This is a genomic window from Pseudomonas sp. FA-1 (genome assembly GCF_056856075.1).
In genome coordinates this window covers 55657-113327 of record NZ_JBWXTH010000007.1, presented here as the reverse complement: position 1 = coordinate 113327, position 57671 = coordinate 55657, and the positions used below count along the sequence as shown (strand labels likewise).

The following is a 57671-nucleotide window of genomic DNA, read 5'->3' as shown; positions in this document are numbered from 1 at the left end:
AGCCGGGAGACACCACAGATCATCGAGAAATCGGTACTGCAAGGCGGCCTGTTGATCAATGAGCTCCAAGGTGGGTCGTTCGTACCCAAGACCGTGCTGTTCAGGCACCTGCCCCTGGCGCACATGGCCGTGTATCAACGCTATTTCGGTTGCCCGGTACTGTTCGGGCAAGAACACGATGCACTCGTCATGGATGCCGAAGACCTGCAATACCGCTGCGTCCAGTACGACCCCGCCTTGCACGATATCGTGCGGTTCTATCTGGAGAACCAATACGGGGCCGAGACCGAACTGCTCGAGAAGGTGAAACAGCAAATACAGATACTGCTGCCCAAGCAGCGTTGCAGCCTGGAGCAGGTGGCACTGTTACTGGGAGTCCACGTCAGGACACTGCAGCGGCGCCTGGCCAGCAACGGCGTGGAGTTCGAACAGTTGGTCGAGCAGGTGCGCTGCCAACAGGCCAGGCAGCTGCTGCACCACACCTCCCTGGGGGTTGCCCAGATCGCCCAGGAGCTGGGTTACCGGCGACCGGCTTCATTCTGCCGTGCGCATTATCGCTGGTATGAGTGCACGCCGTTGGAGCATCGCCAGAAATTCGATAAGCGCGAAAGCAGTTGATGTAGCCACACACGAAGATATACCCATTTGATGACAGCTTACTCGGGCACCTGGCAGGCCTTCCCTGGAAAAGGCTCGGCAAACATACCAGTACGCGCGTTGGCTCCTTGTCGCCAAAAGAGTACAGCCACACCGCCGAGAAAGCGTTCAAAGCTCGCTATGCTCAATTGATCTGGCCTCTCTAGTTGGGGCAATGCAGCCATTCAAAAGGAGCTTGTAATGAAGGTCGTTGCCAATTCGTTCTCATGCCTCCCCTTGTCGCGCTTCCCTTTTCGATCACGTGTTAAGAGCACACGATCACGACGCGTCGATGATGCCTGAATGCGCCTTGATGCTATGCGCCCCTTGTGCGGGGCAGCGGCCGTGCAAGTCCCCTACCACGTGCTCGTTATCACCAATGATCGAAGCGCACACACACGTTGCACCGATAACCTGGCCCGGAACAAGGCCACCGCTTCGACGTGGTTAATGACGGCCTGTATTTGCGAGTAACACACCATTAAGAGCGCGACCTCTTCAAAATTGTTCTGTACGGACTGACGCACATGACGAGTGATCGAGTTGAAGCAGTGCATCAACAAAAGAGTCACCGGCGGGCCAAGGCCGCCGCGTGCGCCTTGCTGCTGGGCTGCAGCGCCGCAAATGCCGGCGGGATCCTGATCTACGAGGCCGGCCAGGAAGGCAACGGCCTGGCCAACGCCGGCTCGGCAGCGCTGGCCAGAGACCCCAGTGTGCTGATGAGTAACCCGGCGGGCCTTACCCAATTGCACGGCACCCAGGTCAGCGCCAATGCCCAAGTGATCCTGGGCGACCTGCGTTTTTCGCGAGACCGCAACAACCAGTTCGACGGCAACGAAGGGGGCAACGCCCTCCAGTACCTGCCCGGCGCCAGCCTGTTCATCAGCCACCAGATCGACGATCGCGCGGCCATCGGCTTCGGCATGTACGGCAACTTCGGCCTGGCACTGGACTACGATGACGACTGGGCCGGGCGCTACTTCACCCAGGAGGCCGCGATCATCGGCGTCTCCTTCCAGCCCACGTTGGCGTACAAGTTCACCGATGACCTCTCCGTGGGCATCGGCCCGCGCATCATGTACGGCTACTACCGCACCGAAATGGCCATCGACAACAACCTGCTGGGCCTGCGCGATCGGCCCGACGGCCAGCTGGAATACAAAGACACCGACGTCGGCACCGGCGTCAACCTGGGTGTGCTCTACCAACTCTCCCCTCGCACCAAGCTGGGCCTGGCCTACACCAGCAAGATCAAGCTGGAGTTCGAGGACAGCCCCCACCTGAGCGATATCAGCAACCCAATCATCAACGCAGGCTTGCGCCGCCTGGACGTCGACTCACTGGAGCTGGACCTGAACGTGCCGCAGACGGTGACGCTCAGCGTGGCCCATGAGCTGGACGAGCAATGGACGCTGCTGGGCAGCCTCGGCTGGCAAGACTGGAGCGACTTCGGCGATGTCGGCGTGGATGTCGACGCCAACAACGGCGGTGTCAGCCGCTCCGTCGACCGCAAGTACAAGGATACCTGGCACGCCTCCATCGGCGCCCAATACCAGGCCACGCCCCGTGTGCGCTGGAGCATGGGGCTGGGCTACGACAGCTCGGCGGTGGACGACGAGGACCGCACCGTCGACAACCCCATGGGCGAGAGCTGGCGCCTGGCCACCGGTGTGAACTACGCGGTCGACGACGGCCTCGACCTGCACCTGGCCTACACCCTCGTGTGGCTGGGTGACATGGACGTGGACCAGACCAAGGCGCGCTCGGGCAATACCTTGTCCGGCAGCTTCGATAACAGTGCCCTGCACATCATTGGAGGAGGCGCGACCTGGCGCTTCTGACCCGACTCTCGCGTACCGAACTGCAAGGTCGCAACGCATCGCCGAATGTCCCAAGGAGAAACTGCATGAAACTCAAGTCGTTCGCTACTACCGTGTGCCTTTCCTCGTTATTGCTCAGCGGTTGTGCGAGCAAGTACGTGGAATCCGATCAGTATTCAGGCTTTCTGAAGGACTACAGCATCCTCAAGGAAGAAAAGTCCCCCACCGGCGCCCCAGTGATGCGCTGGATCAAGCCTGGCGTGAACGCCAACGACTACACCAGCGTCTATATCGAGCCCAGCCAGCTCTACCCACGCCCGCAGCCGACCGAGAAGATCCCACAGACCACCCTGCAGGGCATCACCCAGTACTACGACCAGGCCCTGAAGACGCAATTCTCCAAAGTGCTGCCGCTGGCCACCAGCCCTGGCCCTGGCGTGCTGGTGGTACGCCCGGCGATTACCGCCGTAAGCGCCTCCACCAAGGGTCTGCGCCCCTACGAGGTGATCCCGATCGCCCTGGTGGCGGCCGGCATCAGCACTGCCACCGGTATTCGCGACCAGGACACCAGCGTCGCTACCGAGGCGGCGTTCATCGATGGGACCAGTAACGAGTTGGTGGCTGAAGTGGTGCGCAAGGGCGCCGGAGCGGAGCTGGAGAATTCTTCGCAGGTGATGCAAGCCAAGGATGCCCGAGCGGTGCTCGATGCTTGGGCACAGGACATGGTTAGGTCCTTCCAGGCTTTAAAAAAATAGGCTGCGCAGGCTATTGGTGCTACCCCACACGGGGGACAGCTTGAACGAAACATCAGTGTTGGATCGATAGCGGCCATGCAGGACCGGCCGCTATCGGCCCAAAGGAGCTTTTGGCAGCGGGCAACGCCTGTGCCTTTTGATTGAGACCTCGCACCAAGGACTTGCTGCAGATGACAAGCTTCTTGTTCAACGCCCTACGCACCAATCCAGAAATCGCGGTGTTCTTGACCATCGCATTGGGCATCCTGATCGGACGTATTCGTCTGGGTAGTTTTCACTTGGGCTCGGTCGCCGGCGCCTTGTTGGTTGGCCTTCTGATCGGACAGGTCGGGCTGACGGTACCCCATGAGCTGAAGTCGGTATTTTTCGCTTTGTTCATCTATGCCGTCGGCTTCAAAAGCGGGCCGGAGTTTTTCGGCAGCCTGAACCGTGGGACGTTCAAACTGGTATTGCTATCGATCGTGCTTTGCGCCACGGCCTTGGCCACTATCCTTGTTTTGTGCCGATTCTATGGTTTTGATGCAGGCCTCACCGCAGGGCTTGGGGCCGGTGCCTTGACCGACACTGCCATCATGGGGACCGCCAGCAGTGCCATCGCCCAGCTCCCGTTGGGCGAGGCCGCCAAGGCTCAGCTGAACAGCCATATGGCCGTGGCCTACGCGATCACCTATTTGTTTGGCACCATTGGCCTGGTCGTTTTCGTAGGAAGCGTTGCACCCCGCCTCTTGCGTATCGATCTCGTCGAATCGGCGCGAGCGTTGGAACAAGAACTCGGCGTCGAGCGCGAAGAAGATGCTCTGAGCATCCCGTACACTCGCATCGTGGTGCGCGCCTATCGGCTTGCGTCCCCGTCGATGCATGGTTTGACTGTCAGTGATGTCGAGGCATTGCACCCATCCATGAGCGTGGAGCGGGTCGTGCGTGGCAGCCAAGTCCTCGACCGAGATCCCAGCCTGCGCCTGGAAAAAGAGGATGTTCTTGGCGTGTTCGCGTTGCGCGAGGCCGTACCCCACCTGAGCGAATGGATCGGGCCAGAGCTGGATCACCCCGATTCGATGTCCTTCCCGACCTTGACCGCCGAGATCGCCCTGACTTCACGCACTCTGACGAATAAAACGATTCAACAGATAAAGCATGACCTGGTGGGCGCTGAGCGCATGGGCTGCTATATCAAGACAATCACCCGCCAGGGTCTGGAACTCCCGTTGTTGCCACAGACGGTGTTGCGCAAAGGGGATGTCATTACCTTGGTGGGCCGTACAACCAGCGTAGAAGCACTGGCCCAGCAAATCGGCCGGGTTCGCCAGGGAAACTACAAAAGTGACATCGCCATCCATGCGCTCGGCATGGTGCTGGGCTCGCTGGCTGGCATGATGTCCACCCATGTTGGGTTGATCCCCGTCGAGCTGGGGATCGGCGGCGGGGTGCTGGTAGCCGGCCTTGTCATTGGCTGGTACAACTCTCGACATCCGGATGTCGGTACGCTGCCACCGGCAGCGCAATGGGCTTTCTCCGAATTCGGACTGACTGCGTTTGGTGCGGTGGTGGGCCTGCTGGCCGGTCCCGCTGCCCTCGCCGCGTTGCAGGAGCAAGGTTTGGCGATACTGATCTCTGGGGTGGCAGTGACCCTGCTTCCTCCCCTTGTAGCCTTGTATTTTGGCCATTACCTGCTGCGCTTGCATCCGATGATCCTGCTTGGCGCCCTGGCAGGTGCGCAGACCGAAGCCGCCTCGATGAACAAAATCATTGAACAATCGGGTAGCAACACACCCGTGATCGGTTTTACCGTGTGTTATGCCATTTCCAACGTCCTGCTGGCTGTCTGCGGACCGATCATCATCGCCTTTACTGCGCAATGATCCGTTGCGCTCCTAAAGCGGCCCCTCATACAACCCCAGGGCTCCCGCCCAAGTGGGCAAGCAAGCTTTGCATGGGCCCGCTCAGTTCGCCCCACGCCTTGAAGCACAAGCACAGCTGACGCTGCGCCCAACCGTCTTGCAATGCAACCACGTGAAGGGAATAGCGCCGCCGATAGCGCTTGGCAATGCTCTGCGGCACGATCCCGATGCCAACGCCATGCGCGACCATTTCGCATAACCCTTCGAATGTCTTCATGCGGATTCGAAGGTCGAACGGCCTACCCGCTGCACGGGCATGCTCGTCGATGTGGTCTTGCAATGCACTTCCTTGGGACAGGCCCACGAAGGGCAGCCCCAGCACGTCCGCGAACGTCACCTGCTTGCCGAGGGCGTAGGTATTCTGTGCAGCCGTGATCACGACCAAGTGGTCCCGTGCCACGGCCTGCACTTGCAGCCCATCGGCCGCAATGGCATCCGAAATCACACCCGCCTCGATCAACCCCGCGGCAACGGCGCGAACGATCTCGGTGCTGGTGCGCTCCTTGAGTTCGATACGCAAACGAGGCCGGGCGGCCAGCCATGGCGCAAGACGGCTGGGCAGGAACTCGATGAGCGCGGCGGTATTGGCATAGAGGTGCAGCGTTCCCCGGGCGCCTGCGGCGAAGTCTTGAAGCTCGCCCTTGAGCATCTCTTGCTGCCTGAGTATCAGGCGGGCGTGATGGGCCAGCGCCTCGCCGGCTTCCGTGGTGACGACGCCTCTGGGGCGTCGCTCGAGCAACGCCACCCCGGCTGCGCTTTCGATGTTGCGCAGACGCTCGCTTGCCGAGGCCAGGGCGAGATTCGCGCTCGCGGCCCCGGCGGTGATGCTGCCGGCATCCACGATGCACAGGAACAGCTGCAGATCTGCCAAGTCGAGGCGCATGTGAACCCTACTCCTGCCTTCGGAATGTCCGAAGCATCAGCTGATGTTTCCGCATTGTGCCCAGACGCGCACGTGGCTTCAATTGGCTCAAACACATTGCTATAGAGGCCTGCGATGCACGACGCTGCTTTGAACATCCTGCTGCTGATCGGCACCTTCCTGCTCGCAGGGATGGTGAAAGGCGTGACAGGCATGGGCCTTCCTACCGTAGCCATGGGGCTACTGGGAACGATGATGCCCCCAGCCAGTGCCGCCGCGATTCTGGTCATTCCGTCCTTGGTGACCAATGTGTGGCAGCTGTTTTGCGGCCCATCAGTGGCGCGGCTGATGCGCCGCCTATGGCCCATGATGCTGTGCATCACGCTCGCAACGGTTGCCGGTTCAGCATGGCTGGTCAAGGTGAATCCTGCCTGGTCTGGGTTCGCCCTTGGCGTAGCGCTCATCGTGTACGCCATGTATGCGCTCATCACGCCTGCCTTTTCCGTTCCCGCGCAGCTCGAGCGATGGCTGTCGCCGATGATCGGTTTGACCACGGGTATGGTCACCGGCGCTACGGGCGTGTTCGTGATGCCGGCGGTTCCCTATCTTGGGTCGTTGCACATGAGCCGCGAGGAGTTGGTGCAGGCGCTTGGCTTGTCGTTCACCGTTTCCACCCTCGCGCTCGCGACAGGGCTGCTCGCCCACGGCGCGTTTCAGGTCGCGCAATTGGGCACGTCCACGCTGGCCATCGTTCCGGCATTGGCCGGGATGTGGGCCGGTCAGGTTGTACGCAGGCGGATCAGCCCCAAGCGCTTTCGGCAGTGCTTCATGCTGTTCCTGATCGTGCTGGGGGTTGAGCTTTTTTGTCGTCCATTCTGTTGATACACGCTGCCGACTATCGAACAGGGTGCGCATCAGCTGCATCGATCGATTTCACCCAATCACGAGGGTTGAGCCCCGTCTTGCGCCGGAAGGCCCGAGCCAGCGCAGAGGGGCTTTCATACCCGACCTGGTCGGAAACCAGCGCCATGGCGGTTCCTTCCCGCAACAGTTTCTGGGCCAAGCTGATTCGCCAGCTCAGCAGATAATCGGCAGGCGTCTGCCCGATTACAGCCTTGAAGCGCGCCGCATAGCTCGCGCGCGACATGTTCGATTCGCTGGCCAATTCCGATATCGACCAGGGATGTTGAGGCGTCTCGTGAATCTTGACCAATGAGCGAGACAGGCGAGCATCGGCAAGGCCGGCCATCATTCCGGACTCAAGCTGATGATGGTCGAGCAGATGCCGCAACAGCTGGATGACGGTCAGCTCGAAGAGCCGATCCAGCGTAGCGCGACGACCGCAATGGTCGCCGTCGGCCTCGGCGAATAACCATTTGACCGTGTCCGAGAGCATTGGAAGCTCGGCCAACGGCAACACCATCACGTCAGGCAATGCTGCCGCCAGCGGGTTGTCCACACCGCCTGCAAACTCCAGGGACGCGCATTGCAAACGGGCTTCACCCGCCGGCGTGCTGGATAACTGGTGCCAGTTGGGGCGAGGAATGAAAATCAGGCTCGGCTCGGTCAGCCGTACATTCGAGCGCCCCGCGACCGACAATTCCAATACCCCGCCCTGCAGTAGATGCATATGCCCCTTGCGATCTGCGCCGGTGTACTGCCTGGCGCCACAAAACCCACCGCTGTAGTACAGCTCGGCACGCACGCCGTATAGCGCCAGTAGCTTGGATAAACGATCCATGGATTTGTGCACCCCTAGTCTGGACGATCTGCATCAAATTCTAGACTATTTAAGCCCAAAAGAACGACGCTCCGTTGCATCATGACCCCGTACTCAAACGGCGTTGCTTGCTTCGAAAGGAAGTGCGCCGTACGCCCCCTGATAAGCAGGCCCGTGCAACACACTTTCTTGGAGATCGCTCATGAACACCTCTCTCGCTGACCGTTCCATCGCCACCCGCCTTCTGAACAGAGGGCTGGGCCAGCACGTCACCCGCACCGGCGTTGCAGGCATCTACGTGGCCATGGCCATCATCTACTTCTGGTTTGGAGGCATGAAGTTCACAGGCTACGAGGCAAGCGGCATTCATGGCTTCGTCAGCAACAGCCCGTTGCTTTACTGGGTATACAACCTCATGAGCGTCCAAGGTTTCTCCAACTTTCTGGGGGTTCTGGAGGTATCCATTGGCCTACTCATTGCCGGCCGGGTGTTTTCTGCCAAGTTTTCGGCTTTGGGCGGGTTGCTCTCCGCAGGCCTGTTCATCACGACGCTTTCATTCATGCTGACCACCCCAGGCGTGTTCGAACCGAGCCTCGGTTTCCCTGCGATTTCCGTGGTGCCAGGCCAGTTCTTGCTGAAGGACTTGGGTTTGCTCGCCGCTTCGATTTTCATTGCCGGCACATCGATGACTGCACTTGAGCAGAAATAAAAAATCGCGTGTTTTGACAAGGGTCTTCTGCACCAGCAGAAGGCCCTCTTTCGCTCATCCCCTACCCCCTAGGCCGCGAATCGTCGTTGATCAGGCGATTCTGGCTGTTGGTCAAATGCAGACGAATTGCCGCTCTGGCTGCATCCGGGTCCTGGGTGCGTATCGCGTTGAAGATGGCCTCGTGTTCAAGATTGGCGAGGTAGGCCTGGCGCGCCAGATTGGCCTCGGGGCGCTCGTTCGATTCGATCCGGTTCCGAGGAATCAGGGCGCTCCCCAGATGAACCATCAGTTCGGTGAAATAGACGTTGCCGGTCGCTTCGGCGATCAGCAGATGGAACCGGCGATCAGGTTCGACGCAACTGTCCCCTATTGCAGCCAAGTCCTGATAGTCATCCAACGCTTCACGCATTCTGCGCAGGTGCTCATCAGTGCGCCTGAGCGCAGCCAGGGCGGCAGCCTGCCCTTCCAGGCCAATGCGCACCTCCAGGACCTGACGAACGCTCGCGGCGGTTTCCATACCGAGGTGAAAGCCGGTTTGGGGCTGACGCATGATGACAAACGTGCCAATCCCATGCCGGGTCTCGACCAAACCCGAAGCCTGCAGCTTCGAAAGCGCTTCGCGCACCACCGTTCGGCTCACGCCATGCTCACGCACGATAGCCGCTTCCGAAGGTAGCTTGTCCCCTGGTTTGAAGGCTCCCATCAAAATGCGACGCGTCAGGTCCGATACGAGGTCATGAGCGCGCGTATGGCCCTTCTTCCGGGTAGCGGGGGCCGGAGAATCGTGGAGCTCCATGCATTCCTCTTTATAGATGTATGACAACCGAAGCGGTTTTAGGCGAGTCTAACATCGTCAACTTGTATGACAACATAGTATTTTCGATAAAATTTATCTGCTCGATCACCCACCATCCCTAACACAAAAACCTGAAATATAGACCTAAATTGCGATTAATTTACGCATAAAATCGGTTGTATGCTGATTTTCCCACACAAAAAATCGCTTGTAGGACAACTTTTTCGCTCCTATGATCGATTCCGACATGTCAGACAAGCCAGACCGAACTCACCACAACAACGCTAACCAGGCTGTGACCCGCCATGAATCCTCAAGAGCTGAAATCGATCCTGTCTTCCGGGCTTTTGTCCTTCCCCGTCACCGACTTTACCGCCAGCGGCGATTTCAACGCTGCAAGCTACGCAAAGCGGCTAGAGTGGCTGGCCCCCTATGGCGCAAGTGCGCTTTTCGCCGCTGGCGGCACCGGCGAGTTCTTCTCGCTCGAGCCCAACGAATATTCCTCGATCATCAAGACTGCGGTAGAGACCTGCCATGGCCAGGTACCGATCCTCGCCGGCGCTGGCGGCCCGACTCGCCAGGCAATCGCGTATGCCCAGGAAGCACAGCGTCAAGGTGCCGCTGGCATCCTGTTGCTGCCGCATTACTTGACCGAAGCCAGCCAACAAGGCCTGGTAGCCCACGTCGAGCAGGTCTGCCGCTCCGTGGACTTCGGCGTAGTGGTCTACAACCGCAACGTTTGCCGGCTGACCGCTGACAGCCTGGAAAAGCTCGCCGATCGCTGTCCGAACCTGATCGGTTTCAAAGACGGCATCGGTGAAATCGAGCCGATGGTCGCCATCCGCCGCCGTCTCGGCGAGCGCCTTACCTATCTCGGCGGCCTGCCGACCGCCGAAGTCTATGCCGCTGCCTACAAGGCCCTGGGTGTGCCGGTGTATTCCTCCGCTGTCTTCAATTTCATCCCCAAGACCGCCATCGAGTTCTACAACGCCGTCGCCAGCGACGACCACACTACGGTCAACCGCCTGATCGACGAGTTCTTCCTACCCTATCTGGACATCCGCAATCGTTGCGAAGGCTACGGCGTGAGCATCATCAAGGCCGGCGCGAAACTGGCGGGCCATGACGCAGGTCCGGTGCGTGCGCCCTTGACCGATCTGAACGGTGAAGAAATGGAAATGCTCGACGCCCTGATCAAAAAGCTCGGCCCGCAATAAGACAGAGCGCCAGGCGCCTAACGCTGATCGCCTGTCGCTTCAAAGAACCACCGGCCCGGTGTAAGCCTGGTCGGTGAAGCCCACACAAAAACAATTAATGGGAGATCCGGTCATGAACCAGATCGCAGATTCAGCCACCGATGGCGACGCGCTCAGCCGGGCGGTACGCAAGGTAAAGCGTCATGTGCTGCCGCTGTTCGTCGTCATGTTCATCGTCAACTACATCGACCGGGTGAATATCGGCTTTGTGCGCCCTCACATCGAGAGCGATCTCGGTATCGGAGCGGCCGCCTATGGATTGGGTGCAGGCCTTTTCTTCATCGGCTACGCACTTTTCGAAGTCCCCTCCAACATTCTTCTGCAGCGAGTCGGCGCCCGTCTCTGGCTTACTCGCATCATGTTGACTTGGGGGCTGGTTGCCAGTGCCACGGCCTTCATGCAGAACGAAACCCACTTCTATATCCTGCGCTTCCTCCTGGGCGTAGCGGAGGCCGGGTTCTTCCCTGGCGTCATCTATTACTTCACGCGCTGGCTGCCGAAAGAAGAGCGCGGCAAAGCGATCGCCATCTTCCTGAGTGGGTCTGCGGCAGCATCGCTCATCTCCGGCCCGCTTGCAGGTGCACTGATGCAAATCCAGGGGCTCGGAATGCATGGATGGCAATGGATGCTGTTCATTGAAGGCATGGTCTCCGTCGCCCTGTGCTTCGCCGTTTGGTTCTGGCTTGATTCCACGCCCAACGATGCAAAATGGCTGTCTGCAGACGAGAAGGATGCACTTAACGGTGCGATCGAGCGCGAGCAACGTGAGCGCGAGTCGATGACGGGCCCCAAGCCAACCCTTTGGACGCTGCTGCGTGATTCCCAGATCGTGTTGTTCTGCGTGCTGTATTTCTGCATCCAGTTGACCATCTATGCCGCAACGTTCTGGCTGCCGAGCATCATCAAAAGCATGGGTGGCCTCAGCGACCTCCAGGTTGGTTTCTTCAACTCGATCCCCTGGCTGATTTCCATTCTCGCGATGTACGCATTCGCCGCCTGTGCGGGCCGTTGGAAGTATCAGCAGGCATGGGTCGCCACCGCGCTGCTCATCGCCGGCTTGGGTATGTTCCTCTCGACCACGGGGGGCCCTGTCTTCGCCTTCATAGCCGTGTGCTTCGCTGCGATCGGTTTCAAGTCGGCCTCCTCGCTCTTCTGGCCGATTCCCCAGGGGTATCTCGATGCACGTATCGCAGCCGCGGTGATCGCGCTGATCAACTCCCTGGGCAACCTCGGCGGCTTCGTAGCCCCAACGACCTTCGGCATTCTCGAGCAGCAAACCGGTTCTATCCAGGGCGGCCTTTACGGTCTCGCCTGCACCTCGCTCCTTGCCGCCGTTCTCGTCTTCTTCGTTCGTACGACGCCAAAGAGTGCGAACGACAAAAGCGCCAAACACCCCACGGCACTGAGCCAGCCCCACTGATACTGCAGGAAAGCCTTCATGAACCTTCACACTGCTACCCAGCCTATCTCCAACCAGCCCGTGCAGCCCCCCAGTGGGACGCCTGTCGTCACGCACCTGCAGGTGGTTCCTGTCGCGGGCCACGATGGAATGCTGTTGAACCTGAGCGGCGCCCATGGCCCCTACTTCACCCGCAACGTGATTGTTCTGCGCGATAGCGCTGGCAACACAGGCGTCGGTGAAGTCCCTGGTGGCGAGCGCATCCGCCAGACGCTGGAAGATGCGCGTAGCCTGGTCGTTGGACAACCGATCGGCCATTACCAGCGCGTACTGAATGCCATGCGCCAGAGCTTCGCCAGCCGCGATGCAGCGGGGCGCGGTCTGCAGACCTTCGATCTGCGTATCACTGTCCATGCCGTGACCGCCATGGAGTCGGCACTGCTGGACCTGCTCGGCCAACACCTGGGCGTCCCGATGGCAGCCCTGCTGGGCGAAGGCCAGCAACGCGACAAGGTAAAGATGCTGGGCTACCTCTTCTACGTTGGCGACCGCAACGATACCAACCTGGAGTACCGCAGCGAGCCGGATGCCGACAACGACTGGTTCCGTATACGCCACGAAAAAGCGATGACACCCGAAGCCGTCGTTCGCCTCGCTGAAGCCGCCAAGGCCCGATATGGCTTCACCGATTTCAAGCTCAAGGGCGGCGTTCTACGCGGCGAACAAGAGATCGAGGCCGTGACCGCGCTCGCCGAGCGCTTCCCTGAAGCCCGAATCACCCTTGACCCCAACGGCGCCTGGTCACTGAAGGACGCCATCAGGCTCTGCCGCGACCAGCATCATGTCCTGACCTATGCCGAGGACCCCTGTGGCGCTGAGCATGGCTATTCTGGCCGAGAGGTGATGGCCGAGTTCCGGCGCGCTACCGGGCTGCCCACTGCAACCAACATGATCGCCACCGACTGGCGCGAAATGGGCCATGCCATTCAACTGCAGTCCGTCGACATTCCACTCGCCGACCCTCACTTCTGGACGCTGCAAGGGTCGGTACGCGTTGCCCAGATGTGCCATGACTGGGGATTGACCTGGGGCTCGCACTCCAACAACCACTTCGATATTTCGTTGGCGATGTTCACCCAGGTGGCAGCTGCTGCGCCGGGCCAGATCACGGCCATCGATACCCATTGGATCTGGCAGGATGGGCAGCGCCTGACTCGTGACCCGTTGCAGATCGTCGATGGTTTCGTGACGGTACCTCAACGCCCTGGCCTTGGCGTCGAGGTCGATGAGGATCAACTGGCAAAAGCCAACGAACTCTACCTACGTAAAGGCCTGGGCGCGCGTGATGACGCCGTCGCCATGCAGTTCCTGATCCCTGGCTGGACATTCGACAACAAGCGCCCTTGCCTGGTGCGTTGACACCCTTTTGTGCCTTTCGCAGCGGTGAGCCACAAGCAAGCCGCCCCTTCGACATCTACGATCACAGGACCTCGCCATGCCTCTTATCGGACACAACTTCATCGCGGGCGCTCGAAGCGCAGCCGGCCCCATCACGCTCCAGAGCCTGGATGCAACCACTGGCCAAGCACTCCCGACGACCTTTTTCCAGGCCACTGCAGAAGAAGTCGATGCCGCAGCACTGGCTGCCGAGGCTGCCTACCCGACCTATCGCAGCATGTCGCCGAGCCGCCGAGCTGACTTCCTGGAAGCGATCGCAACCGAGTTGGACGCATTGGACGAGGCATTCATCGCCACTGTGAGCAGGGAAACCGCCCTGCCCGCTGGGCGGATCCAAGGGGAGCGTGCGCGCACCAGCAACCAAATGCGCCTTTTCGCCCAAGTGCTGCGTCGCGGAGACTTTCTGGGCGCACGCATCGATCGGGCCCAGCCTGATCGTCAACCACTGCCCAGGCCCGATCTTCGGCAATGCAAACTGGGCGTCGGTCCGGTCGCTGTCTTTGGCGCCAGCAATTTCCCGCTCGCCTTCTCCACCGCCGGCGGAGATACAGCGGCAGCTTTGGCTGCCGGCTGCCCCGTTGTGGTCAAGGCGCATAGCGGCCATATGGCCACCGCAGAGTTCGTTGCCTGCGCGATCACCCGTGCGGCTGCCGATACCGGCATGCCTGCAGGCGTCTTCAACATGATCTACGGGGCGGGTGTCGGCGAGCGGTTGGTAAAGCACCCGGCCATTCAGGCTGTCGGCTTCACGGGCTCTTTGAAAGGTGGACGCGCGCTGTGCGACCTGGCCGCTTCGCGACCTCGCCCGATCCCGGTCTTTGCCGAGATGAGCAGCATCAATCCGGTCGTGGTGCTGACCACTGCACTGGAAAAACGCGGTGAGCAAATAGCTACCGAGCTGGCAGCCTCGGTGGTGCTGGGCTGCGGCCAGTTCTGTACCAACCCAGGCCTGGTACTTGGCGTCCGCTCGGCCGCGTTCGATAACTTCCTGGAGCAACTGTCCGCTCGCATGGCGGATCAGGCCGCTCAGACCATGCTCAACGCGGGGACTCTGAGCAGCTACGAGCGCGGTATCGCAGCGCTGCATGCTCACCCCGGGATCCATCATCTGGCAGGGGCGCGTCAGGAAGGTCGACACGCTCATCCGCAACTGTTCCAGGCAGACCCTGAGTTGTTGATCGGGGGAGACACACTGCTGCAAGAAGAGGTCTTCGGGCCCGTGTCCATTGTTGTCGAGGTCGCCGACGCAAGCGAGCTCAAGCGAGCATTGCAAGGGCTCCACGGCCAACTGACCGCAACGCTCATCGCCGAGCCGCAGGACCTGGATTCGTTCGCGAACCTAGTTCCGCTGTTGGAACAAAAGGCCGGACGCCTCCTGCTCAACGGGTATCCTACGGGCGTGGAGGTCTGCGACGCGATGGTACATGGTGGGCCATATCCGGCGACTTCCGACGCTCGAGGAACTTCGGTCGGCACGCTCGCGATCGATCGTTTCCTACGCCCAATCTGCTACCAGAACTATCCGGACGCGCTGCTGCCGGACGCGCTGAAAAATGCGAACCCCCTGGGCCTGCTGCGCCTGATCGATGGCGTGCCCAGCTGCGACGCGGTGTAACGACAAAGCCCCGGGCAGCGCAAGGTGGCCGGGGCTTTATCACAGAAAGATCGGGCATCCTTGATGCCCGGGCAATCGATTGGATCGAGGATCAAGCGAAGCTCAGTACATCGATGACAGGCATACGCGGCTTCTGCGGCCAATTGCCGGCGCGTTCCGGTCCAACGCTCAGCAGCATCACCGGAATCTCATCGTCCGCCAGGCCGAACTGGTGGTGAACAGCCTCGGCATCGAAACCGATCATCGGCGTCGTACCCCAGCCCAGTGAGCGGGCGGCATAGATCATTGCTGCAGTGCCGAACGTCGCGGTACGCACCGCCTCGTCGCGCTGGCGTTGGGGTTGATCGTCATACAGGCTACGAGCGGGCGTTTCCCATTCGGGCACAAGATGCGCCGGCATGATGCCCGCCTCTACCACCGGCGCCAGACGGTCAGGAATGGTGCTGGCATCTGCCAACTGACCGATGACAACGAAGGTCACCGCAGCTTCGGTGACCGCGGGCTGGTCCCATGCGATCGCGCGCAACCGGGCCTTGGCCTCGGGTGTGCGTACGGCAATGAAGCGCCAGTTCTGCAGATGGAAGGAGGTTGGCGCACACGTACCGATACGCACCAGGTCACGGATCTGATCGTCGCTCAGCGTAGCGGCAGGGTCGTAGTATTTGGCGGCACTGCGGCTCAGGATGTTTTCGATGACAGTGTTGGTCATGGTGGTCCTCGTCGATGAAGATTCAAGCGAGCAGGCAAAAACGGGGCTCCAACGCCAGGCGTCCAGGACGATCGCAAAAAGCGAACAGCCCCCCCTGTCTATGGAGAACGGCCGCGTCAGCGGCGCGGCCGTTGCATTCAGATCGAGCCTGCCGGCGTGACGGCTGGGAAATCCTTTTCCGGATCGAATACGTTGTTGAAGAAGTTCGTCAGCGAGTACATCGCCACCAGCGCTACGATTTCCATGATGTTCGCATCCGTATAGCCGGCCTCGCGAACCTTCTGCAGGTCGCCATCGTTGACCTGGCCACGGGTCTCGATGACTTTGCGTGCGAACTGCACCGCGGCATCACGCTTGGGATCGTTGGCATGGCCCTGGCGCGCCAGGATGATTTCATCGGCCGGCATCTTTGCCAGATGCTCGGCCGTGAAGCTGTGAACACCCAGGCAATAATTGCAGCCATTCACCTCCGACACGGTCAGGCCGATGCTGTCTCGGGTCTTCACATCAAGTGCCTTGCTCAAGGCGCCAAGCAAGGTTGCCCAGGCGTTGAACGCAATCGGGCTTTGCGCAAAGCTCGCCATCATGTTCGGGGTGAAGCCCAGCCCCTTGCTGAACGAGTCGAGCGTGGCTTGGGATGCGGCCGGCACATGTTCGGGCTTGAGGACGGTGGTTCTGGTCATGGTATGTCTCCGTAGGGGTACATCGATTGGGAGACGCCACTCTAGGCCTGCGCGACAGACCTTTCGAGACTGCATTCGCTCAAGAAAATGCTCAAAAGGATCAATCAAGAATCCGCCAGCCCCTATTGCGGCTAGCGCTGAATTGGCGCGAACGGGGCAATACTCCCGCCACACTTCGGCTACCGAGATGTTGAAGCTCTGCTTTCATCGAATGCCTGCCGACGCCATTGTCCAGGTGTCATCCCCAGCCTGTCCGTGAATGCACGCCGGAACGCAGCCACTGATCGATAGCCGACCGAATCGGCTACGGCCTCGGTCGTCGCTGCAGGTTTTTTCAGCTCATTTGCTGCCAGGCTCATGCGGATATCGAGCAACAGTTCGTTGGCCGACCGTCCCAGTTTGCCTTGGAAATGCCGCATGAAAGTGGCGCGGGACATGCTGCACAGCCCTGCCAGCTCAGGCAGGCTCCAGGAGTGCGCTGGATTGGAGAACATGGCGGAAATAGCCGGGGCCAGTCGAGGGTGTCCCGCAAGCGCCAACAAGCCCACGGGAGCGTGTTCAGCTTCACTGCCAGCGCGAAGCGCCAAGGCAAACAATGCAGAAGTCAGTGCGTCGAGAATGGCGCCTGCGCCAGGCTTGTCCTCGATGGTTTCCATGCGCATCAGGGTCAGTAAGCCAGCCAGATGATTCGACGCCGAAAGGCCGTTGCCTGCACACGGCCCATCCAGGGCACGAACGACCAGATCTACCGGCAGGTAATCTCGAATCAATCGGTGATGAGGTGGCGCGATGAAGAAATGACCGCACAACATGTCCAGGCGTTCTCCCTGGCCTCGATTCTCACTCACCATCCATCCCGCGGCGCTATGCCGGATGGAGGCCGTCGCGGTTTCATCGCCACTGCCATCATGCAGCACATGTGCTGCGCCATGGGGCAGAAGCACGATATCCCCACCCACGAGCTCTTTGCAGGTTCCCTTCTCTAGGTCCTCGACAATCGCTCGGCCCTTGAGCACGACGTGATAGGGAATCTCGTGCGCCGCGGATCTTTCCCAGCTGACACGCCACGGCGCACCAAAGGAACAACGCACCTCCAGCTGGCCGGTGACGGTAATCACTTTCAAAAGTTGGCTCAGCCAATCGATCTGGGACATACGACCTCCGAACCTGGCTGTGGCCTAAGCGTGATCGGCAAGAACATCAAAAGGTGCTCGGCAAACATTGAGTGTCCTTGATCGGGAGCGGCTTGGAAATGTCCATCATGGCATCGTCAGCGCCTCGAGATCGAGCGGCGTTCACGTAGGCGCTGGACCATCGCGGCGAACCCTGCCTGCATTCTACCCTCCGCGACGATAGCCCACGTCCAACCTCTCCATTCGAATGCATTGTCAGCAAGAGACACATTCTGACAAACTTATTGCTAATCATTATCATAATCATCAGCAACAAGGATGACAGCATGTCCCAGGCCCCTTCGCCCCAACGCTTCACGCCCACACGCAGCCTGTTGGCAATCGCCATCTGCGTGGCGCCGCTCACACCCACGGTCGCCAGCGAGCAACCCGCAGCGCCCGCGGTGCTCGAGCTAGGCGCCACGGCCATCACGGACACGGGCCTGGGCAGCACCACCGAAGGGTCGCAGTCGTATACCACCGGCAGCATGTCCACCGCCACCAAGCTCCCCCTGACCATGCGCGAAACACCCCAGGCGGTGACCGTCATCACCCGCCAGCGCATGGATGACCAGAACATGACCAGCATCAACGATGTGGCCAGGTACACCCCCGGCCTGTTCCTCAATCAATCCAGCGGCCCTGGCCGGCAGTCCTATACGGCTCGTGGCTTCGACGTGGACAGCATCATGTACGACGGCATCCCCAGCTCGTACACCGGCTGGGTGGTAGGCGCCCAACCGAACCTGGCGATGTTCGACCGCGTGGAAGTGGTACGCGGCGCCACCGGTCTGGTCACCGGGGCCGGTACGCCATCGGCGGCGATCAACCTGGTGCGCAAGCGCCCGCTGGCCGAACGGAAGATCACCCTGACGGGTGCTGCCGGCAGCTGGGACAACTATCGGGGCGAACTGGACGCCTCCAGCCCGCTCAACGAAAGCGGCACGCTGCGTGGGCGGGTGGTCACCTCGTACCGTGACGCCAACAGCTTCCGAGATGGGCAGAAGGAAGATCACGGTCTGTTCTATGCGATCACCGAAGCCGACCTGAGCGAGGACACCACCCTTACCCTCGGCTTCTCCCACCAGAAGGACAAGACCAATTTCTTCTGGGGCGCCATCCCCACCGATCTCAGCGGCCACCACCTGGACGTGTCGCGCTCGTACAACCCAGGCACGGATTGGGAAAACAAGGACCAGGAAATCAATACCCTGTTCGCCGAACTGCGTCATCTGCTGGCCAATGACTGGAAGTTGCAGGTCAACGCCAACTACAGCGAGCAGAACGCCCTGTTCCGGGGCTCGTACCAATCGCGCTGGAACACGGCCAAGACCTTGAGCCGTACCGTCTACCAGTCCAAGCACGACGAGAACCAACTGGGCCTGGATGCCTTCGCCAGCGGCCCGTTCCAAGCCCTGGGCCGCACCCACGAGCTGGTGGTCGGCGCCAGCAAGCGCCTGTACGACATGAACGAGCACAACTACAGCCCGTACGACACCGACTACCCTCTCGACGGCGGCAAGCCCAACTTCGTGCATACCGGCAACAACCGCTACCTGATCAACCAGGAAGGTGTCTACACCACTACCCGCCTGAGCCTGGCCGACCCGCTCAAGCTGATCCTGGGCGGGCGACTGGACTGGTACGACTACGACCAGCGAGACAATGACGCGGGCGACTACAAAGTGACGCGCAAGGTCACTCGCTATGGTGGCCTGATCTACGACCTGGACGAGCACCATTCTGTCTACGCCAGCTACACCGATATCTTCACCCCGCAAAGTGGCCGGGATGGCACCGGCAAGCCGGTGACGCCCATCGTGGGCAAGAACTACGAGGTCGGGATCAAGGGCGAGTACTTCGATGGCGCGCTGAATGCCAGCCTGGCGCTGTTCCGGATCGACCAGGAAAACCGCCAGGTCGAGGTCAAACTGCCGAGCTGCCCACAACTGACCTGCTACCAGGCCTCCGGCGAAGTGCGCAGCCAAGGTATCGATCTTGAACTGCAAGGTGCGCTGACCGACCAGTGGCAGATCGGTGCGGGCTACACCTACGCCCGCGTGCATACCATCAAGGATGACAATGCCCCCGCCAAGGTCAACAAGCCGCTTGAAACCGACACCCCCGAACACCAATTCAAGCTGTACACCACGTACCGTTTCCAGGGCCCGCTGGAGAAGCTGCGCATCGGTGGTGGCGTGACCTGGCAGAGCCGCATGTACAACGACATCCCGACCGAGGGCGGTGAGTACCGACTGATCCAGGGCAGCTATGCGGTTACCGACCTGATGGCCGGCTACCAGGTGAACCGGCATCTCGATCTGCAGCTCAACGCCAATAATGTATTCGACAAGAAATACTACTCGTCCATTTCCGAATCGGTGGACTACGGCGGCGATACCTTCGGTGATCCGCGCAACCTGATGTTGACCGCCAAATATACCTTCTGACACCACGACGCTGCGGTGCCATATGGGAGGTCGTTGCCTGGGCTGGCCCTATCGCGGGGCAAGCCCGCTCCCACAGGCACCGCGCAATATGCCCGGACAGCGCCAGCTCCCACCGAGATTGCGCTGTTCTCAAGACTTGCGAATCCCCTGTGGACGGGCTTGTCCCGCGATTGGCCCGGCTTCCCTTGGCAGACAGGCACGTGCCACACTCTCCCCTCGTTACCCAATAGAATTCCCATTGCCATGCCCGCAGGTTTTCCTGGTTTGCCTTCACTCAACGCACTACGCGTGTTCGAAGTGGCGGCGCGTCACCTGAACTTTCGTCTTGCCGCCGAGGAGCTCGGCGTGACCCAGGCAGCAGTAGCTCAACAGGTCCGCGGGCTGGAAGCGAGCCTGCAAGTTCGCCTGTTCGACCGCCTGCCCCGCGGCCTTGGCCTGACCGATGCCGGGCGTGCCTACAGTGCGAACGTTCGCAGTGCGCTGACGATGCTCGAGGAGGCCACCCGCCTATTGCGCCCAGAACCTTCCCACCTCACCGTCAGCGTCACACCGACCTTCGCCGCTAAATGGCTGATCCCGAAGCTGGGGCACTTCGCCCAGGCGCATCCGGACATCGACCTTCGGGTGCTGGCCACCGAGCGGCTTTCGCATTTCCATACCGATGGCGTCGATATCGCCGTGCGCTACGGCCACCCACCCTTCGGGCCCGGCCTGAACACGGAGCGGTTGATGGAGCAACGGATCGTTGCGGTGGCAAGCCCCGCCTTGCTGGCTGAACGCGGCCACCCTGATCGCTTCGAAGCCCTTCAAGGGTACGCCGCGCTTCACGATGCCCATGACTACTGGCCGCAGTTCATCGCCACCGTATTTCCCGGCCACCGCGCAACGACAGCCAGGCATGTCCGTTTCAACCAGACGTCGCTGGCGATCGAAGCTGCCGTTGGCAAGCAAGGCATTGCCCTGGCCAGCCATGCCTTCGTCAAGGACGATATCGCCACGGGCAGGCTGGTGCAGGTTTTCCCCCACTACTTGCGTCTGGACAAGGCGTTCTACCTTGTATGGCCACGCAAGGCGCAACAGCCTGCCGCCCTGGATATCGTCAGGCACTGGCTCAACGCCCAGGCAGACGAAAGTCAATCTACTGGCTCGGCATAGCTGGGCTGCCTCCCTGGAGACTCCTGCGACTGCTAGTGTGGAACCCACTGCAACAGCGTGTTTTCAATTCCCAGGAGGTAGCATGTCGGTAGAAAAAGTAGCAATCATCACCGCCGGCGGCAGTGGCATGGGTGCAGCCGCGGCGCGCCGTCTCGCGGCCGATGGCTTCAAGGTCGGCATCCTTTCGTCTTCAGGCAAGGGTGAGGCGCTGGCCGCCGAGCTTGGCGGTATCGGCGTCACCGGCAGCAACCAGTCGGTGCAAGACCTGCAGCGGCTGGTCGATGCCGTCGTCGAGAAGTGGGGCCGCATCGACGTGCTGGTCAACAGCGCCGGCCACGGCCCTCGCGCGCCCATCCTCGAGATCAGTGACGAGGACTGGCACAAGGGCATGGAGACCTACTTGCTCAACGTCATCCGCCCTACGCGACTGGTGACGCCGATCATGCAGCGGCAAAAAGGCGGCGTGATCATCAACATCTCCACGGCCTGGGCCTTCGAGCCGAGTGAACTGTTCCCCACCTCGGCGGTGTTCCGCTCTGGCCTGGCGGCGTTCAGCAAGATCTTCGCAGACAATTTCGCCGCCGATAACGTGCGCATCAACAACGTACTCCCCGGCTGGATCGACAGCCTGCCCGCCACCGAACAGCGTCGCGACAGCGTGCCGCTCAAGCGATACGGCACCAGCGAGGAAATCGCCGCGACCATTGCCTTCCTCGCCAGCGATGGCGCGGCCTATATCACCGGGCAGAACATCAGGGTCGATGGTGGGGTGACGCGTAGCGTCTGATGAAGGTGAAGCGTTCGTCTTGCCGGTTCGAACCTGTGCTTGGCGCTTTAAATGCCGGCCCACTGGTTGTTAACGCGCTTGGTCCGAAAAGGTTGCGATAAATGCATACCGAGACGGAGCCGGTCACTCCAAATTGGACACAGATCTTCCTGTGTTTGACTTGAGGTAAGCGATCATGGCTAACAATCAAGACAAGGGTAACCAAGGCAACACCAACACCGGCATGGGCAACAACACCGGCACAGGCCAGCAAGGTGGCCAGGGCCCGGGAAGCGGCATGCCTAACCAGCAAAAAGGTGGGCAGCAATCGGACCGCAAGCCTGAGGACAAGATGAACAAGAACTGGGATCGGTCTCGGGAATCCGGAAGCCAGGGCGGCCAGGCAGGCCAGGACATGACCGACAAGCAGAACCCCACCGACAGGGATCGCATGGGTGGGCAGCAATCGCAAAACGACACTCAGCAGTGGGACAAGAATCGCTGATTGCCATTGAGCGGCGCCGGGGTGGGTGACTGCCCTGGCGCCTGCCTGGCCTTCTGGACAAGGCCGCCTGGCAAGGGCTACCCCCTTGACCGCGGGGCAAGCCCGCTCCGGCCAACGGCAGCAACGCCATGTGGAAAAAGCGCTAGAGCACAGCGCGTATACCGAGTAGCACAGCGAGGTGGCCTGGGTAGAACCAATAGCTCCATCGCGTGACCGGTATGACCCGCAAGGGTAACCTGCATCCGAACAGCGCCAGCCCAAGTACAGGCGCAAGCGCGGCAACCAGCAACGCCAGCATGGCATAGGGTTCCAGCTCCAGGGCACGCGTGAACAACCCGGTGCGCGTGTTGATGATGACGCACAGCGCAACGGGCACGAGCGCAAAGCACATCGGGCGCTTGATCGCCAGCAACAACGCCGAAGGAAGAAGCACGCCAAAGAAACCATACATGAGCGGCTCGTTCAGCAGACAGGCGACTGCCACCGCCGCGGCCGCCATAGCCAGGCTTTCGACGCTTCGGTGGTGCGCCCCCCAGGCAACCAGCAAGCCCAGGGCCAGGGTCACCAGCACATTGAATGTGTCCGAGGTGCCAATCAGGCGATACGGCACCTCTGAAAGCGCAGCGAACAGCACCAACAGCGCAAGGTAGCGGCCGTTGCTCCGGGTGAACAGCTCACCTGGCCGGGTGCGCGAAACATTGATCGCAATGGCCAGGCAGAACAAGGGGAACGAAAGCCGGCCAAGCACGAACAGGCCACTGAGCGCCGGCCAGGCCAGGCGCATGTGGTCGAGCACCATGGTCACCAGGGCGATCCACTTGATCAGGTCCTGGCCCGCATGGCGCCTATTGTTGGCGTTGGCTTCTCCAGGGTTCACGGCATGCTCCACGGCCTACGTGTGTCAACGTCTGTAACGAAGCACCTCGTCCAACGCGGCGAACGCCGATGAGGTCTGTCGTCGGTTCGGATAATACAGAGGGTAGCCACGGCCAGGCAGTCGTGCGCATCAACCCAAGGTCGCGACACTGCGCAGGATCAGACGCACCAGCATCGTCTGGCGCGTCACGCCGGTCTTGGAGAAGATCGATCGCAGGTGGGCACGTGCAGTGTTGGTGCTGATGCCCAGCTCTTTGGAGGCTTCGTCCTTGGTCAAGCCGTTGGCCAGCAACATGGCCAGGCTGGTTTCTGCTGGCGTGAGGTTGAACAGCGCGCTGACGATTTCCTTCGGCGCGCTGGAATGCCGCTCCGGATCGCTGATGAAGATCACCACCGCCGGGCACTGCTTGCCTTCGCTCCATTCCAGCGGCGGTACCGAGCGCACGATGATGCCCAGGTCCGCGCGCCCGGACGTACGCTTGACCCGCAGGGCCTCGACCACCGACGGGGTATTGCTCTTGTGCGAGAGCAAGGAACGCTTGACCAGGCGGCGGAACTCCTGGGTCTCGCGGCTGCTGCCGACCACCAGCGAGTCCTGGACCAACCTGATGCCATCCTTGGCCTGGATCAGGCCATTGGCGACCTCGTTGGTCTGCAGGACACGGCCGGCCTCATCGAGCAGGATCGTGCCGACCTCGAGCTGGTCCACCGCCTCGGCATACAGGTTGCGTTCGGTGGCGATGCGGTTGAGCTGGGTGTGGATCTCGACCGAGCGTTCGAGGTGAGGGATGAACTGCGCCAACAGCGCCTTTTCTTCGTCGCCAAAGGCAGGCGCGCTACGGCTGCGGCTGATGCGGATCCGGCAGTTGACACCGTCACAGGTGGTGATGTCGGCACCCAGGATATGGAACACGTCCAACGGCTCGAGGAAGCTCTTGTAGAACTCCGAATTCAGCCAGTTGTTGTCGGTGATGAACTCCGAGTTGGTGACCACCTGGCGGTTAGGTAAATCGACGAAAGGGTCGAGGGCGAAGAAATATTGGTTGTACGAGCTGGTGATCTCCGCCGTGGAGCCGGTGGTATTGATCATCAGGCCGACGTCCAGGTGGCTTGGCGGGCGCAGCATGAACGTGACGTACTTGCTGCGCATCTGCACATTGAGCTGGTTGAGGAATGTCGCCCAGGGAATGGTCTCCCGTGGCCCCTGATAGAGTTTGCCGACTAGGTCACTGAACAACTCGACGCTGAGGTTGTGCATTGAAAAACCGCTTTTCTTGTTGACGTTGGCACGGTGTTGGAAGCACTGCCATCAGGCCCTCTGGCCGATTGCATGAGGCTTGCCAGGCAGTGTACCTGCCTTGGCGAAGTTCAACGCAGCCCGACAGCCAATGCCCGTTGCGGCACCGGTCACGATGGCCACGTTCGCGCCCAGATCGATCATCACCCTTTCCTCGCTACGTCTGGTTGGACGAGTGCGAAAGCATTCTCGGCAGCGATCACCGAGCAGACATCGGCCATTGGGACTATGGCCCAACGCTCGCGGGTAGGCGCCCTAGCAACCGGCGGCGGTGAAACCTGGCCCTGCGGCCAGTGTTTGCCTGAGGCTTGCGAATAGAAAATCACTCATTGCCTTCTTGCAGGCATCCAGCGGGATCGCCTCGAGCGACAGCAACCACAGGTCGGCCCCCTGCCCTTGGCCGGGCAGCAAACCCGGGAGGCGAACCAGACCTGGATCGGTTTCGGCGAAGGCCTGCCACATCAGGGCAACGCTGCTACCCGCCAAGGTCGCTGCCTTGAGGGCCGCCCAGCAGTCCACCCAGCTGACGGTACGGGCATCTTCGCCAACATGGCTGGCCATCAGGCTGGCCAGCAGGCAGCCGTGCATGTCTTCGGACCATCCCACCCAGGCGGTGTCCTGCGCGCCCATGCCATGACGCGACACATGCGCGGCACCATAGACGCCGAGCGACAATCGCCCCAGGCACTGCCCTGCCAGGTACTCAGGCTTGGCACGCAAGGCGCCCAGGGCGATGTCGGCCTTGCGTTGGGTCAAGGCGGTGACGGGATCACGCACACTCGAGATTTCCACGGTGACCTCGCCGTGGTTGCGCTGGAATCGCAATATTTCGGCGAGCAAGTCGCTGCCAAGCTCCGCGGCGACGGCAACGCGTACATGCCCTTGCAGTGCGCCTTGATGGTTGACCAGGGCCGTGGACAGTTGCGCCACGTGCTTTTCCAGCTGTTTGGCACACTTCAGGACTTTGATCCCCACTTCGGTGGGGTGGTATCCCGAGGCGGTTTGTTTGAACAACGGGCTGCCGATGCACTTTTCCAAGGCTTCGACACGACGACCTACGGTAGTCCGATTCACGCCCAACGCTTTGGCGCCCCCCAAATAGGAGCCCGCTTCCACGGCGGCGAGAAAATAACGTAGATCATCCCAGTCCAACACTTCGCGCCCCTCCATGTGGTGCCGACGATATCGGGCCGCGCCGGGTAGCCTGCCCCACCCTGGCAACCATGGCCACGTATCCAACTGGGCGCGAACGGGGTGCATAAAAGCACGCACCCGTGCCAGGGTCAACCGCGTGGCATCGCCTTGTAAACAGCTACTTGGCCGGGGTTGCCCCCAAGAAAAATGAAGCGCCAGCGATTGACCCAGCGGTGCACGATTGCACACACGCGTGCAAATTTGAACATTTACAGGCCTGACCTGCGCCACTAGTTTTCTTCCCGCCGAACCGTCTAACGGCGGAGCCTGGAAATATATAAAAAAGAGGAAAGGACGATGGTGGAGTTTGCACGGATCATTTCCAAGACACCCAATCGTTATGCGCGTGGCTGGCACTGTTTTGGCTTGGAACGCACGATCAAGCAAGGCGAAGTGACCGCGTTCGAAGTCTTCGGAACGGAACTGGTGGCCTTTCGCGGCGAAGACGGTGTCATTCGGGTTTTCGATGCCTATTGCCCGCACATGGGCGCCAATCTGGCGAACGGTACGGTCAAGGGCAATGCCCTGGAGTGTCCCTTCCATTCATGGCAATGGGGCGATGGCGGCTACTGCGAGAAGATCCCCTACTGCGAGAAGATCCCGCCCAAGGCGCGAATTCGCCAATGGGAATGCATGGTGGAAAACGAATTGTTGTTCATCTGGCATGACCATGAAGGCTTGCCACCCATGGCCGAGCAACGTATTCCACCGCACCGCTGCTGCCAGGAAGAAAACTGGTCGGACTGGGTGGTGTTGAGCAAACCGGCCAATACCAATTGCCGCGAACTTATCGATAACCTGGCCGATGTCTACCACTTCGAACCGGTGCATGGCTCCCCCGTCAGCAGTTACCTCAATGTCTCCCAGGGGCATACCTATTGCCAGATGTTGACCGGCGGCAACCAGTTGATCGGCACCGGCGATTCACTGCGCAGCATTGCTTACTACTATGGCCCGTCCTATGTCATTGCCGACATGGAAGCGGAAATGTGGGGCCATAAACTTGAATGCATCATGATGATCGGCAACGTGCCGATCACCCAGGATCGTTTCATGATGCACTTCGGCATGAAAGTACGAGCGCTGGATAATTTGTCGTTCTCCGAAAACCAGAAACTCATCGCCGCCTATATTGCCAACGGCCAGGAAACGTTCTTCCAGGACCTGCGCATCTGGGACAACAAGAAACGCGTGGACAACCCCATCCTGTGTGGCGGCGACGGGCCGGTCTATCAGCTGCGCGAATGGTATGTGCAGTTCTATCTCGACCGCGACCAAGTCCCAGCCAAGACCGCCGAGAAACGCGTATTCATCTCGCGGGAACGTGCAGACACGGCGCAGTGGCTGATGGACGTTCACGGCGTGGGCTTGGACGGCCAGCCGGTCAGGCAGCAGGAAGCCCAGCTGGCACCTTCTGACGCCTAGGGTGGATGGGCGAAAAAAAACAATAAACACCTGGAGATTCAGCCGTGAACAAAGATTTCTTTGCCGAACGCTTTCCCAAGGGCTGGTTTGGCGTGCTCTTTTCGAATGAGCTGGCCATCGGGCAGGTCAAGTCGCTCAAGTACTTCAATCGGGACTACGTCGCCTTTCGAGGCGAAAACGGTGAGGTCGCGATCCTCGATGCCCATTGCCCTCACCTTGGCGCCCACCTGGGCGGCGGCCAGTGCGTAGGCAACACCATTCGTTGCCCTTTCCATGGCTGGCAGTTCGACCAGCAAGGTAAATGCACCGCCATCCCCTATGCCGAGCGCATTCCGCCCAAGGCAAAGGAAGGCGCCTTGAAGTGGCACCCGGTGTGCGAGCTGAACCAGATGATCCACCTCTGGTTCGATCCGCAGGGGGGCGAGCCCGAATGGGAGGTGCCGCGCTCCACCGAGATGAACGATGATGACGGCTGGACACGCTGGTACTTCAAGCGCTGGAGGATCAAGACCCAGGGCAAGGAGATCATCGAGAACCTGGTGGACACCCCGCACTTCGCCATCGTCCACCAGTCGCCGATCGACAAGATCACCGTCGAATACGACGGACACATCGCCCGGCAGATCTCGCTGATCGGCCGACACCCCACGCTGGGCAGCCACCTGGAGACCGTGGCGACCTACTTCGGGCCGGGCCTGATGCACGTCGAGATGCAAGGCACCCACGAAAGCCGGCAGGTCAACTTCCATACGCCGGTGGACCACCAAAGCCTGGACCTGTGCTATGGCCTCAAGCTACGCCACGACCCGGCGATCAGCGACATCGACGCCATCGCCGAGGAATATGCAGGCTTCGCCCACAAAGCGTTCTACGAGGATGTCGAGATCTGGGAGAACAAGGTGTACCGGGAGGCTCCGCTGCTGTGCAAGGAGGATGGCCAACTGTTCGAATTGAGGAAGTGGTATCGCCAGTTCTTCGTCGATACCCCCCCACAGGCCATTATCGCCTGACGCCGAGCGTCGCCAGAACGCCACCCGAACGGGTGGCGTTTCTGTTCATGGTTGCATTCACAAAAGCCGCGGCAGCTATTTGTACGCGCCTGCCTAGAACTTTTTCCTATTTATCGGTCTATGTGGATAGGCACGAAGCTCGGCAAACCATTTGCCAGCCGGCTACATCCCATTGTCCACCAGAGGTTGTCTTCGCTCATGAAATTCCATGTCCCACGGATAGTGCTGCTCGGCCTGTTCGCGTTCGCGGCAATGGGCTCGGCATCAGCAACGCAAATGAAGGCGTCCACCCCTGCGACTGCCCCGCACGTCGCAGCCCCCCAGGCTCCGCGCCAGGCCGTCGACAACCCCTGGGCCAACCTGGCCAGCACCGCCGACCTGCAATCGGCACCGCTGCTTGCCCATGACGACCGCTACTGGCACGACCACGACGGCCGCTGGCACGACCGCCGAGGTGATTGGCGTCGCGACCATTGGCGCCGCGAGCAGGCCCGCCGCGCAGCCGAGCGCCGCCGCGACTGGGAGCGTCACCACTATCGCGCGATGCACCATCGCTACGACCGCGACTACCGCGATTACGACCGCCGCTACTATCGTCGTTGATATCCCTCTCATTTCGGCTTCGGGCATCTTGATGCCCGAAGCCCGTCAGAACGTCCCTGGATACGCCCCGCCGTCGATCAGCAGGTTCTGCCCGGTGATATAGCCACCCTGGGCGCTGCACAGGAACGCGCAATACGCCCCGAACTCTTCGGCCTTGCCGAAACGCGCCGCCGGGATCGCCTGACGACGGGCCTGGGTGGTTGCCTGCAGGTCACCGCTGGCCTGGCTCGCAGCCTGCAGGGTCTTTTGCAGGCGAGCGGTGTCGAAGGCGCCTGGCAGGAGGTTGTTCAGCGTGACGTTGCGCCCGGCCAGACGTTGCTGGCGAGCAAGCCCGGCGATGAAACCGGTCAGGCCACTGCGCGCGCCATTGGACAGGCCAAGGATATCGATCGGTGCCTTGACCGCACCGGAGGTGATGTTCACCACCCGCCCGAAACCACGCTCGGCCATGCCATCGACCACCGCCTTGATCAGCTCGATGGGCGTGAGCATGTTGGCATCCAGCGCCTTGAGCCAGTCGTCCCGGCCCCAGTCGCGAAAATCACCCGGGGGTGGGCCGCCGGCATTGTTGACCAGAATATCGACCTGCGGGCAGGCCGCGAGCAGGGCCTGACGCACAGCTGGCTCGGCTACGTCGCCTACCACCGTACGCACCTCGATGCCCGGGAACAGGCCACGCAACTCAGCGGCTGTCTGTTCCAGGGTGGTGGCGGTGCGGGCGTTGATCACCAGGTTGACGCCTTCGCCGCCCAGGGCTTGGGCACACCCCTTGCCCAGCCCCTGGCTGGCGGCGCAGACGATGGCCCAGCGGCCGTTGATACCCAGATCCATGTTGACTCCCAATTACCAATACGTTGTACGGCGCTGTGGGAGCGGGCTGGCCCAGCGATCAACGGGCAACGCCCTTGGCTGGGCGGGCCCGATCGCAGGGCCGGCCCACTGCCACAACGGTCGCTGTCCCCACTCGCCCCGATGGTGCTACAACGCGCTGCGGTTGAACACCCCATCCACCAGTCGATCGATCCCCAGCGGGTTGGCGTTCTTCAGGGCATCGGGCAGCAACGCATCCGGCAGGTTCTGGTAGCACACCGGCCGCAGGAAGCGGTCGATGGCCAAGGTGCCGACCGAGGTTCCCCGGGCATCGGAGGTGGCCGGGTAAGGGCCACCGTGGACCATCGCATCACACACCTCGACACCGGTCGGGTAGCCGTTGACCAGCACCCGCCCGACCTTCTCCTCCAGCACCGCCAGCAAGTCGCCTGCCTCGGCAAGCTCCGAAGGTTCGCCGATCAAGGTCGCAGTCAGCTGCCCGCGCAGCCCGGCCAGGGCCTGCAGCAGCATCTGCCGATCATCCACCTCGACCACCACCGTGGCCGGGCCGAACACCTCTTCCTGCAACAGCTCGTCGCCCTCCAACAGCAACCGGGCATCGGCCCTGAACAGCTGCGCCGACGCCTGCGGGCCGTCGTGGCGGCTGGTGCTCAGGCGCTGCACGTGGGGGTGCGCTTCCAAGGCGCGCAGCCCCGCGGCGTAACTGGCCAGGGTGCCAGGGTTGAGCATGGTCTGCGCCGGCTGGTCATCCAGCTGTCGGCCCAAGGCCTCGACGAAGGCGCTGAACGCGGCTGAACGCAGCCCGATCACCAGGCCAGGGTTGGTGCAGAACTGCCCTGCCCCCTGCACCACCGAGGCGCTCAGTTCCTGGGCGATGGCCTCGCCGCGCTGCACCAGAGCCTCGGGCAGCACCAGCACCGGGTTGATGCTGCTCATTTCGGCGAACACCGGAATCGGCTGTGGCCGTGCCGCCGCCAAGTCGCAAAGGGCACGCCCGCCCTTGAGCGACCCGGTGAAGCCCACCGCCTGGATCGCCGGGTGACGCACCAGGCGCTCGCCGACACCGCTGCCGAAGATCATGTTGAAGACCCCTGCCGGCATCTGCGTGCGGCGCGCGGCCCGCTCGATGGCATCGGCCACTTGCTGCGCCGTCCCCATATGCCCACTGTGCGCCTTGACCACCACGGGGCAGCCGGCGGCCAGTGCGGCGGCGGTGTCGCCACCTGCCGTGGAGAAGGCCAACGGGAAATTGCTGGCACCGAACACCGCCACAGGGCCGACGCCCAGCCGGTATTGGCGCAGGTCCGGGCGCGGCAGCGGTTGGCGCTCGGGCAAGGCGCGGTCGATGCGCGCGCCGAGGAAATCGCCCCGGCGCAGCACCTGGGCGAACAACCGCAGCTGGCCGCTGGTGCGGCCGCGTTCGCCGCTGACCCGCGCGGCCGGCAAAGCAGTCTCGCGCCCGACCAGGGCGATGAAATCTCCGCCCAAGGCGTCCAGTTCATCGGCGATGGCCTCCAGAAAACACGCTCGGCGCTCTGGCGCCAGGGCACGGTAGACCGGGTAGGCGTTCGACGCAGCCTGGGCCGCGGCATCCACCTCTTGCTCGGTGGCTTGGTGGAAGAAGCCGGGCAGGCGCTCGCCGCTGTGGGCATCGATGCTGCTCAACAGCACCGTGCCCAAGCCGCTACGGCGCCCACCGATGTAGTTGTATCCGTCGGACATGGAAATACGCTCGCGAGAAAACAAAGGTCACTTGATCGGCGAGAAGGCCGCCGGCATCAACAGCTTCGACTCCATGCGCACCAGCATGGGGAAGGCCTTTGGAATGAAGCGTTCGAGCCAGTCGCGGTCTTCATAGAGTGCGGCGCGGCGGCGGATACGGTCATCCAGGCTTTCATAGGCCCAGATGTGCACTACCTGGTTGAGTTCGCCGATCTCGGTGTACCACCAGCCCACCAGGGTGGCGTAGCGCGAGATCACCGGCAGGCCTTCTTTCTCGAAGTGCTCCAGGTATTCCTTCATCTTGCCGATGTGCAGGGTGTAGGTGCGCATTTCATAGAACATGGTCAAGGCTTCCTAGGCAGGCGTGCCCGCAGCCGGGCACGCGGAGGGTAATGGGGGTCAGAGGTGGCCGTGGTAGGCGTCGGTGATCAGCCGCTCGACATCGCGGGCTGTGGTCAAACGTGGGTTGACCAGCACGTTGCCGCTGCGCATCGAGTCGCTGACCATCTGCGGCAGGAACTCGAGGTCCACGCCCAGCTCGCGGATGGTGGCCGGGATGCCGATGGCGCGGTTGAGCGCCACTACACGCTCCACGGTGCAGGCCGCCGCCTGCATCAGGTCAAGACCAGTAACATCGGCTCCCAGGGCAATGGCGATGTCACGGAAGCGCTCCGGGCAGGCCGGGACGTTGAACTTGATCACATAGGGCAGCAACGCGGCGTTGGCGATGCCGTGGGGGATGTTGAACACACCACCGAAGGTGTGCGAGATGGCATGCACATTGCCCAGCTTGGACTGGGAGAACGCCACGCCGGCCAGGAACGAGCCCAGCAGCATCTGCTCGCGCGCAGCCATGTCGGTGCCGACGAAGTAGCACTTCTCCAGGCTGCCCGCGATCATGCGGATCGCCTGCAGCGCCATGGACTGGCTGATCGGGTTGGCCTGGCGCGAAACGTAGGACTCGATGGCATGGGTCAGCGCATCCATGCCGGTGGCGGCGGTGATCGATGCCGGCAGTTTCAAGGTCAGTGCCGGGTCCAGAATGGCCAGGCGCGGGAACAGCTGGGGGCTGATGATGACGGTCTTGAACAGCGTCTGCGTGTTGGTGAACACGGTCGAGGCGGTGCATTCACTGCCGGTGCCGGCGGTCGTGGGGATAGCGAAGATCGGCAGCGGTGGGTTGACCAGCTTGTCGTAGCCCTCGTAGTCGAGGATGTTGCCCGGGTTGGTGGCCATCGCCGCCACGCCCTTGGCTGTGTCGATGCTGCTGCCACCCCCCACGCCGATCACCGCCCGACAATCATGTTCGCGCAACAGGCGCACGGCGGCATCGAGCACGTCGGTGCTAGGGTTGGCCTGCACCGCCGAGAACAGGTGGTAGTCGATACCGGCCTGCTCCAGAGAGGCGAAGAACCCGCCGAGGATACCCGCGTCGATCAAACCCTGGTCGGTGACCACCAGCAGAGCGCCCTGTACATAGGGCTTGAGCAGCGCACCGGCCTGGTTGGCCAGGCCTTCACCGCATCGGGTGAGGGTGGGGAAATGGAACTGGAAATTGCTCATGGAAGGTCCTCGGGCACGTGGAGCCGCGTTGTTCTTGTTGAACCCGCCGTGAGTCGCAGCGGGCCGTGCCTGGGCAATCTAGGCGGCGCCGGCCGGCACCAGATAATGAAAAGAGCTGATCCGGGGATAACCGTGGCTTATCGATAAGCAGCCGTTATCCCCGGATCAGCTCTTTTCATTACCCGGCGTCTACCCAGGCCTCCAACAATCGGAGCGCACACGGGCCGGACCGCCGATGGCCACGGGCAATGCCCACGTCGCAGGCTCCAGCCGGTGCACTCCCGATAATCACAAGAACGAGCACCTGCGATGAAGACGACCTCCTCCCCGGCTGCCCTGGCGCTGGACGCCAACGCCCCCATGACCACGGTGCGCTGGCGCATCTTCCTGATCCTGTTGCTGCTCACCGCGATCAACTACATCGACCGTGCCTCGCTGTCGGTGGCCTTGCCGCTGATCGCGCCGGAATTCAACCTGACACCGGCCATGGAAGGGCTGATGCTCAGTGCGTTCTTCTGGTCCTATGCGCTGATGCAGATCCCTGGTGGCCTGCTGCTCGATCGCTTCCACACCCGGGGCATCATCGGCGCCGCGACCATCGCCTGGGGCGCCTTCCAGGCCCTGGGCGCAGCGTCGCACCACTGGGTGGTGCTGCTGCTCACACGCATCGGCCTGGGCGTGGCCGAGTCACCGATCATGCCCGCCGGCGCCAAGCTCAACAGTTCCTGGCTCACGCCCAACGAACGGGGCCGTGGTGCGGTCCTGGTGGACGGCGGCGCACCGCTGGGCAGTGCCTTGGGTGCGATCCTGATCTCCGGGCTGATCGCCTGGCTCGGCTCCTGGCGCCTGGCCTTCGTGGTCGCAGGCGTAGGCACCATCCTGGCCGGTATCCTGGCGTGGAAGTACATCCGCAATCACCCCAGTGAGCACCCGGGCGTCAACGAGGCAGAGCTTCAGCACATCACCGAGGGCAACGCCAGCGCCCATGCGGCGGCGACCAAGGCCCGCATCCCCTTGCGCGTGCTGCTCAAGGACCGCTCGATCTTCGCCATGTTCGCCGGCTACAGCTGCATCCTGGCAGTGTTCTACGGTCTGCTGACCTGGATGCCCAGCTATTTGCACAAGGCCCACGGCCTGGATATCTCGGCCATGGGCGGGGCGACCTTCCTGATCTTCATGTGCGGTTTCATCGGCGAACTGATCGGTGGCTGGATCGGAGACAAATGGCGGGCCAGCGGCGCCTCGCCGAACCTGGTGATGCGCACGATGTTCAGCGGCTCGGCCCTGATCGCCGCGGTGTGCATCCTGGCAGCAGCCTTCGTCGCCAGCACGGGCCCGGTGATCACACTGCTGTGCGTGGCGATGTTCTTCATCCGCTGGTGCGGCATGTACTGGTGCCTGCCTGCGATCATCGGCGGCCCGTCGCGCACCGGCGTACTGGGCGGGACCATGAACTTCTGCGGCAACATGGCCGGGGTGCTGGTGCCCATCGCCATCGGCCTGATCGTGCAGTTCACGGGTGAGTACTTCTATGCGTTGATCTTCTTCGTGGTGGCGGCATTGCTGATCGCACTGTTCTCGAGCCTGATCGACTACCGCGAGCGGCAGTTCTGAGGATGTTCCGGGCTGCTGCGCAGCCTTTGTGGGTGCCGCCGCCCCCGCAACAGATATTCAAGGCCTTGCGCCTAAGGCGCGGTCAGCTCATCGACCAGCAGTTGCGCCGCATGGGACAGCGGCGACGCCACCCGGTGCACCACCCCGAAAGGCTCGCTCAGGGCCCGAAGCCGCACCGCCAGCGACACCAGCAACCCACGCTGTTCGGCGAACGCCGCCACGGCGCTGGGGATCACCGCCACCAGGCTGTGGTCCTCCTCCAGCAGCATGAAGGTGGCGAAGGTGGATGAGGTTTCCAGCGGATAGCGCGGCACCTCCACCCCCGCCTCGCTCAGCTCGCGCTCCAGGGCTTGGCGCATGGGGGTGTTGGCCGGGTACACGATCCAGCGAAAGTGGCTCAGGTCACCGACTTCCAATGCCTGCGCCCCGGCCAGTGGATGCTTGGGATGGGCAACCACCGCCAGGGGTTCCTGGGCCAGCTCCACGAAGCAGTAGTCCGCCGCGTTGCGTCCCACGCTGGGGCGGCAGATCGCCAGGTCCAGGCGCCCTTCATCCAGTTGAGCCAGCAAGTTGGCGCTGGTGTTCTCGGCGATTTCCACCGCAAGCTGCGCCTGCTTGCGCCGCAAGCGCCCCAACGCACCCACCAAGGTCGGCATGGCGCCCATGATGCTGCCTACCGCCAGGCGTCCGCCCTCTCCCTGTACGATCCCCAGCACTTCCTCGCGCAGATGCCCCAGGTCACTGTGGATCAGCCGCGCGTAGCGCACCACGCAGCGCCCGGCATCGTTGGCCATCAGGCCGCTGGGCTGGCGCACGAACAGCGGCACGCCGAGGATTTCCTCGACTTCGCGCAGCGCCTTGGTCGCACCGGGTTGGGAGATGGCCATGGCTTCTGCAGCCTTGTGCAGCGAGCCGCAGCGGTCCAGCTCGATGAGCAGGCGCAACTGACGCAGGCGCAGCCTTGCGAAAATACTGTCCAGGGATGGAATCATGGGGCTCTCAATGCTCCGCGCCAGCCAATACGATCTGACGAAACTCGCCTACTATCGGCCGCAGGTCAACTCGGTGCCAGGCCGCCCACAGGCCGATGCTTTGCTGCAACCAGGGCAGTTCGCGCAGCACCACGTTCGGGTTGGTGTCGCAGCCGATGCTCTCTTGGATCAACGCCAACCCCAGGCCCGCGGACACCAGCCCGAGCGCGCTCAGCGGCTCGGCCGCCTCCAGGCGTATCTGCGGCGTGAAGCCTGCCTCCACGCAGCGGGCCAGGAAGCGCTCGCGGCGGTTGGGGTTGGTCTGGCCCTCGACCATGATCCAGTCCTGCTCATGCAGGTCGGCGGGGTCGATCTTTGCCTTGCCCGCCAAGGGGTGCCCCAGCGGCAGCGCCAGGTAGAGCGGGTCCTTGAATACCGGCGTTGCCAACAGGTCCGGATCGTCTGTCGGCATCGGTTCGCAGACCAGGGCAATGTCGAGGCTGCGTTGGCGCAAGCCCTCGAACTGCTCCTGGGCGGTGAGGTTGTACAAAGCGATATGTATGCCCGGGCGCTCCTCGCGTACCTGGCGCAACGCCTTGGGCAGCACCCCGGCATGGATCGCGTGGCTGACATAGCCGATGCACAGCCCGCCCGACTCGCCCCGGCCCAACCGTCGGCCAAGCGACTCCAGACGTTCGGCGTGCTTGAGCAGGGCCTTGGCTTCGTGAAGGAAGGTGCGACCGTCCGAGGTGATGCGCAGCCGTTGCTGGCTGCGTTCGAACAGCTGCAAACCCAGGCGCTCTTCGAGCTGGGCGATCTGCCGGCTCAAGGGTGACTGGGAAATATGCAAGTGCTCCGCCGCCTTGCCCACGTGCTCGAACTCGGCCACGGCGACGAAATAACGGAGTTGTCTGAAATCCAGCATAGGGGCCTTGAAAGCGGACCGCGCCCTGAATGGCGCGGTGAAAAATGGTCGACCACAGGCAGGGCCTTGGAACGGCCCTGCCTGTCATCATCAAGCAGCCGGGACAGGCGCCAGGGCGTTGATCAACCCTTGTTGGCGCAGCTCGTTCCAGAAGGCCGCCGGGATCACAGCGCTCAGCGCCGCGAGGTCTTCGTTGGCGTGTGCCGGGCGGGTGGCACCCGGGATCACCGAGACTACGGCCGGATGGGCCAGGGCAAACTGCAGGGCAGCCGCCTTCACATCCACACCATGGGCACGGGCCACGGCACGGATGCGCTCGAGCTTGGCCAGCACCGGCTGGGTGGCTTTCTGGTACTCGAAGTGCTCGCCGCCGGCGGTGACACCCGAGCTGTACGGGCCACCCACGACGATGCCTACACCCTGCTCCACCGCTTGCGGCATGACGCGTTGCAGGGCGCGGTCATGGTCGAGCAGCGAGTAGCGGCCGGCCAGCAAGAAGCCATCGGGTTGTGGTTCGTCCAGGTCCAGGGTCAGTTCGATCGGCTCGACGCGGTTGACGCCCAGGCCCCAGGCCTTGATCACGCCCTCTTCACGCAGACGGGTCAGTGCGCGGAAGGCACCGGTACGGGCGGTTTCGAACTGGCTCAGCCATTCGTCGCCGTAGAAGTCCTGGGCGATGTCATGGATCCAGACGATGTCCAGGCGGTCGGTCTTCAGGCGGCGCAGGCTGTCCTCGATGGAGCGCAGCGTGGCGTCGGCGCTGTAGTCGTTGACGATGCGGTTGCGGTTGCCGTGTTCGAACAGGCCGCTCTTTTCGCCCAGCTCGCGGCTGGTAGGATCTTCCAGTTCGTCGAGGATGATGCGACCGACCTTGGTGCTGAGCACGTACTCATCACGAGGGCGGCCGACCAGGGCATTGCCCAAGCGGGTTTCGGAGAGGCCGGCGCCATAGAAGGGCGCGCTGTCGAAGTAGCGCACGCCGTTGTTCCAGGCGGCATCGACGGTAGCTTGTACTTCGTCTTCAGGCACGTTACGGAACATGTTGCCCAATGGTGCGGTACCGAAGCCCAGTGGGTTGGCGATGAGGGACTTGAGGTTCATTGCAGTGTTTTCCTTTGGTGGGGAGTCGTTGTGAACTCCAGTGGCTGCAATCCTAAGCCTCGCCCACCAAGACCGTCCAAGTCATAATTCGACAGACTTGAGACCTTTAATGCATAGCCTCGCCACACCTGGATTTCATAGTGGATTTCCCCGTGACGGTGGGTGTCGGGCGAGCCCACTGCAGCCCGGCACCCTCGTGCCAGCCGCTATTCGATGCGAGGGTGCTGCTGCACCAGCAGCTTGCGCTTGGCTTCGAGCTCGGCGATCTGCGCGTCGATGTCCTCGATCTTCTGCTCGATGGTGTCGTGGTGCTCCTGCAGCAGTTCGCGCGCCTCTTCGATATCCGAGGCCGCCGGCGCCGCACCGCGCAAAGGCTTGTTGGCCGTTTCCTTCATCGACAGGCCCGTGGCCAGGCCCACCACGGCGATCACCATCAGGTAGTAGGCCGGCATGTACAGGTTGTGGGTACCCTCCACCAGCCAGGCGGCGATGGTCGGGGTCAGGCCGGCGATCAGCACCGAGATGTTGAAGGCGCTGGCCAAGGCGCTGTAGCGAATGTGGGTGGGGAACATCGCTGGCAACGTCGAGGCCATGACACCAATGAAGAAATTGAGCAGCACCGCCAGGATCAGCAAGCCTGCGAAGATCACCCCCAGCACGCCACTGTTGATCAGCATGAAGGCAGGGATGGCGAGGACGAACAGCCCCACGCTGCCGGCGATGATGAAGGGCCGGCGGCCGAACTTGTCGCTGAGCAGGCCGATCATGGGCTGAACGAACAGCATGCCGACCATGATCGCGATGATGATCAGCACACCGTGGTCTTCGCTGTAGTGTAGGTTGTGGGACAGGTAGCTGGGCATGTAGGTCAGCAGCATGTAGTAGGTGACGTTGGTAGCGATCACCACACCGATGCAGGTCAGCAGGCTGCGCCAGTGCTGGGTGGCGACTTCCTTGAACGAGACCTTCGGGCCCGAGGCCAGGCCTTCGCGGTCGCCCTGTTCGAGCTTGTCGACATGCTGCTGGAAGGCCGGGGTTTCTTCGAGCGCGTGGCGCAGGTACAGGCCGATGAGCCCCAATGGCAAGGCCAGGAAGAACGGCAGGCGCCACCCCCAGTCAAGGAACCGCGCTTCACCGAGTATGGTGGAGATCAGCACCACCAGGCCTGCGCCGAGCACGAAACCTGCGATCGAGCCGAAGTCTAGCCAGCTGCCCAGGAAGCCCCGCTTGCGATCAGGCGCGTATTCGGCGACGAAGATCGACGCCCCGGTGTATTCCCCGCCCACCGAGAAGCCCTGGGCCATCTTGGCCAGCAACAGCAGGATCGGCGCCCAGATGCCGATCGAGGCGTAGGACGGAATCAGGCCGATGGCGAAGGTGCTCAGGGACATGATCACGATAGTCGCTGCCAGGATCTTCTGCCGACCGTAGCGATCGCCCAGGGCGCCGAAGAACAGCCCGCCCAGCGGGCGTATCAGGAACGGCACCGAGAAGGTCGCCAGGGCGGCAATCATCTGTACGCCTGGGCTGGCATTGGGAAAGAACACCTTGCCCAAGGCATAGGCGACGAACCCGTAGACGCCGAAGTCGAACCACTCCATGGCGTTACCCAGCGCGGCGGCGGTGATCGCCTTGCGCATCTTGGCATCGTCGACGATGGTGATGTCTTTCAAGCCGATCGGCTTGACGGTTTTTTTCCGTGGTTTCATGGCCAGTCCCTGTAGCTGAGCGAGTTCTATGGCATCAGATACAACGGGGCGCTAAATAATTCCTCGTTAAAATCTCAGGTGCACCGCTGCGGGCATATCGCCATTGGCTGGCTACGCTTGGTGGGCGTGCGCAACGCGCGCCGAACTGGAACCGATCACGAGGCGTTCTGCCAGATCAAGGTGACGTCCAAGATCAGCAAGATCGACCTGGACAAGCACGAGGTGACCTTGCTGCCGCCTGAGGGCAAGGTGCAGGTGGTCAAGGTCGAGGACCCGGACCTGCAGGCCCGCATGAAGAACCTCCAGATCGGCCAGACGGTCGATGCGATCTATACCGAGGTACTGCGCATCGAGACCTCGCGTTGACCCATCCAGATCAGGATTTGTAGCCCCCTCTGTAGGAGCTGGCGACAGCCTGCGATGGGCTGCAAAGCAGCCCCAAGCCTTCAAACGGTGGAGCCCTTCCAGACTCAAGGGGCCGCTTTGCGGCCCATCGCAGGCTCCGCCAGCTCCCATGAAGCAAGCGGAGCCTGGGCCGTATATGCCCGGCTGAAGTGCTAGCCACTTGCTCGCTGACGGCAGCGTAGCCCTGGCTTCATTCGGCGCCAGGCAAGTGCGCCCGCAAGAACGCCATCAACGCCCCCGCCGCCGGCGACAGGCTGCGCCCCTTGCGGGTCAGCATGCCGATCTGGCGCTCGACCTTCGGCTCAGCCAAGGGCAGGAACGCGAGTTTTTCGTTCTCCAATGGGAACGCCAAGTAGGGCAAGGTGCTGATGCCCGCGCCCTCTTCCAGCATCGCGATCAACGAAATCATGTTCGAGACGAACAACCGGCTGTGTTCCAGCAAGCACTCGGCCTCGGTGCCTTCGAGCAGGCGCGAGGTACCGTTGCCGATCATCGCCACGCCGCGCAGCTGTGACCAGTGCAGCGCCTGTTCCACCTGCACCAGTGGGTGGTCGGCCCGACAGACCACGCCCACCTGATCGTACAGGATCGGCGAGAAGTCGATCTGCTCGTCGGTCACCCACAGGCTGCTGATCGCAAAATCCACCCGCCCCTGGGCCAGGAGCTGCTGGACGTTTTCGGCAGTACCGTCCTGGATGCTCACCTGCACGTTCGGATGCTCGGCAACGAAACGCGCCAATGGCCCAGGCAGCAGCCGGCTGGCCACCGACGGCACGGTGGCGATGCTGACCTGGCCGATTTCGTGCCGGGCCAGCAACGTGGCCTCACGGGCGATGCGGTCGTGGTGTTCGAGCAAACCGCGAAACAGCGGCAGGCAATGCTCGCCGAAGGGCGTCAGCTCGACCCGGCCGCCGCCCTTCTCCACCAAGGGCTGGCCCAGTTTCTGTTCGAGTTCGCGCACCGCCAGCGATATCGCGGGCTGGGTGCGGTAGGCCTGGCGTGCAGCGGCGTGGAAGCTCTTGAGCTCGGCCACCAGCACGAAATAGCGCAGCTGGGCGATCTTCAGCTCGGGCAACATGGTTAGCGATCCTTATCAAAGCATTTTTTTTATTAATTTTTATTTGCACCATAATGCTCGCATGATGGAAGCCAGGCAAACGGAGGCTTTCATCCATGTCACTCAACACCTACAAGAACTACATCGATGGCCAGTGGTGCGAAGGCCACGCCACCGTCGACAACCACAGCCCTTCGGACACCGGCGACCTGATCGGCCGCTACCACCAGGCCAGCGCCGAACAGACCCGGCAGGCCATCCAGGCCGCACGCGCCGCGCAGCCACGCTGGGCCGCTACCGGCCTGGAGGCTCGCCAGCAGGTGTTGATGGCCATCGGCGACGAGCTGATCGCCCGCAAGGCAGAGCTTGGCGAACTGCTCTCACGAGAAGAAGGCAAGCCGCTGGCCGAAGGCATCGGCGAGGTCTACCGCAGCGGCCAGTTCTTCCACTACTACGCCGCCGAGGTGCTGCGCCAGATGGGCGAGACCGCCGCATCCGTGCGCCCGGGCATCGACATCGAAGTGCATCGCGAGCCGGTGGGCGTGGTGGGCATCATCACCCCGTGGAACTTCCCCATGGCCACCGCCGCCTGGAAGATCGCCCCGGCCCTGGCGTTCGGCAATACCGTGGTGTTCAAGCCGGCCAACCTGGTGCCAGCCAGCGCCTGGGCGCTGACCGAGATCATCAGCCGCCAGGGCCTGCCGGAGGGTACCTTCAACCTGGTCATGGGCAGTGGCGCCAGCGTCGGCGAAACCCTCGTGCAGTCGGCCGACATCGACGCCCTGACTTTCACAGGCTCCCTGGAGACCGGTCGCCACGTGGCAATGGCCACTGCCGGCAACCTGGTGCGCTGCCAGCTGGAGATGGGCAGCAAGAACGCGCTGGTGGTGATGGACGACGCGGACCTTGACCTGGCGGTGGAATGCGCGCTCAACGGCGCCTTCTTCGGCACCGGGCAGAAGTGCACGGCGTCTTCGCGGCTGATCGTCTGCGACGCGATCCATGACCGCTTCGTCGAAGCCCTGCGCCTGCGCATGCGCCAGCTCAAGGTCGGCCATGCCCTGCACGCCGGCGTGCAGATCGGCCCGGTGGCCGAAGCCCGCCAACTGGAACAGAACCTGGAATACCTGCGCCTGGCCCAGGCCGAAGGCGCCACCCTGGTCGAGGGTGGCGAGCGCCTGCAACTGGAGACCGACGGCTACTACATGCGCCCGGCGCTGTTCATCGACAGCCGCAACGACATGCGCATCAACCGCGAGGAAGTCTTCGGCCCCATCGCCTGCGTAATCCGCGTGCAGGACTTCGAAGAGGCCCTGGCCACGCTCAACGACACCCGCTACGGCCTCACCGCCGGCATCATCACCCAGTCGCTGCGCCACGCCAGTGAGTTCAAGCGCCGCGCCCAGACCGGCTGCGTGATGGTCAACCTGCCTACCGCCGGCACCGACTACCACGTGCCGTTCGGCGGTCGTAAGGCCTCAAGCTTCGGCCCACGCGAACAGGGGCAGTACGCCCGCGACTTCTACACCGTGGTCAAGACCACCTACCTGCGCCCCTGAAAGGAATACCCGCCATGCACGACCTCTTGATGATCGACGGCCTGCAGTATTCCAACTGGAGCCCGGAGATATTCCAGCAGATGCAGGCCGGTGGCCTGAGCGCGGTACACGCCACCATCGCTTACCACGAGAACGCCCGCGAGACCCTGTCGCGCCTGGGCGAGTGGAACCGCCGTTTCGAAACCTGGCCCGAGCTGATCCGCCCGGTGCGCACGGCCAGCGACATCCGCCTGGCCCAGGAGGAAGGCCGGGTGGGGATCTTCTTCGGTTTCCAGAACTGCTCACCCATCGAGGACGACATCGCCCTGGTGGAGGTCTTCCGCCAGCTGGGCGTGTTCGTCATGCAGCTCACCTACAACAACCAGAGCCTGCTGGCCAGCGGCTGCTACGAGCGTGAAGACAACGGCATCAGCCGCTTCGGCCGCCAGGTGATCGCCGAGATGAACCGGGTCGGCATGCTGATCGACATGTCCCACAGTGCCGAGCGCAGCACCCTGGAGGCCATCGAACTGTCCAGCCGGCCGGTGATCATTTCTCACGCCAACCCGTCGAGCTTCCATGCCGCCAAACGCAACAAGTCCGACGCGGTGCTGCGTGCCATCGCCGAATCCGGCGGGCTGCTGGGCTTCAGCACCTACCCGTTCCACCTCAAGGGCGCTTCGGAGTGCTCCCTGGAGAGCTTCTGCGACATGGTCGCGCGTACCGCCGACCTGATGGGCGTCGAGCACATCGGCATCGGCACCGACCTGTGCCAGGGACAGCCGCTGTCGGTGCTCGAATGGATGCGTAACGGCCGCTGGAGCAAGGAGAAAGACTACGGCGAAGGCTCCAAGGACAACGCCAACTGGCCAGCGCCGTTGCAATGGTTCCGCGACAGCCGCGACTTCCCCAACATCGCCCAGGGCTTGCGCGCCCGTGGCTTTGCCGAGGAAGACGTGCGCAGGATCATGGGGCTGAACTGGTTGCGCCTGCTGGAAACTGCCACCACAGCGCAGGCCTGAGCCCCCCGCACGGACAGCCTTACAAAAACAACAATCACAGGTTCCGGAGGCTAAATGAAAAACCCAACCACCCTGCCGGCTGACGACCAGACCCTGCGCCTGCCGCTGTCGCGGGACATCGACTGGCCGCTGTTTCTGATCAGCGGCGGTTTCCTCGGCGCATTCCTGTTGGCGGCCCTGATCGACATCGATGTGGTGTCGGCCCTGGTCAACACGCTGTTCGCCTGGTCGACCAAGGCCTTTGGCCTGTACTGGCAGGTGTTGATGCTGGCGACCTTCGTGGTCAGTCTGGCCATTGGCTTTTCCAAGTGCGGGCGCGTACGCCTGGGCGGCGTGACCCAACGCCCGGATATCAGCACCTTCAACTGGATCGCGGTGATCATGTGCGCACTGCTGGCCGGTGGCGGCGCCTTCTGGGCCGCCGCCGAACCGCTGATGCATTTCGCCAGCCCACCCCCGCTGTTCCCAGGCTTGCAGCCTCACAGCGAAGCGGCGGCCACCGCGGCCTTGGCGCAGTCGTTCGTACACTGGGGCTTTCTGGCCTGGGCGGTGCTCGGCAGCCTGCTGGCGATCGTGCTGATGCACCTGCATTACGACAAGGGCCTGCCGCTGGCACCGCGCACCCTGCTCTACCCGCTGTTCGGCGAGCGGGCACTCAAGGGCCCTATCGGCACCCTGGCCGATGCCGCCTCGATCGTCGCCGTGGTGGCCGGCACCATCGGCCCTATCGGCTTTCTAGGCCTGCAGATCAGCAGCGCACTGCATGCCGTCTGGGGCGTGCCCAACGGCATCGTCACCCAGTCGGTCACCATCATCCTGGTCACGCTGATGTACACCGTCTCGTGCCTGGTGGGGCTCAAGGGCATCCGCTTCGTCAGCGAGATCAACGTGTGGCTGATGCTTGGCCTTGCCGTGTTCATGGTGGTGTTCGGCCCGACGCTGTTCATCCTCGGCGGCTTCCCGGCAGCGTTCGCCCTGCACATCGAGCACTTCATCCCAATGACGATGTTCCGCGCCGACCCTAAGTGGCTGGACTGGTGGACAGTGTTCTACTGGGGCTGGTTCATCGGCTACGCGCCCATGGTGGCGCTGTACGTCGCGCGCATCTCGCGGGGCCGCACCATTCGCGAGATCATCATGACGTTGTCGGTCATCGCCCCGCTGGTGACCATGTTCTGGTTCACCGTGGTCGGCGGCGCGGGCATCGGCCTGGAACTGCAGACCCCAGGTATCGTCACTGCCCACGGCTCACAGCCTGAAGACCTGCTGCTGGGCGTGACCCAGAACCTGCCGCTCGGTGGCCTGGTCAGCGCGCTGTTCCTGTTCCTGAGCTTCATCTCGGTGGCCACCAATGGCGATGCCATGGCGTTCACCGTGGCGCTGGCGATGTCCAGCACCGACAAACCGAAGAAGTGGCTGTGCGGCTTCTGGGCCATCGGCATGGGCCTGGCGGCAGTGGTGCTGATCACCATCGGCGCGGGCGGTGTGACGGCCCTGCAGTCCTTCATTGTCATCACCGCGGTGCCGGTGTCGCTGGTGATCCTGCCAGCGCTGTGGGATGCGGTACGCATCGCCCGGCACATGGCTCGCGAACAAGGCATCTGAACATGAGGCATCCAGGTACAACGACAATGTCCAACACCGTGCTTGCAACGCCCACGCTGCGCCCCGCCAGCCAGGTCATGGACCTGGCCCGGCTGGGCAGCCACTTCCAGAGCCCGCTGAGCTTCGTGCGCAGCAGCATGCGGCGGATGATGAACCAGCGCTGGCAGGTCCAACGCAGCCGCTTCGATCTCGACGGTGAGGGCTTCGGCACCGCCATCTATCGTATCGACACACCGAACGCCCACTACCATTGCGTGCTGTTCTCGGCCTACTTGCCGCCGGAGAAACGCAGCGACCGGGTGATCGCCGACCAGTGGGACGTGACCTTCGTGCTGGTGGCCGGGGATGTGGACGAGGCGCAACTGGCCGACCTTGCACGCAACGTACCGCTGCAGGAGGCCGGACGCTTCGATGCCCGGGTGCTGGTGCTGTCGCGGGCCAACCGCAGCCTGCGCAACTTCGACCGCTTCCTGACGGCGCTGGCCGAAGGCAGCCAGCCGGACCCGCGCCAGCTGGCGGAGGTCGGCTACCTCTACCGCACCACCGCCGTCTACGGCAACGGCAAGTTCGGCATCGCCGATTTTGCCTGCTTGCAAGGCAACCCGGACTTCGAACAGCCATTCGCGGCGCAGATGTTCACCGTGTACCTGCTGCGCCATTTCAGCATCGAGCAGATCGAGCACATGGCCCGGGCGCTCGACCCGCAACGGGCGGTGAAGCTGGCCCCGGCGCTGCAACGCTACCTGGGCGTCGGCAACGCCACAGGGCTTGGCATGGCGCCTTTTCTGGTCAACCACCCGCAACTGGTGGAACGTTGGGTCAGCGTGCGCGAAACCGCACTGGCCCAGGTGCTGTCGCAAGCGGCCGAGCCCGCCCACCTGGCGCGCCTGCATACGCTGCTGCAGCGCGCCCACCAGCACCTTGCCCAGACTTTGACCGAAGACCCGCGCCAGCATGGGCAAAACCAGTGCACCCTGGCCGAGCTTGCTGTGCTGGCCGAGTGGCTCGAACGCCAACCGGCAAGCGCCGACCTCTGGCCTCGTCTGCTGGCATGGAGCGAGGCCCACGGGGGCCTGGGTTGCCAGGAGCTGTTGGTCAGCCTGCTGCTGGAGCTGTACCCCGAACAAGTCACCCCTCTGGCCGACCAGATGGGCGTGGTCGAAGGCTGGCGCCTGGATGCGCAGATGCCCCTGACGCAGTTGCGGGCACTGATCGAGCAGCAGTACGGCTGGGCCCTGGCCTATGACTTCAGCGACGTGGAGGCCGAACACTTCTTCTGGTATCGCTCGGCTGAAAAAGAAGAGCCTCGCCTCGGCATGCGCGCCGAGGAGCCGGGAGCCGAGAAGGAGATGCAACTGGGTATCGCGCGCAATCTCCAGCGCTGCCACGCCGCCGTGCTCGAGCACCTGCGCACCCAGCCCCAGGCGCTGACCGCGCACTTCCTGATCGCCCAGCCGGCGTTCAAGGGCACGGTGCGCCGCCTGCAAGGCATGGCGCAGTCCCGTTATGGCGAGATACGCGCCAACCTGCTGGCCCATGACATGCTGCCGATCCACCTGCTGCGCTGCAAGCTGGCGTTCTTCGGTGCCGGCAAGTTCGACCCCAAGTCCAGCCGATGGGTCCGCATCACGCTGTTCCAGGGCGCGCCGCTGGTCAGCGAGATCGGCCAACCGTTCGCGGACGACTGGAACTTCGCAGTCATGCCGCAAGGAGGCCTGTGACCATGCGTGTATCGCTCAATGAAATCCAGGTGATGTGCCGCAAGGCCTTCGAAGGCATGGGCTTTGCCGCGGGCGATTGCGAGGATGCCGCCGACCTGGTCGGCTGGCTGCACCTGCAAGGCCTCGATGGCCTCGGCACCGTGGCCAAAGCCCTGGACTACCTGCAACGGGAAGCCGACCGCCCCTACGCCTTGCGCTACGAAGACAGCACCGTGCTGGTGGTCGACGCCCAGGGCCAGAGCGTGCTGCGCTGTGCCGCGACCACGGTGGAGCTGGCGCTGGGCAAGGCCTTGCGCACTGGCCAGGCGCTGTTGCGCATCCACCAGTGCCACAACCGCCTGTTGCTGCTCGGCTACTTGAGCCGGGCCGCGGAGCTGGGGCTCGACGTGCAGGCCCGCTGGGGCGATGCCCGCCAACGACACGTGGCGACTTTCGCCGCCGGTGGCGTCCGTCCTGAGCTGCACAACGATGAACAGGTCGCCTCCACCACGCCCGAACAGTGCATCACGGTGCTGTTCAACCGGCCTGCCCGGCACACCGGGCCCGTAGCCGTTCCCCTGGCCCTGCCCACGGACGGCTTCACCGTCAGCGAGCAAACCTGGCAGCGGCTCAAGCAGCTGGCCGAGCACATCCTGGTCGAAAGCACCGAAGCCTCGCGCCGACATGGCGCCGGCGGCGGCAGCGATGCCGACTGACCCGCGTCCACTTTTTCAGGAACCGTCCCCATGAAATACGCCATCAAGACCGACCTGTTCGCCTCAAAGGCCCCGCTGGAATGGGCGGTCGTCGGCAACGGCACGCTCTATACCGCACAGATCCCCATCGATGCCCAGGGTCAGGTGGTCGCCGGCGGCATCGAAGCACAGACCCGCCAGACCCTGGACAACCTGCGCCACACCCTGGACGCCGCAGGCAGCTCGCTGGACGCCGTGACCCAAGTGCTGATCTACGTCACCGACCGCAGCTACCTGGCCACGGTCAACAGCCTGTACGGGCAGTATTTCCAGGCGCCCTACCCTAACCGCGCCGCCGTCGTGGTGGCCGGTTTGGCGCGCGAGGAAATGCTGGTGGAGCTGGTGGTGTACGCCTGCCTGTAATCGCGCGCTCCCTATCGCGGGGCAAGCTCGCTCCCACCGATTGCGCCGCTCTCAAGACTTGTGAAATCACTATGTGAGCGAGCTTGTCCCGTGATAGGGCCCCAAAAACACCCCACGAACCGGGTCTGGAGAGACAAATCACGCACCCTGCGGACCGATCGCGCACTCATCGTTGCCATCAGCGATCAAGGTGCTAACACCGGTCGACGATCACGCTAATAGTTGCTGGCCTAATCACACAACAACGAGGCTAGCTCCGTGTACCCACGTGTCCTTTGCTCCCTGTCCCTGTTGACCCTCGCCATTTCCGCCGCCCATGGCGCCGAGCCGCTCGATACCCCGCGCCTGGTGGGCATGGACAACTTCCGTGACATCGCCGGCACCACCACTGCCTACAGCACCGCTCATGACGGCACCCTGCGCGCAGGGGTGTTCTACCGCTCCAACGCCGTGACCCCGACCGCCTCGGACCTGGCTGCCCTGGCCCCTCTGGGCATCGGCACGGTGTTCGACCTGCGGACCCCCAGCGAGATCGCCGCCACCCCCGACACCCTGCCGGCCGGTGCGGCCTACCGGAACATCGACATCATCGGCAACAATACCTCCGGGGCCAACATCACCGACATGGTGTTCCGCAGCGCCGCCGAAGCCGAAGCGATGATGAAGGAAACCAACCGTGCCTTCGTCTACGATGCCGGCATGCGCAGCCAGTACACCGTGCTGTTCAACGAGCTGGCCCGCACCGAGGACGCGGCGCTGTTCCATTGCACCGCCGGCAAGGACCGCACCGGCTGGACCGCTGCGCTGCTGCAGAGCATCGCCGGTGTCGACGACGCCACCATCATGCAGGACTACCTGGCCACCAACGCCTACACCGCCGAGCGCATGGCGGCGATCCTCGATTCGCTGCCGCCGAACCTGGCCGAGATCTATGGGCCGTTGATCGGCGTGGAGGCCAGCTACCTGCAGGCAGGGCTGGACGAGGTGAAGGCACGCTACGGCAGCATGGACAACTACCTCAAGCAAGGCCTGGGGTTGTCCCAGGAAACCCTCTACGTGCTGCGTGGCAAGATGGTCCGATTCAACAGCCTGCCCGGCCAGGCTGGCCTGCAAGGCAACGCCGCGGCAGGCGCGCGGCTGTTGCAGGGCCTACAGGACAGCCGCCTGTCGGGCACTTACAGCGCCTACAACTACTACCTGCAATCGGCCATCGATGCCGGCAGCCTGGGCGGCGTCGAGGCCACCGTCGGTGGCCAGGTGCATGCCGACGCTGCCAGCTACCTGCTGCGCCAGGGCACGATGATCGAACAGGCCAGCGCGCCCTTCGCCAGCGGCACGGACCTCAAGGTCGGCCAGACGCGGTTGTGGAGCACAGCCCTGGCCAGCTACCTGGGCACCGACGGCTCGTCCCACGCACGCAGCAGCAACGAGCACAGCCAAGGCCTGATGATCGGCCTGACCCAGCGCTTTTCCGAACAGCTCAGCGCCCATGCAGGCTTCGGCTACAGCCGCGGCAACATCGGCGGTGCCGGCGGCGAGGCGGACACCGACCTGACCTTCCTCAGCGCAGGCGCACGCTTCGCGCCGGATAGCCTTGAGCAAGGGCTGTTCATCGAGGCCGATGCCCATGCCGGCTGGTTCGACTACCAGAGCAAACGCGACCTGGGTAACGGCCTGGGCCAGGCCAAGGGCGACAGCCATGGCAACCTGGCCGGGGCCGGCTTGGCGCTGGGCTATCGGATGCAGGCGGGCACCCTGACGCTGGAGCCAAGCCTAGGCGTGCGCGTCAGCCAGGTGGACCGTTCGGGCTTCACCGAAAAAGGCAGCGAGCTGGCGCTGGAGGTGGACAGCCTCCAGGAAACCCGGCGCAGCGCGGTAGCCAACCTCCAGGCCAGCCTGGCGCCGGTAGAGCTGAGCGGTGGTTGGCAGCTGGTGCCGGGGTTCACGCTGGGGTACGAGCATGTGCTGGGCGATCATCAGGTCGACAGCGAAGGCCACCTGCTGGGGCTGGATATCGAACAGCGCGCGGCGTACGACAACCGCGACCTGTTCACTGCCGGGGTCAATGCGATGGCCTCCCTCGGAGCGTTCAGCGTGGGGGCTGAAGTGGCGGCTGGCGGTGGCGGTGACAGCCATGGGGTGAGCGGTAGCCTGAAGGCCAGCTACGCGTTCTGACGGTTTGGGGCTGCGTAGCAGCCCCCCAACGGCCTAACCTCTGCGCCGAACCTGCGCAGGGCTCACGCCATAGGCCTGCTGGAAATACTGCGCGAACCGCCCCGCATTGCTGAAGCCATGACGCAACGCCACCTGAGACACCGAAACAGGCTCCCCATGCACCAATGACTCGTAGGCCTGCTCCAAGCGCACTTGCCGCTGGTAATCCACGATCGAACATCCCAGGAACCTGCGAAACCCCTGCTGCAACGCACGCAAGCTGACGTTGGCGAGGGCCGCCAAGTCCGTCCCGCTGGTCGCGCTCGATGGGTGGGCACGGATCCAGTCCATGGCCAGCTTCACGTGCCGTGGCGCGATCTGCGGCACGGGCCGGCGCAAGGCTTGGCTATGGTTGTGCGGCCAGGCCTCGAGCACCGCGTCGACCAGCATTTCCTGCAAACGCACCGGCATCAGCGCACCGGCATGGATCAGCTGGTCGAACTCGTTGCCGGTGGCCAGCTCGAGCAAGGCGCGAATGCCATGACAGGCAGCAACCTCCAGCGACACCACCGGCTCGAAGCGGATCGGCTGCAACACCGGCTTGCCCAGTAATGTCGCCAAGCGCTCGGTGATCAGGCTTCGGCGGATCGACATGCCGCATTGGGCATGGCCGTCGCTCAAGCGCAAGGTACGCAACGACCTTTTCTCGATGGCCAGGCCCATGCCAGGCAGCCCGACGGTTTCGCCCTGATGGCCGAAGACCACCTTGCCCGCGCTGGGCAACACGAAAGTGATCTCGTCCTGCGGGTCGGTGAAGGTTACGCAACAATCGCCCTGGTAGTGCATGCGGCGAAAGCTGACGCCCTCATGACGACCGTAGACGCCACCGATGAGCAGGTCGTCCGACAGCACCAGCGAATCGGCGTAGAGGTTGTCGAACATGCGCGAGAACAGTGCACCGAACGCCTCGCTGCGCATGTCCCGGGAGCGGAGAATGATCTGTTTGCGGAGCGTGCCGGTACTCACCATCAAGGCCACCTTCTTGTTGTTGGACGCAAAAACGCCAGGACCTTACCAAGGGCGCATGACAGCGGCATGACCCCTGCGGCGCCCCACCCGCATAGTAATGGCAACATTTTGATGCAAACTTCGCAGGCGGATCGCCACCTACCTCCGTAGAATTGCTGCCTGGCGTGTGCTGCGTGCGCCCGGGAGCCTTCCCGAATACGGAGAACATTCATTTGTTTTCCGAGAGTCAGTCCATGTTGCATGCAGCCTCCACACATTCCTGGCATTTGCTGTTCCGCTTTTATGCGGTCGGCACGGCCATGCGCCACACCCTTCCCTTCTTCTCGCCTTTCGCTGCAGTGGTCCGGACCATCCGGCGCCATCGTTTCGCTGTGTCCACGCTCCGACGCACCGCTGCTTTTGCGCAGGCGACGCCATGAACGAGGACTCCTTGATGAATGCTCCCCTTCCCACCCTCACCTCGCTATCGGTGCTGCGCCGCTTGCTGGCCAGCGAAGCCGCAGGCGGCGTGTTGTTGATGTTCACCGCAGCCCTGGCCATCGTGATCGCCAACAGCCCCTGGGCCGAGGCCTACCAACACCTGCTGCACCTGCCCGTGGGGCCGACGCTCAGCGACAAGCTCGGGCCGATGACCGTGCACCTGTGGATCAACGACGGCCTGATGGCGGTGTTCTTCCTGCTGGTGGGCCTAGAGATCAAGCGTGAGCTGGTCGATGGCCGGCTCGCCACCTGGGAACAACGGCGCCTGCCGGCCTTGCCGGCACTGATGGGCATGGCCCTGCCGGCGCTGATCTACCTGGCGTTTTCGCGCAACGAACCGGGGCTTGCCGGTGGCTGGGCGATCCCTGCCGCCACTGACATCGCCTTCGCCGTCGGCGCCCTGGCGCTGCTGGGGCGGCATGCGCCGCTGTCGTTGAAGGTGATGCTGGTCTCGGTGGCAATCATCGACGACATGGGCGCAGTGGCGATCATCGCATTGTTCTACACCTCGTCGATCAACCTGGTGGCCCTGGCGGCGGCGGCCGGGATCGTCGTTGTCCTGCTGGCGTTCAACCGCCTGCGCGTGGTGTCGCTGTGGCCCTACCTGCTGGGCATCGTCGCGCTGTGGTACGTGACCCTGCTCTCCGGCGTGCATGCCACCATCGCCGGCGTGGTCGGCGCGCTGCTGATTCCCTACAGCGCCGGGCCCGGCAAAGGTGACGACGCCAGCCCGTTGCTCAAGCTTGAGCATGGCCTGGCACCTTGGGTCGGTTTCCTGATCGTGCCGGCCTTCGGCTTCGCCAATGCCGGTGTGTCCTTCAGCCACCTGAGCTGGAGCGACGTACTCGCCCCGCTGCCGCTGAGCATCGCCCTGGGTCTGCTGTTGGGCAAGCAACTGGGGGTGTTCGCCGGGGTGCTGCTGGCGGTCAAGACGGGTCTGGCGGCCAAACCGCGCGGTGCCAGCTGGCTGCAGATCTATGGCGTGGCCATGCTCTGCGGCATTGGCTTCACCATGAGCCTGTTCATTGGCGAACTGGCCTTCCCGGGGCAGCCGGAGCGTATCGACGAAGCGAAGATCGGCATCCTCCTCGGCTCGCTGCTGTCGGCACTGATCGCCTGCGCCATCCTGCGCTTTGCGCCCAAGCCCGAAGCCTAGCGGGCCCCGTGTCCCCATCTCCGGCAAGCCGGCTCCCACAGGTTCGGCGGTGTCTACGACCGCAGCGCAATACACGTGGGAGCCGGCCTGGCAGCGATCGAGGCGGCACGAACAGCGCCAGGTTGTCGGCCCGCACAGCCCATGATCGACGCTCGACCATTCGTCGAGCTTCCCACCCACCCAGCCCAACCCCCGCAGCCCACGCCCTTCTAACGACCATGTGCGCATCACCGCCTCGGAGGGGCAATCGACAATGAACGAACGCTTGCTGGACCCGCTGACGAACTCGACCATCTTTGGCATCTCTGTCCTTAACTGGTTGCTGGCCCTGGGAGTCAGCCTGGTCACCTTCCTGGTCGCCCGCTGGGCCATCAGCTTCGTCAAGCGCACGGTGCAGGGCTGGTCCGCCCATGATGGTCACTTCGCCCAGGTGCTGGCCAAGGTGCTCGAAGGCACCAGCAATGTCCTGTTGTTCCTCGCCGCCCTGCTCATCGGCCTGAGCGTGCTGGACCTGCCGGAGCGCTGGCTGGACCGGGTCGGCAGCCTATGGTTCGTGGTGGCTGCGTTGCAGATAGGCCTGTGGGCCAACCGCGCCATCGCCCTTGGCCTGTCCCGCTATTTCGCCCGGCACAGCAGCGCCGGCCTCTACCAGGGCAGTGCCCTGGCCACGCTGTCCGCCTGGGGCGCCAGGGTGCTGCTCTGGTCGATGGTGCTGCTGGCCATGCTCTCCAACCTCGGGGTGAACATCACCGCCTTCGTCGCGAGCCTGGGCGTGGGCGGTATCGCCGTGGCGCTGGCGGTGCAGAACATTCTCGGCGACCTGTTCGCCTCGCTCTCCATCGCCGTGGACAAGCCGTTCGAAGTGGGCGACTTCATCGTCATCGGCCCGCTGGCCGGAACGGTGGAGCACATCGGGCTGAAGACCACACGCATCCGCAGCCTCGGCGGCGAGCAGATCGTCATGGCCAACGCCGGCATGATCAGCAGCACCATCCAGAACTACAAGCGCCTGCAGGAGCGGCGCATCGTCTTCGAGTTCGGCCTTTCCTACGACACCCCCACCGAAGCGGTGAAGAAGGCGCCGGGCATCGTCGCGCAAGTGATCCAGAAGCAGGACAAGGTGCGCTTCGACCGTGCCCACCTGCGCGGTTTCGGCAAGGAGTCGCTGGAGTTCGAATGCGTCTACATCGTGCTCGACCCGGGGTACAACCTGTACATGGATATCCAGCAGGCGATCAACTTCCAGCTGCTGGAACAGTTCGCCGGCATCGGCGCGAAATTCGCCGTGCCGGCGCGGGCGATCAAGGTGACCTCGCTGCCGGAAGCCTCGAACCAGGTGGGCCGCGACCAGGGTGGCCACAAGGCCAGGGAGTGATCAACCGCCCCCTGGACGAGCCACTTCGAAGTGACCGCGGAACACCGTTTCGACAATACGCCATTGCCCTTCCACCCGTTGGTAGCGGTCTTGGTAGAACCCGCCCAACTGGCGGGTCGCCCCGGTCTCGCCGTCGCGGTTCTGGTAATGCAGGGCCCAACGGGCCCTGGCGTTGTCGGCGTCCTGGAAGTCGATCTCCGGGTTGGCGGCGTGGTGCAGGTCGATCACCCTGGGCACGCAGGCCAACTCGCGGAACAACGCCAGGAACGGTTCCCGGTCACGGAAGAGGCCCAGCGGCCCATAGTCGATCAGCACCTCGCCCGTGGCGAAGCAGTCGCGGATGGTCGTCACGTCCTTCAGGTCGCAGGCGTTCAGGTAGCGATGCTTGAGCTGGCGGATAGCCTCCAGGGCTTCCAGGCGGTCGATGCGTTGTTCCAGGTCCACTGCGTTCACCTTCCTTGACGGGTGATTGTAGACCCGACCCTACTCCCTCCAAAAACCACCCCGCACCCTCCATTCGGACTAGGCGCTCAGCGTGCCTGTCCCGCACGGACTTGACTGTTCAAGACACCGTTTTGCTTGTGCCCGCCATTGCCCAGGTATTCGTTCGAATGTTCATCTTTACACTTGATTTACATTTGTGAATCGATAGTATTCGCACCCAATAAAAACAACGCGAGTGATTCTCAATGGCAAAAAAGTACGTCGCCCCAGCATCCCTGTCGATGCTGGGCCTGCTGGCAGTGCCTGTTGTTCACGCTGAAACCCAGGACACGCTGGCCCTGCCGGCGACTTCGGTGAACGGTGCCTACGAGCAGCAGAGCTACAAGGCCACCGAAAGCAAGAGCGCGCTGAAGATCGACGCGCCCCTGCGCGATATCCCCCAGACCGTCAATGTCGTCCCTGAAAGCGTGATCAAGGACCAGGGTGCCCAGTCCATGGAGGACGTACTCAAGAACGTACCTGGCGTCGGCCTGTCCAACGGCGACGGCCAGCGCGACCAGGTCACCATCCGTGGCTTCAACGCCATTGGCGACATGTACATCGATGGCGTGCGCGACGACGCCCTGTATTTCCGCGACCTGTCCAACATCGAGCGCGTCGAGGTCATCAAAGGCCCGGCAGCCGTGCTCTATGGCCGTGGCTCGTCCGGCGGCCTGATCAACAGCGTCAGCAAGAAGCCAGGCTTCGCGCCCAAGCACGAAGTGGGCATGACCCTGGACACCGAGGGCAAGCGCCGCACCCAGTTCGACACCGGCTGGGCCGACCCGCAAGGCAACCAGGCCTACCGCCTGACCGGCGCCTTCGAAGACAGCGACACCTTCCGCGACGATGGCTACATCGACCGCAAGGCCATCGCCCCGTCGGCCTACTTCCGCCTCTCCGACGACCTGGAGCTGAACCTCGGCGCCACCTACCTGTACGACAAGCGCCTGATCGACTTCGGCATCCCGGCCTTGGGCAACCGCCCGGTGGACGTCGACCGTGACAAGCGCTTCGGCTCCGGCGATGCGGACCAGGACTATGCCCGCAGCGAGGTGTTCTCGTTCACCGCGAGCCTGGACTACCGCATCAACGACGATTTCACGCTGACCAATACCAGCCGCTACTACCACTACGACCTGGACCGTAACAACACCCTGGCCGACAGCAGCCCTACCCGCTTCGTCACCGCGCCGAACGGCGAACTGCTGGTCAAGCTCAACCGCGGCAACGTGGCCCGCGACGAGTACGGCGTGTTCAACCAGACCGAACTCAAGCAGCAAGCACAACTGGCCGGCATGCAGCACAACCTGCTCTATGGTGTGGAAGTGGGCTACCAGGACAAGTACCAGCGGGTGTTCAACCAGAACAACGTGACCCACGTTCCGGTCTATCGCGATGCCTTGGTACCGGTACCGGAACATGCGGCCAACCTGTCGTCCAAAGGCACCAACTATCAGCAGACCGCGGGCTTCTATGTGCAGGACCTGATCGAGCTGAACGACCAATGGAAAGCCCTGCTCGGCGTGCGCTACGACATCTTCGGCCAGGAATACGACGACATCCGCGCAGCCGACGTCGATCTGGATCGCACCGACAAAACCTGGAGCCCACGTGTCGGCCTGGTGTACCAGCCGGACCAGATCCAGTCGTATTACGTCTCCGTCAGCCGCAGCTACCAGCCTTCGGGCGAAATGTTCGCGGTCAACGCAGGCAACGCCGACCTGGAACCTGAAAAAACCACCAACTACGAGCTGGGCGCCAAGTGGGACCTGCTCGACAGCAAGCTGTCGGTGACCGCGGCGATCTTCCGCCTGGAACGCACCAACATGCGTACCCCGGACCCGGTGACCCCTGGCCTGACCATCCTGGCCGGCGAGCAGCGCACCGACGGCTTCGAAGCCACCATCAGCGGCCAGCTCTCGGACAAGTGGCAGGTCTACGCCGGCTACGCCTTCCTGGATGCCGAGATCGTCAAGTCCAACGCCAAGACCAACGGCGTCTCCAACGAGGGCCAGACCCCGACGCTGACACCGCGCAACAGCGCGAACCTGTGGCTGGTGCGTACCCTCACCCCGCAATGGCGTGTGGCCGCCGGTGCCAACTACGTGGACGAGCGCTACACCGCCCTGGACAACCAGGTGGTGATGCCCGGCTACACCACCTTCGACGCCGCGCTGCTGTACAGCGAACAACACTGGGACATGGCGCTGCGCCTGAAGAACGCCTTCGACCGCGACTACTACGCCTCCGCCCACGGCTCGGTGGACCTGATCACCCCAGGTGCGCCGCGGACCCTGGAAGCGAGCGTGGCCTATCGCTTCTGATCGCCCCTCCCGCGCCGGCTAGCGCCGTGCGCGGGCTTTCCCCCCAATCGTGCGCCGCAACCGGCTGCCGAGACGGCAAGCTGATTGCCTAACGCAGCTGCATTACCTAGGCTAGGGGCCTTTCCTCGCCATGAGACAGGGCCATGTCAGAACACGAAACCGCAAGCGCAGGCCGCTTCAACAGCATCGAAATCCGTGTACTCGGCTCGCTGATCGAAAAACAGGCCACCAACCCGGAAACCTACCCGCTGACACTCAACGCCCTGGTCCTGGCCTGCAACCAGAAAACCAGCCGTGAACCGGTGATGAACCTCTCGCCCGGCCAGGTCGGCCAGGCCTTGCGTACCCTGGAAGGCCAGGACATGACCCGCCTGCAGATGGGCAGCCGCGCCGACCGCTGGGAGCATCGGGTGGACAAGGCCCTGGAACTGGTGCCGGCGCAACTGGTGCTGATGGGGCTGATGTTCCTGCGCGGGCCACAGACACTCGGCGAATTGCTGACCCGCAGCAACCGCCTGCACGACTTCGACGATGTGGAACAGATCCAGCATCAGCTCGAGCGCCTGATCGCCCGTGGCCTGGCCTTGCACCTGCCACGCCAGGCCGGCCAGCGTGAAGACCGCTACACCCATGCCCTGGGCGACCCGGCGGACATCGAGGCGATCCTGGCCGCGCGCCAGCAAAGTGGCGGCGAGCGCAGCGCTGCCAGCAATGTGTCGCAAGAGCGGATCGAAGCCCTGGAGGCGCGGGTCGCTGCGCTGGAGGCACGCCTGGCCGAGCTCGAGGGCTGAGTCAGGGCTGTTCGGGGTCGGGGAAGTTGCGGCAGCTCTTGCGCTCGGCCAGCTCCCGGTCACTGGGGCGCTGGTCGACGAAGATGGTACGGCCGTCGGAATAGATTTCCAGGTAGCCCCAGTGCAGGTCCTGCTCCTGCTGCCCGGGCTTGGGCGGCACTAGCCACCAGGGTTCGCGGCTGATGAGGGTCATGGGCGTGGTCCGTCAGCGGGTCTGTCTAACACT

Annotated in this window: 50 protein-coding genes and 1 pseudogene (1 of these 51 running past the window's edge); 30 read left to right on the top strand and 21 right to left on the bottom strand. The window is 62.9% G+C overall.

Annotated features, from left to right (window positions below):
- The 4 genes from AC1MHZ_RS14510 to aspT all read left to right on the top strand — a co-directional run.
- Positions 1–618, top strand: the 3' portion of a protein-coding gene (locus tag AC1MHZ_RS14510; protein ID WP_324812910.1) for an AraC family transcriptional regulator. Its footprint begins 390 nt before the window's first position; the window shows 618 of its 1008 coding nt (coding positions 391–1008); its start codon lies off the left edge, out of view; its stop codon occupies positions 616–618.
- A gap of 569 nt (positions 619–1187) precedes the next feature.
- Positions 1188–2477, top strand: coding sequence for an OmpP1/FadL family transporter (locus AC1MHZ_RS14505; protein ID WP_418889819.1), 1290 nt, complete (start codon positions 1188–1190; stop codon positions 2475–2477).
- Positions 2478–2542: 65 nt separating this feature from the next.
- Complete coding sequence (locus AC1MHZ_RS14500) at positions 2543–3211, top strand: DUF3313 domain-containing protein (protein WP_324812912.1); 669 nt, start codon at positions 2543–2545, stop codon at positions 3209–3211.
- Between the two features lie 170 nt (positions 3212–3381).
- Complete coding sequence (gene aspT / locus AC1MHZ_RS14495) at positions 3382–5070, top strand: aspartate-alanine antiporter (RefSeq protein ID WP_482966538.1); 1689 nt, start codon at positions 3382–3384, stop codon at positions 5068–5070.
- A gap of 25 nt (positions 5071–5095) precedes the next feature.
- On the opposite strand, the gene AC1MHZ_RS14490 is transcribed toward aspT, so the two are convergent.
- A complete protein-coding gene (locus AC1MHZ_RS14490; protein WP_368829324.1) occupies positions 5096–5992 on the bottom strand; it encodes a LysR family transcriptional regulator in 897 nt (298 codons plus the stop codon).
- Between the two features lie 114 nt (positions 5993–6106).
- Here AC1MHZ_RS14490 and AC1MHZ_RS14485 point away from each other — a divergent pair, with 114 nt between their 5' ends.
- The gene (locus tag AC1MHZ_RS14485) at positions 6107–6853 is read left to right on the top strand and encodes a sulfite exporter TauE/SafE family protein (protein WP_324812921.1); all 747 of its coding nucleotides are present in this window, start codon (positions 6107–6109) and stop codon (positions 6851–6853) included.
- Between the two features lie 13 nt (positions 6854–6866).
- Here AC1MHZ_RS14485 and AC1MHZ_RS14480 read toward each other — a convergent pair whose 3' ends face one another.
- Positions 6867–7712 carry an AraC family transcriptional regulator gene (locus AC1MHZ_RS14480; protein ID WP_368829325.1) on the bottom strand — a complete coding sequence of 282 codons (846 nt, stop codon included), beginning with the start codon at positions 7710–7712 and terminating at the stop codon, positions 6867–6869.
- A 181-nt stretch (positions 7713–7893) separates the two neighbouring features.
- Here AC1MHZ_RS14480 and AC1MHZ_RS14475 point away from each other — a divergent pair, with 181 nt between their 5' ends.
- Complete coding sequence (locus tag AC1MHZ_RS14475) at positions 7894–8400, top strand: YkgB family protein (protein ID WP_482966537.1); 507 nt, start codon at positions 7894–7896, stop codon at positions 8398–8400.
- Between the two features lie 61 nt (positions 8401–8461).
- Here AC1MHZ_RS14475 and AC1MHZ_RS14470 read toward each other — a convergent pair whose 3' ends face one another.
- Positions 8462–9196: a FadR/GntR family transcriptional regulator gene (locus tag AC1MHZ_RS14470; RefSeq protein ID WP_324812929.1), complete on the bottom strand. Its 735-nt coding sequence runs from the start codon at positions 9194–9196 to the stop codon at positions 8462–8464.
- 305 nt (positions 9197–9501) lie between these two features.
- On the opposite strand from AC1MHZ_RS14470, the gene kdgD reads away from it, so the two are divergent.
- The 4 genes from kdgD (at position 9502) to AC1MHZ_RS14450 (ending at position 14924) form a co-directional block, all read left to right on the top strand.
- Positions 9502–10413, top strand: a complete 912-nt coding sequence (gene kdgD, locus AC1MHZ_RS14465; protein WP_224456199.1) for a 5-dehydro-4-deoxyglucarate dehydratase — start codon at positions 9502–9504, stop codon at positions 10411–10413.
- A gap of 112 nt (positions 10414–10525) precedes the next feature.
- Positions 10526–11872 carry an MFS transporter gene (locus AC1MHZ_RS14460; protein WP_324812932.1) on the top strand — a complete coding sequence of 449 codons (1347 nt, stop codon included), beginning with the start codon at positions 10526–10528 and terminating at the stop codon, positions 11870–11872.
- Between the two features lie 18 nt (positions 11873–11890).
- The gene (gudD, locus tag AC1MHZ_RS14455) at positions 11891–13270 is read left to right on the top strand and encodes a glucarate dehydratase (RefSeq protein ID WP_324812935.1); all 1380 of its coding nucleotides are present in this window, start codon (positions 11891–11893) and stop codon (positions 13268–13270) included.
- A 76-nt stretch (positions 13271–13346) separates the two neighbouring features.
- Positions 13347–14924, top strand: coding sequence for an aldehyde dehydrogenase (NADP(+)) (locus AC1MHZ_RS14450; protein WP_324812939.1), 1578 nt, complete (start codon positions 13347–13349; stop codon positions 14922–14924).
- A 91-nt stretch (positions 14925–15015) separates the two neighbouring features.
- Here AC1MHZ_RS14450 and AC1MHZ_RS14445 read toward each other — a convergent pair whose 3' ends face one another.
- The 3 genes from AC1MHZ_RS14445 to AC1MHZ_RS14435 form a co-directional block, all read right to left on the bottom strand.
- Complete coding sequence (locus AC1MHZ_RS14445) at positions 15016–15633, bottom strand: nitroreductase family protein (protein ID WP_324812942.1); 618 nt, start codon at positions 15631–15633, stop codon at positions 15016–15018.
- Positions 15634–15770: 137 nt separating this feature from the next.
- Positions 15771–16316, bottom strand: coding sequence for a carboxymuconolactone decarboxylase family protein (locus tag AC1MHZ_RS14440; protein WP_482966536.1), 546 nt, complete (start codon positions 16314–16316; stop codon positions 15771–15773).
- A 179-nt stretch (positions 16317–16495) separates the two neighbouring features.
- A complete protein-coding gene (locus tag AC1MHZ_RS14435) occupies positions 16496–17470 on the bottom strand; it encodes an AraC family transcriptional regulator (protein WP_324812949.1) in 975 nt (324 codons plus the stop codon).
- A 305-nt stretch (positions 17471–17775) separates the two neighbouring features.
- On the opposite strand from AC1MHZ_RS14435, the gene AC1MHZ_RS14430 reads away from it, so the two are divergent.
- The 4 genes from AC1MHZ_RS14430 (at position 17776) to AC1MHZ_RS14415 (ending at position 22364) form a co-directional block, all read left to right on the top strand.
- Positions 17776–19938 (top strand): TonB-dependent siderophore receptor, encoded by a 2163-nt coding sequence (locus AC1MHZ_RS14430; RefSeq protein WP_482966535.1) that lies wholly within the window; start codon positions 17776–17778, stop codon positions 19936–19938.
- 243 nt (positions 19939–20181) lie between these two features.
- On the top strand, positions 20182–21093 hold the full coding sequence (locus tag AC1MHZ_RS14425) for a LysR substrate-binding domain-containing protein (RefSeq protein ID WP_324812955.1): 912 nt from the start codon (positions 20182–20184) through the stop codon (positions 21091–21093).
- Positions 21094–21175: 82 nt separating this feature from the next.
- Positions 21176–21880, top strand: coding sequence for an SDR family oxidoreductase (locus tag AC1MHZ_RS14420; protein WP_324812958.1), 705 nt, complete (start codon positions 21176–21178; stop codon positions 21878–21880).
- 175 nt (positions 21881–22055) lie between these two features.
- Positions 22056–22364 (top strand): hypothetical protein, encoded by a 309-nt coding sequence (locus AC1MHZ_RS14415; protein ID WP_482966534.1) that lies wholly within the window; start codon positions 22056–22058, stop codon positions 22362–22364.
- Between the two features lie 142 nt (positions 22365–22506).
- Here AC1MHZ_RS14415 and AC1MHZ_RS14410 read toward each other — a convergent pair whose 3' ends face one another.
- The 3 genes from AC1MHZ_RS14410 to AC1MHZ_RS14400 all read right to left on the bottom strand — a co-directional run bounded on the left by AC1MHZ_RS14410 (position 22507) and on the right by AC1MHZ_RS14400 (position 25707).
- Entirely contained in the window at positions 22507–23241 is a 735-nt protein-coding gene (locus tag AC1MHZ_RS14410) for a TraX family protein (RefSeq protein WP_324812964.1), read from the bottom strand.
- Positions 23242–23370: 129 nt separating this feature from the next.
- Entirely contained in the window at positions 23371–24498 is a 1128-nt protein-coding gene (locus AC1MHZ_RS14405) for a helix-turn-helix transcriptional regulator (protein ID WP_465001223.1), read from the bottom strand.
- A 294-nt stretch (positions 24499–24792) separates the two neighbouring features.
- Positions 24793–25707, bottom strand: coding sequence for a LysR family transcriptional regulator (locus tag AC1MHZ_RS14400; protein ID WP_482966533.1), 915 nt, complete (start codon positions 25705–25707; stop codon positions 24793–24795).
- 321 nt (positions 25708–26028) lie between these two features.
- Here AC1MHZ_RS14400 and AC1MHZ_RS14395 point away from each other — a divergent pair, with 321 nt between their 5' ends.
- From AC1MHZ_RS14395 to AC1MHZ_RS14385, 3 genes are all read left to right on the top strand, one after another.
- Positions 26029–27156, top strand: coding sequence for a 3-ketosteroid-9-alpha-monooxygenase, oxygenase component (locus tag AC1MHZ_RS14395; RefSeq protein WP_482966532.1), 1128 nt, complete (start codon positions 26029–26031; stop codon positions 27154–27156).
- A gap of 44 nt (positions 27157–27200) precedes the next feature.
- Entirely contained in the window at positions 27201–28166 is a 966-nt protein-coding gene (locus tag AC1MHZ_RS14390) for a 3-ketosteroid-9-alpha-monooxygenase, oxygenase component (RefSeq protein ID WP_482966531.1), read from the top strand.
- 198 nt (positions 28167–28364) lie between these two features.
- Positions 28365–28769 (top strand): hypothetical protein, encoded by a 405-nt coding sequence (locus tag AC1MHZ_RS14385; RefSeq protein WP_368829335.1) that lies wholly within the window; start codon positions 28365–28367, stop codon positions 28767–28769.
- Positions 28770–28814: 45 nt separating this feature from the next.
- On the opposite strand, the gene AC1MHZ_RS14380 is transcribed toward AC1MHZ_RS14385, so the two are convergent.
- The 4 genes from AC1MHZ_RS14380 to AC1MHZ_RS14365 all read right to left on the bottom strand — a co-directional run bounded on the left by AC1MHZ_RS14380 (position 28815) and on the right by AC1MHZ_RS14365 (position 32885).
- Complete coding sequence (locus tag AC1MHZ_RS14380) at positions 28815–29600, bottom strand: SDR family oxidoreductase (protein ID WP_368829336.1); 786 nt, start codon at positions 29598–29600, stop codon at positions 28815–28817.
- A gap of 147 nt (positions 29601–29747) precedes the next feature.
- Positions 29748–31322 (bottom strand): aldehyde dehydrogenase (NADP(+)), encoded by a 1575-nt coding sequence (locus AC1MHZ_RS14375; protein ID WP_465001225.1) that lies wholly within the window; start codon positions 31320–31322, stop codon positions 29748–29750.
- Between the two features lie 27 nt (positions 31323–31349).
- Positions 31350–31664 carry an NIPSNAP family protein gene (locus AC1MHZ_RS14370; RefSeq protein ID WP_324812986.1) on the bottom strand — a complete coding sequence of 105 codons (315 nt, stop codon included), beginning with the start codon at positions 31662–31664 and terminating at the stop codon, positions 31350–31352.
- 57 nt (positions 31665–31721) lie between these two features.
- Positions 31722–32885 (bottom strand): iron-containing alcohol dehydrogenase, encoded by a 1164-nt coding sequence (locus AC1MHZ_RS14365; RefSeq protein ID WP_324812989.1) that lies wholly within the window; start codon positions 32883–32885, stop codon positions 31722–31724.
- Between the two features lie 309 nt (positions 32886–33194).
- Between AC1MHZ_RS14365 and AC1MHZ_RS14360 the strand changes: the two genes are divergently transcribed.
- Entirely contained in the window at positions 33195–34499 is a 1305-nt protein-coding gene (locus tag AC1MHZ_RS14360; protein ID WP_368829337.1) for an MFS transporter, read from the top strand.
- Positions 34500–34570: 71 nt separating this feature from the next.
- Here AC1MHZ_RS14360 and AC1MHZ_RS14355 read toward each other — a convergent pair whose 3' ends face one another.
- The 4 genes from AC1MHZ_RS14355 to proP form a co-directional block, all read right to left on the bottom strand.
- Positions 34571–35491 (bottom strand): LysR family transcriptional regulator, encoded by a 921-nt coding sequence (locus tag AC1MHZ_RS14355; RefSeq protein WP_324812995.1) that lies wholly within the window; start codon positions 35489–35491, stop codon positions 34571–34573.
- Between the two features lie 7 nt (positions 35492–35498).
- Positions 35499–36395 (bottom strand): LysR substrate-binding domain-containing protein, encoded by an 897-nt coding sequence (locus tag AC1MHZ_RS14350; protein WP_084858893.1) that lies wholly within the window; start codon positions 36393–36395, stop codon positions 35499–35501.
- 90 nt (positions 36396–36485) lie between these two features.
- Positions 36486–37496: an aldo/keto reductase gene (locus AC1MHZ_RS14345; protein ID WP_482966530.1), complete on the bottom strand. Its 1011-nt coding sequence runs from the start codon at positions 37494–37496 to the stop codon at positions 36486–36488.
- 206 nt (positions 37497–37702) lie between these two features.
- Positions 37703–39205: a glycine betaine/L-proline transporter ProP gene (gene proP / locus AC1MHZ_RS14340; RefSeq protein WP_224456214.1), complete on the bottom strand. Its 1503-nt coding sequence runs from the start codon at positions 39203–39205 to the stop codon at positions 37703–37705.
- Between the two features lie 159 nt (positions 39206–39364).
- Between proP and AC1MHZ_RS14335 the strand changes: the two are divergent.
- Positions 39365–39571, top strand: a pseudogene (locus AC1MHZ_RS14335) (hypothetical protein); the annotation flags it as partial.
- Between the two features lie 229 nt (positions 39572–39800).
- On the opposite strand, the gene AC1MHZ_RS14330 reads toward AC1MHZ_RS14335, so the two are convergent.
- Entirely contained in the window at positions 39801–40688 is an 888-nt protein-coding gene (locus AC1MHZ_RS14330; RefSeq protein WP_084858896.1) for a LysR family transcriptional regulator, read from the bottom strand.
- 95 nt (positions 40689–40783) lie between these two features.
- Here AC1MHZ_RS14330 and AC1MHZ_RS14325 point away from each other — a divergent pair, with 95 nt between their 5' ends.
- The 7 genes from AC1MHZ_RS14325 (at position 40784) to AC1MHZ_RS14295 (ending at position 49825) form a co-directional block, all read left to right on the top strand.
- Positions 40784–42226 carry an aldehyde dehydrogenase family protein gene (locus AC1MHZ_RS14325; protein ID WP_084858897.1) on the top strand — a complete coding sequence of 481 codons (1443 nt, stop codon included), beginning with the start codon at positions 40784–40786 and terminating at the stop codon, positions 42224–42226.
- A gap of 14 nt (positions 42227–42240) precedes the next feature.
- On the top strand, positions 42241–43227 hold the full coding sequence (locus AC1MHZ_RS14320; protein WP_480460175.1) for a dipeptidase: 987 nt from the start codon (positions 42241–42243) through the stop codon (positions 43225–43227).
- A gap of 54 nt (positions 43228–43281) precedes the next feature.
- Positions 43282–44832, top strand: coding sequence for a BCCT family transporter (locus AC1MHZ_RS14315; RefSeq protein ID WP_324813010.1), 1551 nt, complete (start codon positions 43282–43284; stop codon positions 44830–44832).
- A 26-nt stretch (positions 44833–44858) separates the two neighbouring features.
- Positions 44859–46553, top strand: coding sequence for a hypothetical protein (locus AC1MHZ_RS14310; RefSeq protein WP_482966529.1), 1695 nt, complete (start codon positions 44859–44861; stop codon positions 46551–46553).
- Between the two features lie 2 nt (positions 46554–46555).
- Positions 46556–47248 (top strand): DUF3726 domain-containing protein, encoded by a 693-nt coding sequence (locus AC1MHZ_RS14305; protein WP_084858901.1) that lies wholly within the window; start codon positions 46556–46558, stop codon positions 47246–47248.
- Positions 47249–47278: 30 nt separating this feature from the next.
- On the top strand, positions 47279–47650 hold the full coding sequence (locus AC1MHZ_RS14300) for a RidA family protein (protein ID WP_084858902.1): 372 nt from the start codon (positions 47279–47281) through the stop codon (positions 47648–47650).
- 258 nt (positions 47651–47908) lie between these two features.
- Positions 47909–49825 carry a tyrosine-protein phosphatase gene (locus tag AC1MHZ_RS14295; protein WP_084858903.1) on the top strand — a complete coding sequence of 639 codons (1917 nt, stop codon included), beginning with the start codon at positions 47909–47911 and terminating at the stop codon, positions 49823–49825.
- A 33-nt stretch (positions 49826–49858) separates the two neighbouring features.
- Here AC1MHZ_RS14295 and AC1MHZ_RS14290 read toward each other — a convergent pair whose 3' ends face one another.
- The gene (locus tag AC1MHZ_RS14290) at positions 49859–50833 is read right to left on the bottom strand and encodes an AraC family transcriptional regulator (RefSeq protein ID WP_324813022.1); all 975 of its coding nucleotides are present in this window, start codon (positions 50831–50833) and stop codon (positions 49859–49861) included.
- 433 nt (positions 50834–51266) lie between these two features.
- Here AC1MHZ_RS14290 and nhaA point away from each other — a divergent pair, with 433 nt between their 5' ends.
- A complete protein-coding gene (gene nhaA, locus AC1MHZ_RS14285; protein WP_482966528.1) occupies positions 51267–52469 on the top strand; it encodes a Na+/H+ antiporter NhaA in 1203 nt (400 codons plus the stop codon).
- 253 nt (positions 52470–52722) lie between these two features.
- Positions 52723–53844 carry a mechanosensitive ion channel family protein gene (locus tag AC1MHZ_RS14280; RefSeq protein WP_482966527.1) on the top strand — a complete coding sequence of 374 codons (1122 nt, stop codon included), beginning with the start codon at positions 52723–52725 and terminating at the stop codon, positions 53842–53844.
- Here the strand turns inward: AC1MHZ_RS14280 and AC1MHZ_RS14275 are convergent, their stop codons facing one another.
- Positions 53845–54288 (bottom strand): nuclear transport factor 2 family protein, encoded by a 444-nt coding sequence (locus AC1MHZ_RS14275; protein WP_482966526.1) that lies wholly within the window; start codon positions 54286–54288, stop codon positions 53845–53847.
- 245 nt (positions 54289–54533) lie between these two features.
- Between AC1MHZ_RS14275 and AC1MHZ_RS14270 the strand changes: the two genes are divergently transcribed.
- Complete coding sequence (locus tag AC1MHZ_RS14270; RefSeq protein WP_482966525.1) at positions 54534–56654, top strand: TonB-dependent receptor; 2121 nt, start codon at positions 54534–54536, stop codon at positions 56652–56654.
- A 143-nt stretch (positions 56655–56797) separates the two neighbouring features.
- Complete coding sequence (locus AC1MHZ_RS14265; protein WP_084858908.1) at positions 56798–57445, top strand: YceH family protein; 648 nt, start codon at positions 56798–56800, stop codon at positions 57443–57445.
- 1 nt (position 57446) lies between these two features.
- Here AC1MHZ_RS14265 and AC1MHZ_RS14260 read toward each other — a convergent pair whose 3' ends face one another.
- Complete coding sequence (locus AC1MHZ_RS14260; protein ID WP_482966524.1) at positions 57447–57638, bottom strand: hypothetical protein; 192 nt, start codon at positions 57636–57638, stop codon at positions 57447–57449.
- Between the last annotated feature and the right edge of the window lie 33 nt (positions 57639–57671).

Coding starts and splice junctions, on each gene's coding strand:
- AC1MHZ_RS14500 (WP_324812912.1), top strand. CDS start 2,543: ATGAAACTCAAGTCGTTCGCTACTACCGTGTGCCTTTCCTCGTTATTG.
- aspT (WP_482966538.1), top strand. CDS start 3,382: ATGACAAGCTTCTTGTTCAACGCCCTACGCACCAATCCAGAAATCGCG.
- AC1MHZ_RS14490 (WP_368829324.1), bottom strand. CDS start 5,992: ATGCGCCTCGACTTGGCAGATCTGCAGCTGTTCCTGTGCATCGTGGAT.
- AC1MHZ_RS14485 (WP_324812921.1), top strand. CDS start 6,107: ATGCACGACGCTGCTTTGAACATCCTGCTGCTGATCGGCACCTTCCTG.
- AC1MHZ_RS14480 (WP_368829325.1), bottom strand. CDS start 7,712: ATGGATCGTTTATCCAAGCTACTGGCGCTATACGGCGTGCGTGCCGAG.
- AC1MHZ_RS14475 (WP_482966537.1), top strand. CDS start 7,894: ATGAACACCTCTCTCGCTGACCGTTCCATCGCCACCCGCCTTCTGAAC.
- AC1MHZ_RS14470 (WP_324812929.1), bottom strand. CDS start 9,196: ATGGAGCTCCACGATTCTCCGGCCCCCGCTACCCGGAAGAAGGGCCAT.
- kdgD (WP_224456199.1), top strand. CDS start 9,502: ATGAATCCTCAAGAGCTGAAATCGATCCTGTCTTCCGGGCTTTTGTCC.
- AC1MHZ_RS14460 (WP_324812932.1), top strand. CDS start 10,526: ATGAACCAGATCGCAGATTCAGCCACCGATGGCGACGCGCTCAGCCGG.
- gudD (WP_324812935.1), top strand. CDS start 11,891: ATGAACCTTCACACTGCTACCCAGCCTATCTCCAACCAGCCCGTGCAG.
- AC1MHZ_RS14450 (WP_324812939.1), top strand. CDS start 13,347: ATGCCTCTTATCGGACACAACTTCATCGCGGGCGCTCGAAGCGCAGCC.
- AC1MHZ_RS14445 (WP_324812942.1), bottom strand. CDS start 15,633: ATGACCAACACTGTCATCGAAAACATCCTGAGCCGCAGTGCCGCCAAA.
- AC1MHZ_RS14440 (WP_482966536.1), bottom strand. CDS start 16,316: ATGACCAGAACCACCGTCCTCAAGCCCGAACATGTGCCGGCCGCATCC.
- AC1MHZ_RS14435 (WP_324812949.1), bottom strand. CDS start 17,470: ATGTCCCAGATCGATTGGCTGAGCCAACTTTTGAAAGTGATTACCGTC.
- AC1MHZ_RS14430 (WP_482966535.1), top strand. CDS start 17,776: ATGTCCCAGGCCCCTTCGCCCCAACGCTTCACGCCCACACGCAGCCTG.
- AC1MHZ_RS14425 (WP_324812955.1), top strand. CDS start 20,182: ATGCCCGCAGGTTTTCCTGGTTTGCCTTCACTCAACGCACTACGCGTG.
- AC1MHZ_RS14420 (WP_324812958.1), top strand. CDS start 21,176: ATGTCGGTAGAAAAAGTAGCAATCATCACCGCCGGCGGCAGTGGCATG.
- AC1MHZ_RS14415 (WP_482966534.1), top strand. CDS start 22,056: ATGGCTAACAATCAAGACAAGGGTAACCAAGGCAACACCAACACCGGC.
- AC1MHZ_RS14405 (WP_465001223.1), bottom strand. CDS start 24,498: ATGCACAACCTCAGCGTCGAGTTGTTCAGTGACCTAGTCGGCAAACTC.
- AC1MHZ_RS14400 (WP_482966533.1), bottom strand. CDS start 25,707: ATGGAGGGGCGCGAAGTGTTGGACTGGGATGATCTACGTTATTTTCTC.
- AC1MHZ_RS14395 (WP_482966532.1), top strand. CDS start 26,029: ATGGTGGAGTTTGCACGGATCATTTCCAAGACACCCAATCGTTATGCG.
- AC1MHZ_RS14385 (WP_368829335.1), top strand. CDS start 28,365: ATGAAATTCCATGTCCCACGGATAGTGCTGCTCGGCCTGTTCGCGTTC.
- AC1MHZ_RS14380 (WP_368829336.1), bottom strand. CDS start 29,600: ATGGATCTGGGTATCAACGGCCGCTGGGCCATCGTCTGCGCCGCCAGC.
- AC1MHZ_RS14375 (WP_465001225.1), bottom strand. CDS start 31,322: ATGTCCGACGGATACAACTACATCGGTGGGCGCCGTAGCGGCTTGGGC.
- AC1MHZ_RS14370 (WP_324812986.1), bottom strand. CDS start 31,664: ATGTTCTATGAAATGCGCACCTACACCCTGCACATCGGCAAGATGAAG.
- AC1MHZ_RS14365 (WP_324812989.1), bottom strand. CDS start 32,885: ATGAGCAATTTCCAGTTCCATTTCCCCACCCTCACCCGATGCGGTGAA.
- AC1MHZ_RS14360 (WP_368829337.1), top strand. CDS start 33,195: ATGAAGACGACCTCCTCCCCGGCTGCCCTGGCGCTGGACGCCAACGCC.
- AC1MHZ_RS14355 (WP_324812995.1), bottom strand. CDS start 35,491: ATGATTCCATCCCTGGACAGTATTTTCGCAAGGCTGCGCCTGCGTCAG.
- AC1MHZ_RS14350 (WP_084858893.1), bottom strand. CDS start 36,395: ATGCTGGATTTCAGACAACTCCGTTATTTCGTCGCCGTGGCCGAGTTC.
- AC1MHZ_RS14345 (WP_482966530.1), bottom strand. CDS start 37,496: ATGAACCTCAAGTCCCTCATCGCCAACCCACTGGGCTTCGGTACCGCA.
- proP (WP_224456214.1), bottom strand. CDS start 39,205: ATGAAACCACGGAAAAAAACCGTCAAGCCGATCGGCTTGAAAGACATC.
- AC1MHZ_RS14330 (WP_084858896.1), bottom strand. CDS start 40,688: ATGTTGCCCGAGCTGAAGATCGCCCAGCTGCGCTATTTCGTGCTGGTG.
- AC1MHZ_RS14325 (WP_084858897.1), top strand. CDS start 40,784: ATGTCACTCAACACCTACAAGAACTACATCGATGGCCAGTGGTGCGAA.
- AC1MHZ_RS14320 (WP_480460175.1), top strand. CDS start 42,241: ATGCACGACCTCTTGATGATCGACGGCCTGCAGTATTCCAACTGGAGC.
- AC1MHZ_RS14315 (WP_324813010.1), top strand. CDS start 43,282: ATGAAAAACCCAACCACCCTGCCGGCTGACGACCAGACCCTGCGCCTG.
- AC1MHZ_RS14310 (WP_482966529.1), top strand. CDS start 44,859: ATGTCCAACACCGTGCTTGCAACGCCCACGCTGCGCCCCGCCAGCCAG.
- AC1MHZ_RS14305 (WP_084858901.1), top strand. CDS start 46,556: ATGCGTGTATCGCTCAATGAAATCCAGGTGATGTGCCGCAAGGCCTTC.
- AC1MHZ_RS14300 (WP_084858902.1), top strand. CDS start 47,279: ATGAAATACGCCATCAAGACCGACCTGTTCGCCTCAAAGGCCCCGCTG.
- AC1MHZ_RS14290 (WP_324813022.1), bottom strand. CDS start 50,833: ATGGTGAGTACCGGCACGCTCCGCAAACAGATCATTCTCCGCTCCCGG.
- nhaA (WP_482966528.1), top strand. CDS start 51,267: ATGAATGCTCCCCTTCCCACCCTCACCTCGCTATCGGTGCTGCGCCGC.
- AC1MHZ_RS14280 (WP_482966527.1), top strand. CDS start 52,723: ATGAACGAACGCTTGCTGGACCCGCTGACGAACTCGACCATCTTTGGC.
- AC1MHZ_RS14270 (WP_482966525.1), top strand. CDS start 54,534: ATGGCAAAAAAGTACGTCGCCCCAGCATCCCTGTCGATGCTGGGCCTG.
- AC1MHZ_RS14265 (WP_084858908.1), top strand. CDS start 56,798: ATGTCAGAACACGAAACCGCAAGCGCAGGCCGCTTCAACAGCATCGAA.
- AC1MHZ_RS14260 (WP_482966524.1), bottom strand. CDS start 57,638: ATGACCCTCATCAGCCGCGAACCCTGGTGGCTAGTGCCGCCCAAGCCC.